Consider the following 57,671-nt stretch of genomic DNA (forward strand, 5'->3'; position numbering starts at 1 on the left):
GGGGGAGGCGCTGCGCGCGGCGGTGGCGGCGGTGGCCACGTCGGCGGCGGTGCCCACGGAGGAGGACGGCGATGAACGCTTCACTGCTCAAGAGGGCGATCTTCGCCCTCCTCCTGGCCAGCGGTTTCGCAGCCGGACTGTCGACGATCGGATGGGCGCAGACGGCCAGACCGCAGGGCTTCGCGACACCCGAGGCGGCTGCCGATGCACTCACCGAAGCAGTCCGGCGTGACGACGACAAGGCGGTCAGCGCCGCGCTGGGCGCCGGCTGGCGCGACTTCGTCCTCGGCCGGCCCGAGGACGAGGAACGCACGCGCGAGAAGTTTCTCCAGGCCTGGGATGCCAGCCACAAGGTTGTGGTCGACGGCAACAAGGCGACAATCGAGGTGGGCACGACGGGCTGGACCGCTCCGATCCCGCTCGTAAAGGATGGCGATCAGTGGCGCTTCGACGTCGAAGCCGGCCGCAAGGAAATCACCGCCCGGCAGATCGGACGCAACGAGCTTTCGGTCATCCAGAGCCTGCTGGCGTTGGTCGATGCCCAGCATGAATACGCGGCCCTCGATCCCATGAAAGTCGGCGCGCCGGTCTATGCGCGGCGGCTGCTCAGCTCACCGGGCAGGAAGGACGGGCTGTACTGGGATGCCGCCCCCGGCGAGCCGGAGAGTCCCATCGGCCCTGCCCTCGCGACGGCCCAGGCCCAGGGCCAGGGCGGCACCGAAGACGGCTATTACGGCTACCGCTTCCGCCTGCTCTATTCTCAGGGCCCCGATGCGCCGGGCGGCGCGTACGATTATCTCGTGAAAGGCCGGATGATCGGCGGCTTCGCCATCCTCGCCTGGCCGGTCCGCTACGACGATACCGGCGTGATGACCTTCATGGTCAACCAGGACGGCGTCGTCTACGAGCAGGATCTCGGACCGGATACCGCGACCAAGGCTGCCGCCATCAACGTCTACAATCCCGACAAGAGCTGGGCGAAAGCAGACGTGACGCCGCCGTGACGGCGGTCGCTAGCCCGGCCAGGGCAGCGACCAGGTCTTCACGTTGGTGAAGCTCTTCATCGCCTCGAGCACGCCTTCCTTGTAGCCGAGGCCCGAATCCTTGATGCCGCCGAACGGCGACATCTCGATGCGGTAGCCCGGCACTTCCCAGACGTTCACCGTGCCGACCTGCAGCTCATCGACGAACTTCGTGATGTAGTCGAGACGGTCGGTGCAAACGCCCGACGACAGGCCATAGGCCGTGCCGTTGGAGACCTGGATGGCGTGGGCGATGTCCTTCACGCGGATGATCGGGATGGCCGGACCGAAGGTCTCCTCGCGCACCAGTTCGGCCTGCGGGTCGACATGATCGACCACGGTCGGCGGGAAGAGTGCGCCCTGGCGGTCGTTGCCGTGCAGCAGCTTGGCGCCGTGCTTCGCGACGGCTTCGCTCACCCGATTCTGGAACAGCGTCGCGGCACGCTCGTGAATCACGGTACCGACATCGGTCTCGGGATCGAGCGGATCGCCGGCCTTGAGCTTCTTCGCCTTGGCCAGCACGCGCTCCACGAAGGCATCGGCCACCTTGTCGACGACCAGGATGCGCTTCACGGCAGTGCAGCGCTGGCCTGAATTCTTGGTGGCGCCGGCCACCGCCAGCTCGGCCGCCTTGTCGAGGTCAGCATCCTCCATGACGATCAGCGGATCGTTGCCGCCGAGTTCGAGGACGATGCGCTTGTAGCCGGCCTTCTCGGCGATATACTTGCCGACCCGGACCGAGCCCGTAAAGGTCACGAGGTCGGCGCGCGGGTCGACGATCATCGCATCGCCGATGTCGGACGGGTTCCCCGTGATGACCGACAGCATCTCCGGCGGCAGGCCCGCCTCGTAGAGCGTGTCGGCGAGGAACAGCGCGGTGAGCGGCGTCAACTCGGTCGGCTTCAACACCACGCAGTTGTTGGTCGCGAAGGCCGGCGCCAGCTTGTGCGCCACCATGTTGAGCGGATGGTTGAACGGCGTGATCGCCGAGATGGCGTTCAACGGCTGGCGGAGGGTGAAGATCTTGCGCGACTTGCCGTGCGGGGTGAGATCGCAGGAGAAGGTCTGGCCGTCGTCCAGCATGCAGAGCTGGCCGGCGAAGGTGAAGACGTCATAGGCGCGGCCGACCTCGTAGAGCGAATCCTTCAGGCAGAGGCCCGACTCGAGGGTGATCAGGCGCGACAGCTCCTCCTTGCGGGAAACGAGCAGATCGGCCGTCTTGAGCAGGATCTGCTGGCGCTGATACCGTGTGAGCTTCGGTTTGTAATCGTGGGCGATCTGGAAGGCTTCGGCGACCAGCTCAGGCGTGGCGCGCGGCACGGTACCGACCAGGCGGTTGTCCCAGGGGAAGCGCACTTCGAGGCGCGCCTTGGTCTCGACCTTCCTGCCGGCGATGCGGAGATACTCATGGCGAACGTCGGAACCCGTGCGGGTGATCGTATCCATCTGGGCGGTCTCTCAGGCGACGAGGTTGAGGGCGAGATCGAAGGCGTCGAAGTTGCGCCAGCGATGCGCCCCCGTATCGGCATTCGCGAGCTTGCGGTTGCACAGCAGCGGCACCCGCTGCTCTGAAGTGCCGCCATGGCTGCGCAGCGGCTCGGTAAGCCCCGAAAGATCGTGCCGCGAGGCCGAGGTGCCCAATACCTTGTGCTTGGTCGAAACCACGATGAGATCGCCCAGACGATCGGCAGGTAACTCGAATGTCGCGGCCGCCTCTTCCCTGGTGAGCGCCGCCTCGATGCCCGGCATGGCTTTCAGCTTGGCGGCCCACTCCGTCGGATTGGTGCAATAGACCACCGCGAACGAGCCCAGCGCACCGTGATGCACGACATAGGGATCGGTGATCGGCAGGATGACGCGGGCATTGTCCTTGCCCACCCAGCCGTCGAACAGATCCTGCAGATAGATCACGTCCGGCTGGCCGTCGCTGCCGAACTTGGCGTTCATGCCATGGTCGGCCGTGACGACGATGGTGCAGCCCATGGCGTCGAGCTTGGCCAGGTACCCGTCCATCATGGCGTAAAAGGCGTTGGCGACCGGCGTGCCGGGCGCGTGCTTGTGCTGGATGTAGTCGGTCGTCGACAGATACATGATCTGCGGCCGATCGCGCTCCATCAGCTTGACGCCGGCGGCGAACACGAACTCCGAGAGGCCCGCGCTGTAGACGTCCGGCACGGCCATGCCGACCAGCTCGTTCACACCGTCGATGCCGTTGTCGGCAAGCGTCGCCTTGTCGGACTTCTCCGACGAGAAGGAGCAGGCCTTACCGGCGCCCAATTCGAGCCCCTTGCCCAGCAGGCCGCGCAGCTTGTCCTTGGCGGTGACGACGGCGATGCGGCAGCCGGCGCGCTGGAAGGCCGGAAACAGCGTCTCGACCCGCAGGAACTTCGGATCGTTCATCATCACTTCCTTGCCCGTCTCGGGATCGAGGAAGTAGTTGCCGCAGATGCCGTGGACCGCTGGGGGACGGCCAGTGACGATCGAGAGATTGTTGGGGTTGGTGAAGCTCGGCACCACGCACTCGCCGATCAGGTTGGTGCCGTCCTTCAGGATCTTGGCAAACCACGGCGCCTGGCCCGCCTCGACGGCGCGCTCGATATAGCCGGGCTCCGAACCGTCGACGCAGACCACGACGACGGGCTGCGTGGGCAAACGGTAAGTGCGGCCGTTCACGGAGATGTCGCCGCCGCTGACGTTCATGCTGTCGGGTGCCATGTCCTGTTCCCTACTCTGCGGCCAGTGCCGGGCCGCCGTTGGTGACCCGCATCTCGTCCAGTACCTCGCGGACCGCCGCCAGGGCGCCGCGCATGTGGTCGGGATAGAGCCGGCCGATGCAGCCCATGCGGAACGACTCCGCCACCGTGAGCTTGCCCGGATAGATCACGTAGCCACGGTCCTTGAGCCCGTCATAGAAACTCTGGAAGACGAACTTGGGATCGGTCGGCATGTGGAAGGTGACGATGACCGGCGCCTGCAGCTCGTTCGGCAACAGCGTCTGGAACCCCATGGCGCGCATGCCGTCGATCAGCACCCTGGCATTCTCGCGGTAGCGCTTGCCGCGCCCCGCCACGCCACCCTCTTCGCCGTGCTCCTCGATCGCCTTGCCCAAGGCAACGATGACGTGGATGGGCGGCGTGAAGCGATACTGGCCGGTCCTGGCGAAGCCTTCGGCCTGGTCGAACAGGTCGAGTACCAGCGTGGTCGCGTTGCCCTTGCAGTCGGCCAGCGCCGAAGTGCGGCAGACGACGAAGCCGAGACCCGGCACGCCTTCGAGACACTTGTTGGAAGAGGCCGCGAGGGCATCATAGTAGACGTTGCGTGCGTCGATCTCGATCGCGCCGAAGGCCGACATCGAATCGACCAGCAGGCGACGGCCCTGCTTCTTCACCAGCGCGGCGAGGTCGGCGATCGGATTGAGGATGCCCGAGGTGGTCTCGCAATGGACGGCGAAGACGTGGGTGATGTCCGGATCGGCTACCAGCATCGCTTCCAGTTTGGCGAGATCGGGAGGGGTGTCCTCCGGCGTTTCGTAAGTCGTGACCGCACGGCCGGCGATCTCGGCGATCTTCTTCGCCCGCTGCCCATAGGCGCCGTTGATGACGACCAGGAGCTTGCCGGTCTTGGGCACGAAGCTGGTGATCATCGCCTCGACGGCGAAAGTGCCGGAGCCCTGCACCGGCACGGTGACGTGCGTCCCCTGCGCGCCGGCCAGTTCGACGATCTTCTCCAGCACCATCTTGTTGATGGCGATGAAGCCCTGATCGCGCGAGCCCCAGTCGTGGACCATGGCCTGCTTCACGCTGGCCGAGGTGGTGAGCGGGCCGGGCGTCAGCAGGAGCGGATCGCCGGTTTCGGAAGCAGCAGGCTTGGTGGTCATGGCGCGGATGATCGTCTCGCCGTTTCTATCCGTCCAGTATATAATCCATATGTTAACTATCGGTTTCCCATATATGACACCCACCCAGCTGCGCGCCTTCCACCTCGTGGCCGAGGCCGGCTCCTTCTCCGCCGCCGCCCGCGCCTCCGGGCTCAGCCAGCCCAACCTTTCGGGCCAGGTCACGGCACTGGAGAAAGCCTATGGCGTGCACCTGTTCGACCGCCGCGGCCGCAGCGTCACTCCCACCGAGACGGGTCGGCAGCTGCACGGCGTCACGACGCGTCTGTTCGCGCTCCAGGACGAGGCGCAAGCCCTGCTGTTGGGCGAGCAGGCCCTGACCCGCGGCCATCTGCGCATCGCCGCCGACTCTGCGCACCATGTCGTGCCGATCATGGCCGCGCTGCGGGAACGCGCCGGCGGCCTCACCTTCGCCCTCTCGATCGACAATTCGGCCGTCGTGCTGGAGCGCCTGCTGCGCCACGAAGCCGATGTCGCGGTGATGGCCAAGAGCCTGTCCGATCCGCGCCTGCACGCCGTTCGGTTGCGGACCGACCGGCTGGTCCTGTTCGCGCCCGCCGGCCATGCCCTCGCCAGACGCGGCCGCACGCCCCTCTCGGCGCTGGCCGGCCAGGAGCTGGTGCTGCGCGAACGCGGCTCGATCACACGCGAAGTGCTTGAACAGGCGATGGCGGCGGCCGATATCAGGCCGGCGTCGATCGTCGAGGTGCAGACGCGTGAAGGCGTGCGCGAAGCGGTTGCGGCCGGGTTTGGCATCGGTGCGGTGTTCGCGAGCGAACTCGGCGAGGATCGTCGCTTCCGTCGCATCACCATCGCCGATCAGGATCTTGCCGTCGCGGAATATGCCGTGTGCCTGCAGGAGCGTCGGCGGGTTGCGCTCGTTCGAGCCTTCATGGACGAGGCGACGCGGCTCGCGTCCTGACTCAGGGACCGTAACAAAATAGTCAAAAAACTTTCATCGTCATGGGACGAGGTTTAGGATTCCGCGATCATGCAAGGCATCGACACCATCCTGAACGTCCTCGGTAGCGTCTGCCTGCTGCTGTGGGGCGTGCGCATGGTGCGAACCGGCCTGACGCGCGCCTTCGGCGCCACCCTGCGGCGTGCCATCGGCGCCTGCTCGCGCAACCGCTTCACGGCCTTCACGGGCGGCGTGGTGCTGACGGGCGTGCTTCAGTCCAGCACCGCGACCGCCCTGCTGCTCGCCTCCTTCGCCGGTCGCGGCCTGATCTCGCTGTCGATCGGTCTGGCGGTGATGCTGGGCGCCAATGTCGGCACGACGCTGACGGCGCAAATTCTGTCCTTCCCGCTCGGCTGGATCTCGCCGCTGATGATCGCGGGTGGCGTCATCGCCTTCCTGTCGAATAGTTCGGACAGGGCGCGCCATCTCGGCCGCGTCGCCATCGGCCTCGGCCTGATGCTGCTGTCGCTGCATCTGCTGGAGGCCGCGGCCCTGCCGTTGCGCTCGGCACCAGCCTTCGTGGCGGTGCTGGAAGGCCTGCAGAACGAGTATGTGATGGCCGTCCTCGTGGCGGCCGCCGCCACCTGGTTCATCCATTCCAGCCTCTCGACCGTGCTGCTGGTCATGTCTTTCGCCTCGACCGGCATCATCGATCCCAAGCTCGGCATGGCGATGGTGATCGGCGCTAATATCGGCGGCGCGGTCGCTCCCTATTTCGACCAGGCCGCCACCGACACCGAGGCGCGGCGCCTGCCGCTCGGCAATCTCATCACGCGCGTCGCCGTCGGCATCGCGCTGCTGCCGTTCCTCGGCCCGTTCCACCAGTGGCTGATGATGGTCGATCCGGCGCCCGGGCGGCTGCTGGTCAATTTCCACACCGCGTTCAGCGTGGTCGCCGCCATCGTCTTCCTGCCGTTGATCGATCCCATCGCCGCGCTGTGCCGGCGTCTGGTGCCCGACCGGCCGCAGACCGACGACCCCGGCAAGCCGCGCAGCCTCGACCCCAACGTGCTCGACACGCCGGCCGAGGCGCTGGGCTGCGCGATGCGCGAGACGCTCAATCTTGGCGACAAGGTCTCCGACATGCTGCGCCAGACGATGGACGTGTTCGAGAAGAACGACGCGCGCGCCATGAAGTCGATCGAGGCGGCGGACGATGCCGTCGACAGCCTCTACGAGGCAATCAAGCTCTACCTGATCCAGACCTCGCGCACGGAGCTGGGGGAAGAGGACGGCAAGCGCTATGTAGAGATCCTGACGTTCGTCACCAATCTCGAACATGCCGGCGACATCATCGACAAGAACCTGATGGAACTGGCCGCCAAGAAGATCAAGAATCGCTACGCCTTCTCCGCCGAGGGCACGGCCGAGCTGCGCGCCTTCCACGCCCGGGTACTTGATAATCTACGGCTGGCGCTGAACGTCTTCACGACCCGTGACATCACCCTGGCCCGCCGCCTCGTCGCGGAAAAGACCGCGATGCGCGAGGCCGAGGCGCGCGCCGCCGACAGCCACTATGCCCGCCTGCGCGAAGGTCGCCCGGAATCGATCGAGACCAGCTCGATCCACATGGACGTGATCCGCGACCTGAAGCGCATCAACGGCCACCTGACGACGGTCGCCTATCCCATCCTCGAAGCCGCCGGCGAACTGGCCGAGACGCGCCTCAAGACGACCTCGACGGAAACTGCCAGCCAGGCAGCCCCGTCGCACTGACCGGGCAACGTCCTCTACTTCTTCTTCGGATCAGCCTTGCTGTCGTAGCGCCTGGACCACTCGGCGAGGATGCGCTCGCGATTGGCCGCTGCCCAGGCGAAGTCATTCACCATCAGCAGGTCCGCGAGGTTGGTCGGTAGGTTCTTGACCGGCTTGGAGAATTCCGGCCGTGCCGCGACGGCGCGGGTCTCGGCATACATCTGCATCGCCGCATCCGACGCCGCCCAGTCGGCGAGCTTCTTCGCCGCCTCGAGATGCGGTGCGCCCTTCACGACCGCAAAGGCGTTCATCTCCCAGCCCAACCCTTTCTCGGGAAACACGATGGCGACCGGTGCGCCCTGCGCCAGTTCTCGGGCCGCGCGAATGTCGAAGGCGATACCGACCACCGCCTCGCCGCGCGCTGCCAGGGTCGCAGGCTGCGAGCCCGAATGGGTGTAGCGCCAGATGTTCTCGTGCAGCCCGTCCATGAACTTCCAGCCCTCCGCTTCGCCGAAGGCCTGCAGCCAGGCGGAAACGTCGAGAAATCCCGTGCCCGACGACAGCGGATGCGGCATCACGACCTTGCCCTTGTAGACGGGCTTGGTGAGATCGGCCCAGGTCTCGGGCTTGGGGATGCCGAGCTTCTTGCCCTCGGCTTCGTTGAACACGATCGCAGCCACCCAGGCGGAGTTGCCGAACCAGCGCGGCGGGTTGGCGGGATCGCGGAACTTGGCGGGAATCTTGTCGAGGCCGGGCGGCGCGTAGGGCAGCAGCACGTCGGCGTCTGCCAGCTGGCCGAGGCTCGAGGCCGCGACGCCCCACACAGCGTCGGCGCGCGGATTGGCCTTCTCGGCCAACAGACGCGCTGTCAGGACGCCGTTGGCATCATGAACCCAGCGAATGGTGATGCCCGGCAGGTCCTTCTCGGCGCGCGCTTTGTAAGGCGCAAGATCCTCGCGTTCGTAAGACGTATAGACGACGACTTCCTGAGCCCGTGCGACCCCCGACAGTGCAAGCACTGCCGTCGCGAGAACCACCAACAGACGCATGCCCCACTCCCCCGTTTGAATTCTTAAAGTTTGATCCGCGCTCCCGTCGGATCGTAGGGCGCGCGCAGCGAGACCCGCGCGCCAAGCCTGGTTCCGGCCAGATCGACCTCGAAGCGGCCGCCCTCCAGCCAGGCCGGGTCGATCGCCTGACCGTCGCTGCGCTTCACATAGCCCAGCCCGACCGACGCGCCGAGCGTATGCCCGTAGCCCGCCGAGGTGAGATCGCCGACCGGCCTGCCGTCCCGTAGCAAAGCCTCGCCGCCCCACAGCAGCGGTTCCTGGTCTTCGAGGACGACCGAGACGAGGCGTCGGGCGAGTGGCTTTGCTTTGGCCTCGAGCAGCGCCTCCTGGCCGATGAAGCCGCCCGGCTTGTCGAGCTTCACCGCCCAGCCGAGACCCGCCTGGAATGGTGTGTCGTCGGGCGTCAGCTCACGGCCCCAGGCACGGTATCCCTTCTCCAGCCGCAGCGTCTCGATGGCGTAGTAGCCGGCATCGCGCAGGCCGAATTCAGCGCCCGCTTCGTGCAGCGTCTCGAAGACGGTGACGGCGAACTCCACCGGCACGTAGAGTTCCCAGCCCAGCTCGCCCATGTAGGTACGGCGTGAGGCCAGCACGGTGGCGTAGCCGATGCCGATCTCGCGGATCGTCGCGAAGGGAAAGCCTTCGTTCGACAGATCGGCCCGGCTCACCTTCTGGAGCAGCGCGCGGCTCTTCGGTCCCATGACGGAGAGCACGGTCCAGCCCGACGTCACGTCGGTCAGGACGGCATGAGCATCGGCCGGCATGTGCCGGCCGAGCCAATCCATGTCGCGGATCGGCTGGGCCGAGCCGGTGATGACCATGAACCTGTCGCGGGCCAGCCGGGCGACGGTGACGTCGCTCTCGAAGGTGCCGCGCTCGTTCAGCACGCCGGTATAGACGGTGTGGCCGACAGGTATGGCGACGTCGTTGGCGCAAAGGTGCTGCAGCACGGCCTCGGCATCGCGGCCCTGCACCAGCAGCTTGCCGAACGAGGTCTCGTCGGTGAGCGTCACGCCTTCGCGGGTGGCGCGATGCTCGGCCGAGACCGCATCGAACCAGCCGCCGGGGGCGCCGCGGCCCCAGCCATAGTGCATCTCGGGCGTTTTGCCTTCGCCCGCGAACCAGTTGGGCCGCTCCCAGCCCATCTTGTTGCCGAACCAGGCGCCGCGCGCCTTCAGTCGGTCGTAGAGCGGCGAGCGACGGAACGGCCGGCCGCTCTCCTGCTCGCGCTGCGGCCACGGCATCTTGTAATGCAGGCCCAGCGTCTCGGCGACGCGGCTGCGCAACCAGGCATCGTTGCCGTGGAAGCCCGCGAAGCGCCTTATGTCGACCGGCCAGAGATCCATCGTCGGCTCGCCGGCGACGATCCATTCGGCCAACGCCATGCCGGCCCCCCCCGAGCTCGCGATACCCATCGAGTTGAAACCGGCGCCGACAAAAAACCCGCGCAGCTGCGGCGCCTCGCCCAGAATGTAGTTCATGTCGGGCGTGAAGCTTTCCGGGCCGTTCATGAAGGTCTTGATGCCGGTCTTCTCCAGCGACGGCACGCGGATCAGCGCATTGTCCATCAGGATCTGGAACTGGTCCCAATCGTCCGGCAGCATGCCGAACTCGAAATCGTCGGGAATGACGTCCTTGTTCCAGGGCTTGGCCTCCGGCTCGAAGCCGCCCATCAACAAGCCGCCAACCTCTTCCTTGAAATAGATATAGCCGTCGGGATCGCGCATCACCGGCAGGTCGCGCGGCACGTTCTCCATCTTCTCGGTGACGATGTACATGTGCTCGCAGGAATAGAGCGGCACCGTCACGCCGACCATGCGGCCGAGCTGGCGCGCCCACTGGCCCGCACAATTGACGACGATGTCGGCCTTGATCGGGCCCTCGGTCGTCTGCACGCCAGTGACCCGCGGGCCGCCCGTCCCCTCCTCGGTGTCGATCGCCGTGACCCGCACCTTCTCGAAGATGCGGACGCCGCCGTTGCGCGCGCCCTTGGCCAGCGACTGCGTGATGTCGGCCGGGTTGGCCTTGCCGTCGCCCGGCAGCCATACGGCGCCGACGAGATCGTCGGTGCGCATGATTGGATACTTGTCGCCGGCCTGTTGCGGAGTCAGCGGCTCGCACACGACGCCCTGCCCATTGGCCATGGCGGCCGAGCGGCGCAACAGGGTCATGCGCTCTTCGGTGCGCGCCACGATGAGCGAGCCCGACTGTTTCCAGCCGGTGGCGAGACCGGTCTCCGCCTCGAGCTTCGAATAGAGCTCGGTGCTGTAGCGGATCAGCCGGGTCAGGTTCTGGACGCTGCGCAACTGGCCCACCAGCCCCGCCGCATGCCAGGTCGTGCCGCCGCTCAACCGCCCCTGTTCCAGCAGCACGATGTCCTTCCAGCCCAGCTTGGCGAGATGATAGGCCGTCGAGCAGCCCATGATGCCGCCGCCGACGATGACGACGCGGGCGTGGGATGGAACCGTGGCCTTCGGCGACGACATCAGATGATTTCCATGTAGCGGTCGAGCTCCCAGTCCGTGATGGCCTTGCGAAACTCCCGCTCTTCCCACTCGCGTGTCGCGGAATAGTGATCGACGAAGGCGGCGCCGAAGAGGTCGCGCGCCGGCTTCGAGGCCTTCAGCCGGCCGGCCGCCTCCATGAGCGTCCGCGGCAGCTGCGATTTGGCCGGATGTTTCTTCTCGTACGAATTGCCTGTGACCGGCTCGCCGGGATCGATGTCGTTCTCGATGCCCCACAGGCCCGAGCCGATGGCGGCAGCGATCGCCAGGTAGGGATTGGCGTCGGCAGCGGCGACGCGATATTCGACCCGCGTCGACTTGGCCGAACCCGGGATCACGCGCAGCGAGGTGGTGCGGTTCTCGACGCCCCAAGTCGAGGCGGTCGGCGCCCAGAAGCCCGGAATGAGCCGCCGATAGGAGTTCACGTTCGAGGCGACCATGCCCAGCAATTCGGGCATCAGCGCCGCCTGGCCGCCGACGAACTGGCGCATCGTCTTGCTCATGCGATGCGGCGCCTTCTCGTCGAAGAAGACCGGCTTGCCGCCTTTCCACAGCGACATGTGCATGTGGCCGCCGCAGCCCGGCCAGTCCTTCGACCATTTGGCCATGAAGGTGGCGAGCCAGCCCTGCTTCTGCGCCAGCACCTTGGTGAAGATCTTGAACAGGGCGGCCTTGTCGGTGGCCGCCAGCGCGTCGTCGACCCGCAACGCCGCTTCCAGCACGCCGGCGCCCGTCTCGGTATGCAGGCCCTCAATGCCCATGTCCATCGCCTCGCACATCGCGAGCAGGTCGCGGTACCAGTCGGACAGGACCGAGTTGCGCAGGACCGAATAGCCGAAGAAGCCCGGCGAGATCGGCTTCAGGTTGCGATAGCCCTTCTCACGGATCGATTCAGGCGTCTCGGCAAAGACGAAGAACTCGTACTCGAATCCGACCTTGACCTCGAACCCCAGGCCCTTCGCGCGCTCAAGCACGCGGCGCAGGGTGCCGCGCGGACAGATCTCCTCCGCCTTGCCGACGAACTCGCAGAGGAAAAACAGGTTGCCGGGCTCCGTCGCGATCTCGCGGCAGGTCTCCGGCAGGATGCGGACGTTGGCGTCGGGATAGCCCGTATGCCAGCCCGTGTAGGTGACGTTGTCGTAGAGCTGGTCGTTCATGTCCCAGCCCAGCACCACGTCGCAGAAGCCGAAGCCTCCCTCGAGCGCCGATCGGAACTTGTCGACGTGGATGTACTTGCCGCGCAGGATTCCGTCGATGTCGTGGACACCCACTTTCACGTGGGTGAGCCCCCGCTGCTTGACGATCTTCAGCGCGTCGGCAGCCGTCCTGACCTGTCGCGGTTCCATTCAACTCCCCTCGCTACCTCCTCGCAGACTAGCTGCTGAGATAGCGGGGAAGCCAGAGGGCAATGTCGGGAAACACGGCGAGGGCCATGGTGAACAACACCATGATGGCGAGGAACGGCAAGGTCACCCGGGCGATGTAGCCCAGCCCGTCCTCGGTCAACCCCTGGATCACGAACAGGTTGAAGCCGACAGGCGGCGTGATCTGTGCCATCTCCACGACCAGGACCAGGAAGACACCGAACCAGATCGGATCGAAGCCGGCGGCCTTCACGATCGGCATGACGATCGGCAGGGTCATCACGATCATGCTGAAACCATCGAGGAAACAGCCCAGGATCAGGTAGAAGACGATCAGGGCCACGATCAGCATGAACGACGAAAGTCCGAGGCTGCTCACGAACTCGGCGACGGCCGCCGGAATGCCGAGGAAGGCCGCGGCGCTGCCCAGGATCGACGCCCCCAGCACGATCAGGGCGATCATGGCGCAGGTCTGCACCGACCCGATGGCGATGGCCTTCAGCGCGGGCAACGAAAGTTCCCGCTGCAGCCCGGCCACCATCAGCGCGCCCAGCACGCCCACGGCTGCAGCTTCCGACGGCGTCGCGAGGCCGCCATACATCGAACCCAGCACGCACAGGATCAGGAACACGGCCGGTCCCAGTTCGCGAATCGACGTCAGGAACTCCGCCGCCGTGGCGATGCGCACCTTGCGCTCCGCCTCCGGCACCAGCTCGGGCTTCAGCGCGGTCCAGATCATGATCCAGCCCATGAAACAGACGGCGAGCAGGGTCCCGGGGATGAAGCCCGCCGTGAACAGCTTGGCGATCGAGACGTCGCCCAGCACGCCATAGATGATCATGATGTTCGACGGCGGGATCAGAAAGCCCAGGGTGCCGGCGCCGGCCAGCGAGCCCACGGCGACATCCTTCGAATAGCCGCGCTTCAGCAGTTCCGTCAGCGAGATGCGGCCCACGACCTGGGTCGTCGCCGCCGAGGAACCCGAGATGGCGGCGAAGATCGTGCAGCCGATGACGTTCACGTGCAGCAGCCGGCCCGGCAGCATCGCCGCCCACGGCGACAGGCCGCGGAACAGGGTCTGGGACAGCCGCGTCCGGAACAGGATCTCGCCCATGATGATGAACAGCGGCAGGGCCAGCAACTCCTGCGTGGTCAGGATGTTCCAGGTGTACTGGGCCAGCAGCTTGTCGAGCGGAATGTCGCGGAAGATGGCCAGCAGAATCGTGCCGGTGACGGCCAGGGTCCAGCCGATCCACAGGCCGCCCGCCAGAAAGGCGAACAGCACGACGAACATGGTGAGGACGACTTCAAGCATGAGATCTCAACTCGCGCGAAAAACTACTCAGCGACGGAACCGGCGCGCATGTTGAGGTCTTCGAGCGGCAGGCCAAACAGGGCCTGGAAGAACCGCGCGACGAACTGCATGACCAGCAGACAGATCCCGAAGGTCACCAGCGCCTGCGGAATCCACAGCGGCGTCGCGCTGGAAATCGATACCTGGTCCGACACGAAGCTGCGCCAGGTGAAGTTCACCATTGCCACCGCAAGATAACCGGAGAAGGCGACGCCCAGCGCCGCGAGGACCGTTTCCAGCCATCGCCGCGCCTTCGGTCCGATTCGCGCCAGGACGAGCGTGACACGGATATGGCCGCCGGCGCGCAAGGTCATGGCGGCGCCGAAAGTGAAGGCCGCCGCCATGAGGTAGGAGCCGTATTCCCAGGCGACGGGAATGTCGGCCGGCACCCAGGGGAAGATGTCCGAGAGAGCCCGGACCAGGACCTCCCCCAGCATCAGGCAGGTGAGCGCCACCAGGCAGGCAGCGCCCATCCAACCGTCGAGACGGCCCAGAACGTCGATCCCGTCGAGGAAGGCGCGCAGCACGGGCGGCGCGCCGGCGTTGGGATTGGGGCCGTGGCCGCTCACGCGCGCTTCATCTCGGCGAGGTAGGCCTTGATCGGCTTCTCCGCCGCGGGAACGCGCTTGTAGAACTCGGCGATCATCGGCGCCGTCTTCTTCTGCAATTCAGCCGTCATCGCCGGCGGCGGAATGACCAGCTGCATGCCGCCAGCGATCAGGCGCGCATTGCTGTCCTTGTCCGCCTGCAGCGACGACTGCCAGAACTCGGGCTCGAGCTTCTTGGCCAGGTCTAGGATGATCTTCTGGTTGGCCGGCGAGATCTTCTTGAGCGTGTCGTTGTTGATCGTGACGATCTCCGACGACCAGGCATGGTTGGTCTGGTGGAAGAACTTCAGGAACTCCCAGAACTTGCCGTCCACGGCCGAGACGGACGACGTCGACACGCCCGCCACGGCGCCCGAAGAGAGCGCCGCGATCGTCTCGCCCCAGGGAATCAGCGCCGGCGCCATGCCGATGGCGCTGCACATTTCCTGGGCGTTCTTGTCGGGCACGCGGATCTTGATGGCCTTGAGCGCGTCCAAGGTCTCGGCCTTGATCTTGAGATGCAGGTACTGCGTCGGCCACGGCACCGTGTAGAGCATGGTCTGGTTGTTCTTGAGCAGGACCTTCTCGTACTCGGGCCGCAGATACTTGTGCAGCACCTTCAGCTCTTCGATGTTGTTGCAGATGAAGGGGATGCCTTCGACGCCGAAGATCGGCTCATCACCGATCTGCTGGATGTTGAGGATGTCGGCCATCGGCACCAGGCCGTCGCGCACGGCGCGCATCTGCTCGGGCCCCTTGAAGCCGAGCTGGCCGCCCGCCTTGACGTCGATCTCGACGGCGCCGTTCGTCGCCTTCTTCACGTCCTCGGCGAAGCGCTTGACGTTGACCGTGTGGAAGTTCCCATCCGGCCATACGGTTGCCAGCGGCAGCTTCAGCGGCGCCTGCGCCTTCACCACGGCCGGCGCACCGACCATCACCAACGCACCCGCTCCCACGCCAGCCTTCAAGGCCTTCCTGCGTCCCAGCTTCATCGAAGCCCCCATCGTTATCGAGTTGATTGCTTTCCCCGTATCCAGCCGACGTCGCCGCCTTACTCTGCGGCCTGCGACGGCTTGAACTCGTAGACCTTCTCGGCCGTCTCGGCCGAGATCAGCCCGTCGGCCAGGTCGTTGGCCACCTGAACGCGATCGCGCTCCTTCGGCGCTCCGATGCCGGCGCCGCCCGGCGTCAGCACCATCAGCCGCTCGCCCGGCGGGATGAGCTGGAAGCCCTTGCCCTTCAGGGTCTTGCCGGACTTGAGCGCCACCACGCCCGCGTCGCCGTCGCCGCCACCATCGCGGCCGCGCGCCGGATAGTCGATGCGGTCGAAGGCGGCCAGCAGGTCGAATGGCTCATCGATGCCGCTCTCGATCTCCATGATCTGGCCAAGGCCGCCGCGCGTGCGGCCGGCACCACCCGAATCAGGGCGAAATTCCTTGCGCCAGAAGATGAGCGGCGTCTGCGTCTCGGCGATCTCGACGGGCGTGCCGCGCACGCCGCTGGGATAGGCCGTCGCCGACAGCCCGTCCTTGTCAGGACGCGCGCCGGTGCCACCGTTGGATGTGATCGCCATGCCGAACCCGTAGTTGCCGCCGTCGCCGCCCTTGATCCGGCCACGCACGTTGATGTTCCACAGGCACGAGGTCCCTTCGGCCGGCACGCGATCCGGCACGACCTGACGCAGGCAACCGAACGCCACGTCGGGCAGCATCTGACCCACGACATGGCGCGAGGCGACGGCGGTCGGCTTGGGCGCGTTCAGGATACAGCCCTCCGGCGCCGAAACCGTGAGCGGCTCGAGCGAACCGGCATTGTTCGGGATGTTCGTGGAGACAACGCACCCCAGGCCGAAGACCGTGTAGGCCGTCGTATAGGCGTGCGGCACATTGATGCCACGCCGCGACACGCCTGATGTGCCGGAGAAGTCGACATGGATGCCGGTGTCGGAAATGGTCAGTGCCGCCTTCAGGGTCACCGGCTCGTCGTAGCCGTCGACCGTCATGCTGTTATGCCAGGTGCCCTTGGGCAGCTTGGCGATCTCGGCCAGCACCGCCTCGCGCGAACGCGCGATGACATGGTCACCGAGCTCGTCCAGCGACTCGATGCCGAACTCGTCCATCATTTCGACCAGCCGGCGGGCGCCGACGTCGTTGCAGGCGGCCAGGGAGTAGACGTCGCCCTCGGTATCCACCGGCTGGCGCGTGTTGGCGCGGATCATCGCCATCAGCGTCTCGTTGGCCTTGCCCTGATCGAACAGCTTCAGCATGGGGATGTAGAGCCCCTCCATGAACACATCGGTCGCGTCGGGGCCGAAGCCGATGCCGCCGATGTCCATGAGATGGCTGGTGCACGAGAACAGCGCCACCAGCTTGCCGTTGCGGAAGCACGGCGTGGTGATGACGAAGTCGTTGAGATGGCCGGTGCCCATCCACGGATCGTTGGTGATGTAGGCATCGCCCGGCTTCATCGTCTCGACCGGGAAGAAGCGCAGGAAATGCTTCACCGACTCGGCCATCGAGTTCACGTGGCCCGGCGTGCCGGTCACGGCCTGCGCGAGCATGCGCCCCTGCAGGTCGAAGACGCCGGCGGAGAGATCGCCGCATTCGCGCACGATCGGGCTGAAGGCGGTGCGCATCAGGGTCTGCGCCTGCTCCTCCACCACCGCGATCAGGCGGTTCCACATGATCTGCAGATCGATCAGGCCGACGCTGTTGGACTGGCTCATCTGTTGCTCCTCACGCTGCCTTGCGATCCATGACGATACAGCCAGAGGCGTCGATATGCGCGGCAAAACTGGCCGAGACATAGGTCGACGTCTCGTCTTCGGCGACGATGGCGGGACCGCTGAAGATGCTGCCGGGCGGCAGCTTCTCGCGGCGATAGACAGGCACGTCGGCCGTCTTGCCGCTGCGTCCGTCGAACACCGGGCGGCGGCCGACCGGCTCGGGCACAGGGGCGCTGCCGGCCTTGCCCTGCACTTCGGGCCGCCTGGCCTCGGTCGAAACCTGGACCGACCAGCTCAGGATCTCGATGGCGGCATTCGGGATGTGACGCTCGAACAGCACGCCGTAATCGCGCTCGTAGGCCTCGCGAAGGGCAGTCGTATCGGCCGCCGTCAGCGGCCGCTGCGGCAGGGTCACCATGATCTCGTGGCCCTGACCGACATAGCGCATGAAGGCGACACGCCGCTCGAATGTCGGCAGGCCACGCGCGCCCGGCGCCACCAGCGCCGTCGCTTCGCGGCTCATCTCGTCCAGCATTTCGCTGGCAGCCGCGGCATCGAACGTATCGAGGCGCATGTAACGGCTGCGCACCAGCTCGAACGACACCGGCGCGGCAAGGAACCCGACCGCGGAGCCGACGCCGGCATTTGGCGGCACGATCACGCGCTGCACGCCGATCTTCTCGGCCACGCGCGCGGCATGGAGCGGCGCGCCGCCGCCGAAAGCGATCAGCGTGTACTGGTTGACGACGGCGCCGCGCTCGACGCCGTGCACGCGCGCCGCGCTCGCCATGTTCTCCGAGACCATCTCATAGACGGCGTAGGCGCCCATCTCGGTGGACAGGCCGATACCTTCCGCGACGTCGCGCTCGATTGCGCCGCGCGCCGCGTCGATATCGAGCGCAATCGACCCACCGGCGAAATGCGCCGGGTCGATCGTGCCCAGCACCACGTTGGCGTCGGTGACGGCCGGATGCCGGCCGCCGCGCCCGTAGCAGGCAGGGCCGGGTTCGGCGCCGGCGCTTTCGGGGCCGACCGTGACCCGCTTCAGGGCATCGAGCCGGGCAATCGAGCCGCCGCCTGCACCGATTTCGACCATCTCGATCACGGGGATGCGGACCGGCAGTCCGGATCCCTTGAGGAAGCGCGCTGCGCGATCGACCTCGAAAAGCCGGGCCGTGTGCGGCTCATAGTTGTCGATCAGGCAGACCTTGGCCGTCGTGCCGCCCATGTCGTAGCTCAGCGCCCGCGCTTCGCCGGCGCGCGCAGCCACCTGTGCCGCAAAGATCGCGCCGCCGGCCGGTCCGGATTCGACGAGACGCACAGGAAAGCGCCGGGCCGTCTCGATCGCGGTGAGCCCCCCGCCGGAGGTGACAAGGTAGATCGTTCCGGTGAACTTCTCGGCCGCGAGTGCCGCCTGCATGCGCGCCAGATACGAGTCCATGAGCGGCTGCACATAGGCGTTGGCCACCGCGGTCGACGTCCTCTCGTACTCGCGAACCTCGGGGCAGACTTCGCTCGAAAGCGTGACCCAAAGTTCGGGCAGTTCTTCTTTCAGAATCTCGCGCACTCGCCGCTCATGCGCCGGGTTCACGTAGGAGTGCATGAAGGCCACGGCGACGCTTTCGATTCCCTCGGCCTTCAGCGTCTCGGCCAAAGTCCGCACCGCGTCTTCGTCGAGAGCCAGGCGGACCTTGCCATGCACGTCCATGCGCTCGGGGATCGTGAACCGCATCGCCCGAGAGACGAGTGGCCGGGGCTTCTCGATGCCGAGATCGTACTGGTCGTAGCGGCTCTCGTTCGCGATATCGAGGACGTCGCGAAAGCCCTCCGTGGCGATCAGCGCCGTGCGCGCACCGCGCCGCTCGATGACGGCATTGGTGGCCAGCGTGGTACCATGCACGAACACGCCGACCTCGCCGAATCCCTTGCCGGCATCGCCGAGAATGAGACGCACCCCTTCCAGGACCGCCTCTTCCGGTCGCTGCGGCGTTGTCAGCAGCTTGCGGGTGATCCGACGGCCCCCCTCTTCCAAAACGACGTCCGTGAACGTGCCGCCGATATCGACGGCAATGCGCAAATCGTTGATCACCTTGAGTGCAAACCTCTGTCTGGGGGGATGGTCTGACGGTAGACCGGGCGCCGCCGCGTTGCAATTCGCAGGCCAGCACGCCTATGGTCGCACCGTGACGGCTCCAGACAAGAAGCTCCGCGCGCAGTTGTTCGACATCCTGCGCCCCAACGTCCCCACGCCGGGCGCCCGGCGGTGGCGGAAGGCTCATCTGGCGGTTCTCGGCATCGGGCTGCTCGCCGTGATTCTGCTGTCGATCGACGAAATGTCTCCCGAGCACCGGGTGTTTCTGCGCGCGGCGATCTGGGGTGTGACGTTCTTCTTCCTCGTCGAGTACGCGGCCCGCCTCTGGGTGGCGCCCGAACTACCTCACATGGCCGACATGTCTCCCTCTGGAGCGCGGCTGCGCTGGGCGGGCAGCATACCCGGCCTGATCGGACTGCTCGCGATCATGCCTGCCGTGATGCTGGCGGGCGGCTACAAGATTGCGGGCGCCGATGCTGCCTCCATCTTCTGCATCCTGTGGATTCTGAAACTGGGACTTCACGCACCGGCCTTCGGGACGTTGGCGCGCGTGATCTCCAACGAGCGCGCGCCCATTGCGAGCGTGCTGATCGTGTTCGCGATCCTGCTGATCTCCGCAGCCACCGGCGCCCACATCGTGGAACGCGACGGCCAGCCGCAGCAGTTCGGCAGCCTGCCCAACGCCATGTGGTGGGCCGTCGTCACCCTGACGACCACCGGCTACGGCGACGTGGTACCGCTCACGCCAATGGGCCGCATCATCGGCTCGCTGCTGATGATCAGCGGCATCGCGGTGCTGGCGCTCATGACCGGCGTGCTCGCCACGGGCTTCGCGCAGGAAGAAAGAAGACGCGAATATCTCCGTGTCTGGGACCAGGTGACGCGAGTCCCGATCTTCGCATCCCTGGGCGTCGTGACGCTCTCCGAGATCGTGGGCAAGCTCCGCACGCGTTATTATCCGGCGCGCGTGCTGGTGCTGCGGCGCGGCGACCCCGGCGATTCGATGTTCTTCATCTGCGCGGGCGAGGTCGAGGTCCGGCTGCCGACCGGCGGCACGGTTCGCCTAGGCGACGGTGCCTTCTTCGGCGAAATGTCGCTGCTCAACCGCCAGCCCCGTGCCGCCTCGATCGTCACGACAGCGCCGACCACCCTCCTCGTTCTCTATGCCAGCGACTTCTACGAGATCGCATCGCACATTCCCGCTCTTGCCGAGGCGGTGGAGAACGAAGCCCGGCGCCGGCATGAGGAGAACCTCGAACGCCAGTCCGGAAGTTCGTCCCACAGGGTGGAGAAGAAATGATCGAGACCGACCTCCTCGTGGTCGGGTCGGGCGCCGCGGGCTTCTCGGCGGCGCTGACGGCCTCCCATGCCGGCCTCGACGTGCTCATGGTCGAAAAGGAGAAGCTGTTCGGCGGGACCACGGCCTATTCGGCCGGCGTCATCTGGATTCCGGGCAACCGGCACGGACGCGCCCTCGGCATCGCCGATTCGAAGGAAGACGCGCTGACCTATCTGCAGCACGAGGCCGGAAATCGACTGAACGTCGAATTGGCCCACGCCTTCCTCGACAATTGCAACCCCGCCGTGGAGTTCATCGAGACCAACACGCACGTTCGCTATGAGGCCGTGCCGATCTGGGCGGATTATCATCCGACCAAGCCGGGTGCCGCGCAGGGCGGACGTTCGCTGCTGCCCCTGCCGTTCGACGGCCGGCGGTTGGGCAAGCGGTTCGATCAGTTGCGGGCGCCGCTGCGCACCATGATGGCGTTCGGTGGCATGATGCTCGGCCGCAACGACCTGCCCCATGTCTTCAAGATGACCCGTTCCGTGCGCTCGGCGCTGCACGTCGCGGGCATGACGGCACGCTACGCGGTCGACCGGTTGAACCATGATCGCGGGACCCGCCTCACCAACGGAAACGGCCTGATCGCCGCTCTCGCCCTCTCGGCCGAGGAACGCGGCATCGACCTCTGGCTCGACAGTCCGGTCGTCGAACTGACGCAACACCAAAGCACAATCACGGGTGCCGTCGTGCAGCGCGAGGGCAAGCGACAGGAGATCCGGGCGCGACACGGGGTCGTGCTGGCCTGCGGCGGCTTTCCCGCCAACGACGAACTCAAGCGCCGCTACTACGGCCATGTGCGGGATGGGCACTTCCATCGCTCGGCGCCGCCGCCGGGCAATCGCGGTGACGGAATTCGCCTCGGCCAGTCGGTTGGCGGCGCCCTGGCGGAGGATGTTGCCCATCCTGCGGCCTGGGTCCCCGTCTCGCTCGTGCCGCAGCCCGATGGTTCCACCCTGCCGTTCCCGCATTTCTACGAGCGCGGCAAGCCCGGCTACATCGCCGTCGATCCGGCCGGCCGCCGCTTCGCCAACGAGTCGGCCTCCTACCACGACTTCGTACCGGCCATGGTCGAAGCCTGCCGCGGGCGCGACGAGACGAGCAGCTGGCTCCTCTGCGATCATCGCGCCATCCGCCGCTACGGCATGGGTGCCATCGGTCCCGCTCCTCTGCCGCTCGGGCCGCACATCCGGAATGGCTACCTGCTGATGGCGGGAAGCTGGGCAGAACTGGCCGGCAAGATCGGCATTGACGCAGGCACCCTGCGGGAGACGACCACTCGGTTCAATGCGAATGCCGCCCGCGGCGAGGACCCCGATTTCGGCAAGGGGACGGATGCCTATCACCGCTTCAACGGTGATCCGACGCATAGACCCAATCCCTGCCTCGCGCCGCTCGAGCAGGCGCCGTTCTACGCGATGAAAATGGTCCCCGGAGACATCGGTACCTTCCTCGGCCTGCGAGTGGACGGTCACGCGCGCGTCCTCGACACAGAGGGCGCCCCGATCCGCGGCCTCTATGCCGCCGGAAACGACATGACCAGCGTCATGGGAGGCACCTATCCCGGCGCCGGCATCACCATTGGCCCGGCCCTCACCTTCGGCTATATCGCGGCCCGGCACGCCGCCGCCGAAGCCGGCCAATAAAGCCCCTCCGTAACGAAAGCCGTCACCATGTCGCTGATCACGCCTGTTATCCTCGTCGGAGGCTCCGGCAAGCGCCTGTGGCCCCTGTCGCGCGAGAGCATGCCCAAGCAGTTCGTTCCGCTGCTCGGCAAGCAGTCGACCTTCCAGCAGACGCTGCTGCGCGTGGCCGACCGCAGCCTCTTCGGCAAGCCGGTGATCGCCACCAACGACGCCTATCGCTTCATGTGCGAGAGCCAGGCCCGGGAGATCGGTATTGAGATCGACATCCTGGTCGAGCCGTCGCGGCGCGATTCGGGCCCCGCCATGGCCGCCGCCGCTGCCTATACACGCGACCTAGGCGCGAAGGCCGTCCTCGCCCTCGCCTCCGACCATCTGGTGATCGGTGCCGAGGAGTTCCTCGCGGGATGCCGCGAGGGCCTGGCGGCGGTCGAACAGGGAGGCATCGTCACCTTCGGCATTCCGCCGACGGAGCCCAAGACCGATTACGGCTACATCCGTCCCGGCTCGGAGAAGATCGGGCCGGTGATGAAGGTCGCAGCCTTCGTCGAGAAGCCCAATGCCCAGAAGGCGATGGAGTACATCGCCGAGGGGCTGCTGTGGAACAGCGGCAACTTCCTGTTCCCGCCCGGGCTGCTGCTGTCGGAAATGGCCCGCTTCGAACCGGCGATGGCCGCCGCCGCCGAGGAGGCCGTCGCCAAGGCCCGGAGGGCCGACTCGACGGTGTTCCTCGACGCCACCGCCTTCGCCAAGGCTCCGGCGAAATCGATCGACTATGCCGTGATGGAGCGCACGGACAAATGCTGGGTCGTGCCGGCCCGCTTCCGCTGGTCCGATCTCGGCACCTGGGACGCGCTGCTCGACGTCGGCCATGCCGACAGCGCCGGCAACGTCACCGAAGGTCCGGTCGAGATCGACCATGTGCGCAATTCCTATGTCCGTTCTGACGGCCCGCTGACTGCCGTGATCGGCGTGGAGGACGTCGTCGTGGTGTCGATGAAGGACGCCGTGCTGGTCGGCCATCGCGACAATCTCCCGCGCCTGAAGGACGTCGTGCAGCGCATGTCCGACGGTAAGCACCGCGCCGCGACCGAGCATGCGGTGATGCATCGTCCCTGGGGCAGCTACCAGGACATCGACCGCGGCGAGCGGTTCCGCGCCAAGCGGCTGACGGTGAAGCCGGGCGCCAAGCTCAGCCTGCAGAGCCACAATCGCCGGGCCGAGCATTGGGTCGTCGTCAAGGGCATCGCCGAAGTCACGCTCGACGGCAAGGTCATGACCCTGCACGAGAACGAATCCACCTACATCCCGATCGGCGGCGTCCATCGCCTCGCCAATCCCGGGACCGAACTGCTCGAAGTTGTCGAGGTGCAGACCGGCGACTATGTCGAGGAAGACGACATCGTCCGCTATGAGGACATCTACGCCCGGGTCTGAGAATGCTGTTCGGCGCACACCACGAATGGGGAAAGCTGCGCGAAGTTGTGATCGGCATTTCGCCGGCCGAAGACTTCGTCGTCTTCTACGAAGACTCGTGTCGCTGGCTGACACCGGAAGGACTTGAATTCAGCCGCCGCCACGCCGGGCAGCGGCTGATCGACGTCGATCCCGAATGGGCGCAGCGGATCGAGCGGCAGGTGGATGCCCTGGCCGAACTCGTGGCCCGCGAGGGCGTTACCGTTCAACGCCCTCAGCAGCTGAAGGGCGAGGAGCGCACCTTCCTCGCCCCGAACGGCGAGGGTGCCCAGCTGTTTCCGCGCGACAGCATGATCGTCGTCGACAAACACGTGATCGACGCGTCGCTGCGCCTGAAGTGCCGCCAGCGCGAGCGCTATGGCCTGCGACCGGTCGTCCAGAAGGCCGTGACAGCCAGAGGCGCACATTGGTCGAGCGTCCCACTGGGCTCGCCGGGAGGCCTCGACGGCCCCTTCCTCGAAGGCGGCGATACGCTGCTCAACGGCCGCGAAATCTATGTCGGAATCTCGGGGTGCGCCTCCGATCTCGCCGGCGCCGACTGGCTGCAGGCCCTGGTCGGCGACACTTATCGCGTGATCCCGGTCGCCCTGAAATCGCACGTCCTCCATCTCGACTGCGCGATGGCCTTGATCCAGCCCGGCCTGCTGATTCACTGCCCGCAGAAACTGATCGACGGCCTGCCGGTGTCGCTGCGCGACTGGGACAAGATCGAGGTTTCGCCCGAGGAAGCCACGCTTCTCGCCACCAACGGCCTCGTCCTCGAACCGGGGCGGGTCATCATGGACTCCGACAACCGGCGCGTGATCGACGAACTGCGCAAGCGCAGGGTCGATGTGATTCCCCTGCCCTTCGATGCGCCCATCCGGCTCGGAGGTGGCCTGCGCTGCGCTCACCACCCGCTGCTGCGCGAGAGCGCGCTGGCTTAAGTGCCGCGCTTGGGCGTCCGGTCGAAGACGACCGGCTTGGGCTTGCTGAACAGCTTCTTCACATGCACGCCGAGCGACCGCACCACGGTCGCCACCTGACCGCCCACGAAGCGCAGCAGGACCACGGCGAACTGGAGCGGCGGGATCTCGCCGCCGCGGATGAAATTGTGCCCGGCCCGCAAGAAGGTCGTCGCACAGACCAGCACCCAAGCCACGGTCACGACGAATAGCGTGAGCAGAAGCGGCACGAGCGACGGCGCCAGCAGGCCCGCCAGGATGCCCGACACGACGCCGACCAGAAGCACCGGCTGGTTGAGCGCCATGCACAGATGGAGCAGGGCCGCCAGCTTGGCGGACGGTGTGATGGCGCGGCTCTTCAAAATCTCGGGGAACATCCGCATCGAGACGTGACGGAATCCGTCCTGCCAGCGCTGCTGCTGACGCAGCCAGGTCTTGGTGTCGGCCGGCAGTTCGCCCGGCACGCCGACGCTGGTGAGGAACAGGGCCCGCCAGCCCTTTACCCAGCCCCGGTAGGTGAGATCGAGATCCTCGGTGACCGTGTCGCCCTTCCAGCCGCCGCCGGCATCGATGGCGGCACGCTGCCAGATCCCGCAGGTCCCGTTGAACGGCAGCGGATGGCCGGCCCAGCAGCGCGTCGCCTGCTCGATACCGAGATGGGCGTCGAGCGTGACCATCTGCATCTCGGTGAGCGCGTTCTCGTGCGGATTGAGGAAATCGAAGCGTGCCTGGACGAAGGCCGTCTTGGGCTCGGCGAAGAACGGGCGCATGCAGACGCGCAGGAAGTCCACGGGAGGAATGTAGTCGACGTCGAAGATCGCGAAGAAGTCGTGCGGCGTTTTCTGCATCGCCTCGTGCAGCGCCCCGCCCTTGTAGCCGCTGCGATCGGTGCGCTGCAGCGCCACCACGTCGAAGCCCTTGGCTCGCAGCTCGGCCGCCACCTGGCGGACCATCTCGGCCGTGTCGTCTGTACTGTCGTCGAGGAGCTGGATGTGGAGCTTGTCACGCGGCCAGTCGAGCGCCGCCGCCGATTCGGCGCCGCGGCGCACCACGGCGCCTTCGTTGAACGAGGGTATCTGGACCACGACGTGAGGCAGCTCGGCGTCGGACGGCAGCGGCGTCGCCAGCAGGATCTCCTCGCGACGAAGCCCGGCAGGCTTCAAGCGATGATGCAGCACCACCATGTAGAGCAGGCTGCCGATGAAGGCCGCCAGCAATACACAGCAGACCGCGAAGACGGCGCCGAAGAGAAGCGCCAGGGTGGCGAGAATGGCCATCGGCGCTGCCTCAACTCCCCGTCTTGGGTGTGCGGTTGAACTCGGTCTTCTTTCCGAAGCCAGCCCCCACGATCGCGGCGGCATTGGCGACGGCGAGATATACGATCAGCGCCGGCACGCTGGCAGCCGTGACCAGGTAGCGCACCGTGCCGCCCCGCTTCAGGCGACGGTAGGCCCCCCAGGTCATCCCGAACAGCACCGCGAGCATGCCGATCAGCCACAGCCAGAGACCGACGCGGAAGAGGCCGATCAATCGGCCATGGCCCAGGATCGACACGATCAGGGCCAAGACGCCGACCACGATCAGCGGAAAGACGAGCTGCTGGGCGAGCGCCACGGTCGTGGTGAGTTTGGCCTCGGTCGGCCACGCGGACTTCCAGATCGGCGCCATCAGCTTGCGGGCGACCTGCACGAATCCCTTGGACCAGCGGCTCTGCTGGGCACTGAAATCCTCGACCTTCTGGGGCAGCTCGCCGACCACATGCGTGTCCATCAGGAACACGCCGGTCCAGCCCTTCAGATAGGTTCGCAGCACCAGGTCGAGGTCCTCAGACAGTGTGTCGTGCGACCAGCCACCCGCCTCCTCGACCGCGGCGCGGCGCCAGATGCCTCCGGTGCCGTTGAACTGGAACGGCACACCCCGGCGGGCTCGCACATCCTGTTCGACGGCGAAATGCGCGTCCTGCATGAGGCGCTGGGCCCGCGTCAGCCAGTTGCGCTCACCATTGCCCCATTCGATTCGGGTCTGCACGAAGGCCGCGCGCGGGTTGGCGAGCATCGCCGCCATGGCCTCCTTCAGCCAGCCTGGCGGCGGCACGAAATCGGCGTCGAACACCGCGACATAGGGCGCATCATCGAGGGCGAGGCCTGCTGCCAGCGCACCAGCCTTGAAGCCGCCGCGGTCGTTGCGGCGGACGTGATGCGCGTCTATGCCGTCGCGGCGCAAGCGCGCGACGGCGTGCGCGGCGATGTCCGAGGTTATGTCGTTGCTGTCATCGAGGAGCTGGATGGTGAGCCGGTCGCGCGGCCAGTCGAGCGCGCCCATGGCGGCCATGGAGCGTTCGACCACCAGCGGCTCGTTGTAGACCGGCACCTGCACCAGGACGCGCGGCAGATCGGCCGGCAACGACGGACGTGCCCCCGTGTCGCGCGGCAGCTCGAACAGCCAGTAGACGAGGTAGAGGAAGTAGCCCGCGATCGCGAACTGTGCGGCGAGACACAGGAAGACGAGAAGATCGATCAGGAACAGCAGCATGCCGGGCCGCCGCTCTCAGTGATAGTGAATGGGGACTTCGAAGCAGCGGCCGTCCTCGATATGGAGGCGGCGCGAGGCGACGTCGAAGATGCGTTCGTCGTGGGTAGACAGCACCACAGCGCACTTGGCGCGCATCGACAAATCCTTGAGCTGGTCGACCACCAGCCTGCCCGAGACGCGGTCCAGCGCCGAGGTCGGCTCGTCGGCGATGATGAGATCGGGCAGTCCGATCATGGTGCGGGCGATCGCGACGCGCTGCTGCTGGCCGCCCGACAATTCATCCGGCCAGGCCGATGCCTTGTCACCGAGCCCGAGCATGCCGAGCAGATGCCGCGCCCGCGGTTCGTCCCAGGCCGGATCCGCGAAGGGCGTCGTGGAGACGCCGGCGATTACGTTCTGCAGCGCCGTCAACGATGACAGGAGATTGCGCTTCTGGAACAGGAAACGGATGCGATTGCGCAACACGTCGAGATCGGAACCGCCCAGGCCGACGATATCGGTACCCAGCAGCCGCAGCTTGCCCTCGGAGGGCTTGCGCATGGTCCCGAGGATGGTGAGCAACGTCGTCTTGCCCGAGCCCGATGGGCCGGTCACGATCACCAGCTCGCCCTCGCGGACCTGCATGTTGATATCGAACAGCACGTCCACCCGCTGCGGCCCCTCGCCGTAGTGGTGATGAACGTCGACAGCCTCGACGACAGGCGGCCCGAACCCCTGGGTGTCTGCCATAGCGGTCATTCGAACAGCATGATCGGGTCGACCCGCCACAGGCGCCGGATGGCAAACAGGCTGGAGACCAGGGTCATGATGAGGCAGGCGACCAGGGCCACGACCATCTCGCGCAGGCCCATGGACATGCCGAGATGCATGGCCGCCTCCGTGACGCCATAGACGAAGCGCCCGAGCGTGAAGGCCACGAGGAAGGCGGGCGTGATGATGGCTGCACCGATCTGGGCGATCATGAACAGGAAGAACCACCAGTCGTAGCCCAGGCTCTTCAGGATGGCATATTCGGGCAGGTAGAAGCGGATGATCTGATACTGGGCGTAGTAGATGAAGACCATGCCGATCATCACGCCCATCACGAAGCCCAGGTCGGTGATGTAGCCGACCGGCGTCTCGCGCGACCAGTAGGTGCGCTCGCGCTTCTCGAATTCCCGCAGCGTCAGGACCTCTCCGCGCCCCGCGAGCGCCGTGTTGAGTTCCTGCCGAACGGTACTGACGTCCGCATCCTTGGCGAGCTGGATCGCGATGAAGGCAGGCCGCTGTGACCACCACGAACCGAAGACCTCGGCCATCGTGTCCTCCGACATGATGATCGAGCCGTCGTTCAGCACGTTGGGGCCGAGCGCAAACGTGCCGACGACGAAGAGCTGGCGCAGCAATCCGCGATTGTCCGGCGGACCCAGGACCTGGAATTCGGGCTTGCCCGGCCCGACCTGATCGGCGAGATCGCCGAAATAAGGCCGTGACTCGCGATCGTAGAGCATCCGGCGGGCTTCGCGCAGCCGATACAGGTTCTCGCGCAGCCCAGGAACATCGATCGCTGGCCGCTCGACGTCGACGGCATACCAGGCAATGCGGCGCCCGCTTTCCATTCCCTTGTGCGTCAGCGACATGACGCCAAACCAGAACGGGAGCGTATTGGTCACCGCGGGATTGGCGGCCAGGACATCGGTCAGGGACGCTGGCACCTCGGCGTGAAGCTGCAGCGACTTGAAGCCGTAGGGCACCATGACGAGTTCGCCCACCACGGAGCGGTGAAGCCGGATCGCCGAATCATAGACAGCACGCTCGATGCCGAGCTGGGCGAAGATCACCAGCAGGCTGGCCGTCACGCCAGCGAGCGACAGAAGCGTGCTCGTGCGCTGGCGCTTGAGCTGTTGCGAGCCCAGCGGCATGCGTGTTGCCGTGATGGCGGCTGCCCGCAACCGGGTGAGCGAGAAATTCGGCAGCCAGCTGGACCAGCGCCGCGGCCGCGACTTCACCGCTGGCAGAGTGAGCGCCATCAGAGAAAGGTGACGCGCGTCTCGCGGCCCAGGACCTGCGGCATGCTGGACGGGTCGTCGAGTTGGATCTCGACCTGGACCACGCGCGCATCCGTCGAGGAGCCGCCATCCGGTTCCATGCGCTGCATGCGCTTCACGGTCGGCGCGACACGGGAGATTGTGCCGTAATAAACTGTCGGGCTGCCGCGGAACGTCACCTCGACCTTGCCTCCCGTCGCGATGCGCCCGACGTTCAGCTCATCGACATCGGCCAGGACGCGGAGCTGCGACAGGTCGACGATCTTGGCGATGCCGTTCGGGGAGACGCGCTCGCCCTGGCGCGTATAGATCTGGATCACCATGCCATCCAAGGGCGACCGGACCAGCGCCTGTTCGCGCGTGTTGCGGGCATTGTCGAGCTTCGCCTGGATGATCGAGATGTCCGTATCGATCTGCTGAAGGTCGGTCTGCAGCGTCTCCTGCAGGACACGCAGCTTGGCCTGTTCGCGCTCGAGAGCCTGCTGGGAAATGCTCTGTTCGAGCTGCTTCTGATCCGGCGGCTTGCCGGACCGCTGCATCTCGAGGCTCTTGAGCTTGACCTCCTCGACCGTCGACTTCACCACGACTTCCTGCATCGCGATCTCAGCGGCGCGGTAGCCGCTGACCATCGCCTCTCGCGCCTGGCGGGTCTTGGAAAGTTCCGCCTCCGTGGTGCGGACGGCAATATCGGCCTTGGGGTAATTGGACAGCACGGCGATGATCTCGTCGCGCTTCACCTTCTGGCCGTCGGTGATGCGAAGCTCGATCAGCACACCGCCGCCGGCAGGGTCACCGGCAATCAGGGCCGTACCGGCCGGCGCGTCCGTGTACCCGCGCGTAATCAGCGGCGCCGCCGGACGAGGCCCGTCCTGAGCACTGCTGGTCTGCCGGCTGGGCATCATCCACAGGGTCAGCGCCGCAGCGACGAGCAGCACGGCCAATCCTGTGGCGCCCCAAGTGAACTTTTTTGCCTGCGCCATAACAGATAGTACCAGAAAACCCTCGGGCACGCTGCCCCTAGTTAGAAGCCGCCCGTCGAGACGATGTTGCCTCTCGCAACTCCAACGATCGAAACGGTACGATAGATTGATGTCAATATCTTGTCGTACTCGTAGAGCGGCGCGTTGGTAATGTAGACGACGTCCTTCGGCAGGACCGGGAACTGCTGTGCGACGAAGATGGAGACGGGCTGGTAGAGATCCAGTCGAAACACCTTCGCACGGGCCGTGGGATTAGTCTGAAGCTCGCCCAATCGGAAGACATACACGCCAGTCTTGTTCGCCCGGGTGTCGTTCAAGCCCCCGACCGTACCCATCGCCTCGAGCAGGCTGATCGTGTGCTTGGACATCTCGACATTGCCGGCTTTCATCACGGCACCGAGCACCGTGAACGTACGCGGATTGGGGCGCACCACGATTTCGTCGTTCTTCTGAAGGCCGATGTCACCGCCGGCCAGGACGTCTGAGAACTGCGACTGCAGGATGATCTGGCCGTTGCGGCGGACGACCACTTCGAACTGGTTGGCGCCGACGCCGTTGGGCGCCTGCCCGCCGATACCGGCCGGGCCGCCCGCCTTGTTGATGGCCTCGACCACCGTGCGGACGCCTTCGAGCAGGGAGACGCGCCCGGGATTCCTGACATCGCCCGAAACCGTGACGGTGTGGGTCCGGTCAGCGACGAACTCGACGATGACCTGGGGTTCCTGCGCCTTGCCCGACGCCGTCACCTGCTGCGCGACCTTCTTCTCGATCTGGCTCAGGTCGAGCCCGGCGACCTTGATCGTACCGACGAAGGGCACGTTGATCGTACCGTCATCGGTGACGCGTTGGACGCCGAAATCCGCTCCCGGCCGCTGGATCGTCGGGAAAATGCTGCCTTCGTAGGGCTCGAAGATGCGCACCTTGATGGCATCGCCCGGGGCCACGGAAACCCGGCCTCCGGCGGGCAGGTTGCTCACCGTGGAAGGGCGGTCGACCGGCGGCGGCTGGCGATAGTTCGCGATGGTCGTCGGCGTGAGGTCTATCACGTCGAAGGGCAATGCTTCGCTGGCCGTGGAGGCCGCGCCCCCCATCCAAGGACCGTCACCGGGCAATGCGGTACAAGCCGCCAAGCCAAATCCCAAGCCGAGAACAATGGCCGTAGGGCGCGCGATAGCACGCAGCCAGCTCCAGATTGTCAAATCCCAATCTCCGTCCGGAACTGTCGCCACGCTTAGCGGCGCCTCGTCCCAACTCATTGATATCGCTCTCAGCCCAGTCGTAGTTAACCCGCGGTGCCGCGCTGGCGCAAGCTTTCCCCGCCCGATGGACTCGGATCCTTCTCGAGGCGCGCCGCGGCCTGCGCGGTGGTCTCGGCGATTTCGAGGAGTTCCGAGAATCCACTGACCACCAGGCAATCCCAGGCGGCTCCATGGAAGCTGCAGAATGCGACACGCGCCTGCACCTTTGCCGCCTCGTGCATGACCGTCGCGAAGGTCCGTACGCCGGCGGCACTCATGTATGCGACCGCACTGCCATCGACGATGATTCGCGCTCCCGGCCGCAGAGCCGTCAGCAGCATGCTTTCGACGCCCGCCACGGTGACTGTATCGACCTTTGCCGGCAACATCACGGTGGAGATCGGCTGGCTGCTGTTTCTGCTGTTCATGTGGACTTTCCAGAGGCGGTATTCCCTGACGAACCTTCAGCCGACGCCCGCCATCGGCCGCCGAGGTCGGTGCCGCGCCAGTCGATGGCCCGGCTCGAAAGCGCACTTGCGATCAGCACGGGCGCCAAGGCTTCACGGGCCAGCGCCGCCGCCGCGGCGCGCGCGCCGAACGCGAGGCCGCGGCCCGCCATGAACCATTTCTCCGCCAACAGCCAGGCGGCGGTATGGACCACCAGAGCGAGCACGATTGTCGAAGCGTTCGATCCCGAACAGAACAGGGCGGCGGCACCGGCGGCGCCGGTAGCGGCCCAGCCGATCGCCGGCTCCCACAGGACGAGCGGCCAGACCGGCAGACGCAGCCGCGTACGAGCCCACCGGACCTGGCGCCGCCAGACAGTCGACCAGGATCGCACCCCGAGCGGCAGGCGCGGCATCACCTCCCCGAGACGTGTGGTGAGGCCCAGTTCACGAACCGACCGCACGACCGAATAGTCGTCCGCGATCCATCGGTTGAAGCCCCGCCAGTTGCCGATCCGCTGCAGCGTATCGCGGGTCATGATCGTGACGCCACCGGAGGCCACGGCCAACCCCAGCCGATCGGCGGCGAACAGGAACTTGGCCTGATGGCCGTCGATATAAGCCCGCTCGATCTCGGCCGCGAAATTCCCCGGCGCATCAGCCGCCTTGAGTGCAAGCACCAGTCCCGCCCCCGCCGCGAGCGGTGCGGCGGCGCGTGTCAATTCGTCCGCCCCGAGCAGGATGCCGGCATCGCACAGCGCCACCACGTCCCGGCTGGCCGCTTCCAGTCCCTTGCGGACATTGTTCATCTTCGGGTTGAAGGTATCCCCAGTGCCGACGAGGATCGGCGCCTCCGGCCAGGTCCTTCTCGTTGGCGCGACCGCCGCATCGTCGCTGCGGGCCACGCAGATCAGAACTTCCGCCCCCGCCTCTGCCAGCCGGCGCAGGACCTCGACGTAGTCGGCTGACGCATCGGCGGCACCAGCCATCGGCGCAACGACGCTGAAGTCGCGCACCTGGTGCCGGATCGGAGAGAGCGCCCGGGGTGAGCGCCCCAGCGCGGCACTGGTCCACTGGATCGTCGCGCCGAGCGACCACCAGCCGAAGCCGAGCCACGCCAGGATGCCCGGCTCCATGCGGTCCTACTCGCCCGCTGCAACCTGCTTGGCGTTTCCGGAGGAGAAGCGCTGGACGTCGTCCTTCTCGACCAGGAGGGCGCGATGGTAGGAGCGGATGACGTCGTTGGGATCGCCCTGCTCGCGGATGCGCCCCTCCTCGATCCAGATCGCGCGCGTGCACAGGCGGCGGACCTCGGCCATCGAGTGGGACACGAAAAGCAGGGTCCCCGTCTTGCGGAAAGTGTCGATCCAGTCGAGGCACTTGCGCTGGAACGCCGCGTCACCGACGGATAGCGCCTCGTCGACGACCAGAATATCGGCCTCGACATGAGCACAGATCGAGAAGGCCAGACGGGTGCGCATACCCATCGAATAGTGCTTCACGGGCTGGTCCATATACTCGCCGATGCCGGCGAATTCGGCGATCGACTCGAACTTGCGCAACACCTCGCTACGCTTCAGTCCGAGCACGGCACCGCCGATGAGGACGTTCTCGCGGCCCGACAATTCCATGTCGAACGTCGAGCCCAGTGCCAGCACCGGCGCGATGCGGCCAGTGACTCGCAGTTCGCCGTGGCTGGGCAGCGTCATGCCGCAGACCACCTGCAGCAGGGTGGACTTGCCGCAGCCGTTACGGCCGAGAATGCCGATGCTCTCGCCCTTCTTCACCTCGAGGCTGATGTCGCGCAGCACCCAGAACGGCTTGAAGTACGCCTTCCACCAGCCGAACAGGACCTGCTTCAGCCAGTCGTTGCGATGGGCGTAGAGTTGAAACGCCTTGCCGAGGTTCTTGGCCTCGACGACGATCTCAGAGGACGTCGACGATGACATTCCGATACCTGTCAAAGAACCAATACCCAAAATAGAAGCTGAAGACCGAGATCAGCAGGGTCCAGCCGTACACGATCATGTTGGGCAGTTTGCCGAACAGGACGACGTCGCGCATGACCTCCACGAAGCCGGTCAGCGCGTTGGCATAGATCCAGAAGTTGAACGGCGCCGGCAGACCGGTGTGGGAGTAGAAAATCGGCGTCGCGAACATGAACAGCGGCACGATGGTGATCATCAGGTAGCCCGCGTCGCGCGTGAAGGCGCCCAGCGCTGCCAGGAACCACGACATGCCGATCAGGAAGGCCATGAACGGGATGAAGATCAGCGGCACCAGCAACACGGTCCACGGCAGGGAGCCGGTCATCGCGAGCTGGAACAGCAGCATCACCGCCCCGGAAATCAGCGTGTAAGCCGTGGCGCGCAGGGTCGAGATCACCGGCAGCATATCGCTGGGGAAGATCGTCTGCTTGATGAAATGAGTGTACTCGTGCAGCAGCATCGGCGCGCGGAACGCCATCTCCGAGAAGAAACTGAAGACGATGAGGCCGCTGAAGATGAACAGCGAATAGCTGACCTGTTTGCTGTCGGTGCCGTCGGTACCGTCGGTCGCCGGCAGGGAAAGCGTCGTGGTGAACGCGAAGGTGTAAACGGCGATCATCAGCAGGGGCGCAATGATCGCCCAGATCCAGCCGGCGATCGATCCTTTGAAGCGCTCGCGCACCTCGCGCCGCAGGATGGCAGCGATCAGGTCGCGATGCTGCACCATGCGGATGAACGGCTTCGCGATGAAGCTGGTGGCGCGCTCGATCGGACCGAGATTCTCGACCACGATCTGCTTGCCGTTGACGACTTTCACCGACGGCATGAGCCGTTCTTCTCCTTCTTGGGTCCAGTGGTGAGCCCGGTGGGGTACGATCCCACGACCCTCTGATTAAAAGTCAGATGCTCTACCGCTGAGCTACGGGCTCTTTCCGGTTCCGCGCCGCGGGCTTCTCCGCCGCGCGGCGCCGATATAAAGTGTGAGGGGCCGACGGTCAACGCGACCCGTATCGACCTCACGCCTTGCTGAACTTGGCCTTGAGACGCTCGAATACCCTTTTGGACACGAACTGCGAGGTGTCCCCCCCCAGCCGGGCGATATCCTTCACCAGGGATGAGGCAATGAATTGGTGTCGATCGGAGGCCATCAGGAAGATGGTTTCGATCGCAGGCTCCATGCGCGCATTCATGTTGGCCATCTGAATCTCGTACTCGAAGTCCGAGACGGCCCGCAGTCCGCGGATGATCACCGACGCGTTCACGTCGCGCGCAAAGTGGATCAGCAGCCCTTCGAACGGCACCACCGTGATGCGATCGCGGTCCGCCTGTGGAAAATCCGCGATGTCCTCGTTGATGATGTCGATCCGCTCCTCGAGCGAGAACAGCGGTCCCTTGCCCACGTTGATGTGCGGACCGATGACCAGCCTGTCGACGAGGCGCAGCGAGCGCCGCACGACTTCCATGTGCCCGCTCGTGATGGGATCGAACGTGCCCGGATAAACCCCGGTGCGTTCTGCGGCCATGTCTCCCCCTTGTACGCATACTGCGACGGCGAAGTCTTAGCGACACGACCGGTCCTTATCCACCGTTTGTTTCGGAACTGGAGTCCTGCTCCGTTCCTGTATTCGTATCCGCCTGGACGTCGCCGCTTGCGCCGTTGCCGGCATCGTCGTCGCCGATCCGAACCGCCGTCACGACGCGCTCGCCTTCGCTGACGTTGACGACGCGCACACCACGCGCCGCCCGCCCCGCGATCCGGATTCCATCCACCGGACAGCGGATAAGCGTGCCGGCGTCGGTGACCAGCATGATCTCATCGGTGTCGAGCACCGGCAGAGCCGCGACGATCTCGCCACCTTTGGCCAGGCTCATCAGCTCGACCCCCTTACCGCCGCGACCGGTCACCCGATACTCGTAGGCCGAGGTGCGCTTGCCGAAGCCGGACGAAGCGACCGTAAGCACGAACTCCTCCTTTGCCCGCAGCTCGGCGAACCGCTCGGGAGACAGGATATGGGCGGTCGAAACCGCCTCCTCGCCGACAGCGGCCTCCTCCTCCTCCGTCGTCTCCACCAGCGGCTCGCCCGACTCCGTGGCGTTCTCCACCTGCCGCAGGGCCCGCGACTGGCGCAGATAGGCGTCCCTGTCTTCAGTCGGGATTCCCTTGCCCCCGTCGACCAGGGACATTGAGATCACCTCGTCGCCCTCGGCCAGCGCGATGCCGCGCACGCCGGTCGAATTGCGGCTGGCGAAGACGCGTACCGTCGAGACCGGGAACCGCATGGCGCGGCCCTGGCGGGTCGCCAGCAGCACGTCCTGCTCCTCGGAGCAGACACCGACGCCGATCAGACGGTCGCCTGTATCCCCGCCCTCGAACTTCATGGCGATCTTGCCGCCCTGGTTGACGCTGGTGAAGTCGCTGAGCTCGTTGCGACGCACGCCGCCGCGCGCCGTGGCGAACATGACGTTCAGCTTGGCCCAGCTCGATTCGTCCTCCGGCATCGGCATGACCGCGCTGATGGTCTCGCCTTCGCTGAGGGGTAGCAGGTTCACGAACGCCTTGCCGCGCGCCTGCGGAGCGCCGAGCGGCAGCCGCCAGACCTTGAGCTTGTAGACGATGCCGCGGCTGGAGAAGAACAGCACCGGCGTATGCGTGTTGGCCACGAACAGGCTGGACACGAAATCGTCCTCGCGTGTCGCCATGCCGGAACGGCCCTTGCCGCCGCGCCGCTGCGCCCGGTAGGCCGACACCGGCACGCGCTTGACGTACCCGCCATGGGTCACCGTCACGACCATGTCCTCGCGCTGGATCAGGTCCTCGATGTCCTGCTCGAACTCGTTGTCGACGATCTGGGTCCGCCGCGGCGTGGCGTACTTCTCCTTGATCTCGCGCAGCTCCTCGCCCATCAGCGCGAACAGCTTGCCCCGATCGCCCAGCAGCTCGAGATAGCCCTCGATCAGCTTCGCGACCTCGGTCAGTTCCTCGGCGATCTTGTCGCGCTCCAGGCCGGTGAGGCGCTGCAGCCGCAGTTCGAGGATCGCGCGGGCCTGGGCCTCGGAGAGCCGGTAGGTTCCCTCGGCCGACACTTCGCGGCCGGGCTCGGCGATCAGCTCGATCAGCGGCTTCACGTCGGCGGCCGGCCAATCCTTGGCCATCAGCCGCTCGCGCGCCACGTTCGGATCGGGCGAACTGCGGATCATCGCAATCACCTCGTCGATATTGGCGACGGCGATCGCCAGACCGACCAGCACATGGGCGCGGTCGCGCGCGTGGTTGAGCTCGAAGCGCGTGCGCCGGGTGATCACCTCGGCCCGGAACTCGATGAAGGCCTCGAGCAGTTCCTTGAGGCTCATCAGCTTCGGCCGGCCGCCGTCGAGCGCCAGGGCGTTGACGCTGAAGCTCGTCTGCAAGGGCGTGAAGCGATAGAGCTGGTTGAGCACGACGTCGGCCATCGCGTCGCGCTTCAGGTCGATGACCAGCCGCACGCCATCCCTGTCGCTCTCGTCGCGGATCTCGGAGATCCCCTCGACCTTCTTGTCGCGCACCACCTCGGCGATGCGCTCGTGCAACCTTGCCTTGTTCTCCTGGTACGGAATCTCGGTGACGACGATCGACTCGCGGCCTCCGGCTTTCGCCTCGATGTTGGTCTTGGCCCGCATGATCATCGAGCCGCGGCCGAGCTCGAAAGCGGCCCGAATACCGTTGCGGCCGAGGATGATGCCGCCGGTCGGAAAATCCGGACCCGGCACGTACTCGGTGAGCTGCGGCACGGTCAGCTCTGGATTGGCGATCAGCGCCAGGCAGGCATCGATCAGTTCGCCGAGATTGTGCGGCGGAATGTTTGTCGCCATGCCCACGGCGATTCCGCCGGCGCCGTTGGCCAGCAGATTCGGATAGGCCGCCGGCAAAACCGTCGGCTCGCTCTCGCGCTCGTCGTAGTTCGGCTGGAACTCGACCGTGTCCTTGTTGATGTCATCGAGCAGCGTCTCAGCGACGGTGGCCAGACGCGCCTCGGTGTAACGCATCGCCGCCGGCGGATCGCCGTCCATCGAGCCGAAGTTGCCCTGCCCGGAGATCAGCGGCAGGCGCATCGAGAAGTCCTGCGCCATTCGCACCATCGCGTCGTAGATCGCGCTGTCGCCGTGCGGGTGATACTTGCCCATCACGTCGCCGACGATGCGCGCCGACTTGCGGAAGGGCCGCGTCGAATCGTAGCCGCCCTCCTTCATCGCGTAGAGGATGCGGCGCTGCACAGGCTTCAGGCCGTCGCGCGCGTCGGGAAGCGCCCGCGACACGATCACGCTCATGGCGTAGTCGAGGTAGGAGCGGCGCATCTCCTCTTCGATGGTGATCGGCGCGATATCGTGCGGGGAAGACGGAGGCGGAGGCGCGTCGGAGGGCGGCGGCGCCGGCGGCAGGGTCGTATCGTCGCTCACGGAAACCTGGGATTTTTCTCGTTCTTGCAGCCCGTCCGGAGGCTCCGGCAGGGGTATTTCGCAACCTACCAAACAAGCCCCGGAAGACCAACAAAAATCGCCCGGCAGACCGCCCTTTAATGCTTTGATATTATTGACTAAATTCGCACCGAAAATACCTCATGGAAAGGCAGCGAATTGCCCCCAGAAAATGCCCCCTCCCGCCCCTCCGTCGTGGTCTTCGACATGGGCGGCGTGCTGATCGACTACAATCCACGGCACCTCTACCGGAAGCTGTTTCCCCGGGAAGCGGAGATGGAGGCGTTCCTGGCCAACGTGACCACCCGAGAATGGCACATGCGGCAGGACTACGATGGCGACCCCGCGATCGCCACGCGCGAACTGCAGGCGCTCCATCCGGGCAAGGAAGCGCTGATTGCGGCCTATTACGACCGTTTCGATGAGATGCTGGACCATGCCTTCCCGGCCATGGCGGCGCTCGTTGAACGGCTGGGTGACGCTGGCGTGCCGCTCTATCTGCTCTCCAATGCGCCGGGCTTCCTCGACCGCTGGCTGCGCGGACCGGCACAGGCGAAGCACCCCTTCGTCGGCCGCTTCCGCGACTTCATCGTCTCCGGCAACGTCCGCTGCTGGAAGCCCGACGCCGGCATCTACCGGCTTGCCTGCGAGACCGGCGGTTTCAGTCCACAGGACGCGGTGTTCATCGACGACGTGGTCGCGAACGTGGAGGGTGCCCGGGCCACCGGCATGAGCGCCATCCACCACCGCTCCGCGGAGGAGACGGTCGCCGAACTGCGCGCGCTGGGCTTTCCTGCGTGAAACTCCCGGCGGCCCTCGGCGACCTGCCGCAGCCGCTCTATTTCTTCGACGGCCAGTGCGTGCTGTGCAGCCGCTTCGTCGCCTTCTGCCTGAAGCGCGATCCGGCCGGCCGCCTCAAGTTCGCCAGCGCACAGTCGCCCCTCGGCAAGCGGGTCCTCGCCGAGCTCGATCTGCCCGCCGACACGCTCGACCGAACGATCCTCCTGATCGAGGACAACAGGGTCGACACGCGCTCGACCGCCGCGCTGCGGGCGCTACGCTATCTGCGCGGCCCGGCGCGCTTTCTCTACCCGCTGATCCTGATCCCGAAGATCCTGCGGGATCCGATCTACGACATCGTCGCGCGCAACCGGATCCGCTGGTTCGGCCGCCTCGATTCCTGTCTCATGCCGTCACCGCAGACGCGCGACCGTTTCATCGACCTGTGAGGAAGCCGCGATAGCGCACCAGCCGGCCGATCCAGGGCAGGCCGATCTCGACGTCGAACAGGAAACATCCCTCCTCATCCTCGGTCTCGACCGCCTTGATACGGGGCCAGCAGAAGCGCGGCAGCTTCACGCCCAGAAAGCGCATCCCCGCCATCACGAGTTCGAGCCGGCCATCCTTCACGGGCACCCTGAGATCGAAGGCAAGCAGTCCGAATTTCTCGACGATCCAACCCATGGGTCGGCGCAGCCCGATATATTGCTCGGAACGCATGGTGCGGCCGCCGACCCGCCGTATCCAGGTCTCGCGGCTGCCCCGTACGACGAAATCGACCTCGATGGGCGCGTCCGCCGTCGCGGGCGGCAATGCGAACAGGCGCGCCACGATCCGCCCGGCAAGGCTGGTCGGTCCCTCGACCGAGCACCCGCCGCGCCATGTGCCGCCCGCGCCGTCATGAAGGGTTTGCCCGGCGGCGGACATCGCGCCGTAGGCTCTGCCCAGGGCTCGGCGATAGAGCGAGGGCTGGAAGGACGCCTCCTTCCCGCCCCATCCCGATGCGATGCGCAGATGCGCCCGCATCCATTCGGCCTCGATCTGCGCTAATGACAGGAGGCCGATGCAGGGCATGGCGCCCCGCTGGGTCACCTCCCCGCGCGCCAGCTTGCGCACCAACGCCGCGGTTGGCGTGGCGGGGATGAACGGACCATCGCCACCTTCGGCCACCAGCGACCAGCTTCGCGTCCCGGATGCGCCCTCCAGATCGATGCGCAGCCCGCCTCGATCGGTACCGAAGGCACGCAGCCGGTCTGCCACCCAGGCCAACGGCATGGCCGCCGGCCTCAGCGAACGAAGGACTCCAAGGCGGACGGGCACGGCCAGAAGCCAGAGCCCGAGATGCAGGACGGAGAGTTCCAGGCCGGCGCCAGCATAGGTTTCGCGAACGCCAAAACGCTGGCGGAACAAGGCCGGTTCGGGCAGGTCGCAGGAAGCCGACCAGCGGCGGCCCAGTCCGGGTACGGCGATGCGGCGAAGGCTGCCCCAGACGTGTCGCCCCGGCTGGTCGGGAATGGGCCTGCCGGCGCCCGACAGAATGGCCTCGATCAGGGCGCGGCCGCGCGGCGCGTCGTTGCCCGGCACGATGGCGAACGACACACGGTCGACGGCCATGCCCTCGCCGAGGGCCTGCTGCAGTACGGCCCCGGTGAGCGCCGGCGCCGTACTGGCGCCCGAGCAAACGAGCACGCCCGCTTCCTGAGCCGCCGCATCCAGACGGTCGATGCCGCAGACGAAGGCGCGATCGTCGGACAGGTCGAGATAGTGGACGCCGTGGCGGATGCAGATCTCCGCCACCGAATAGTCTTGGCCCTGAAAAGGCCCGGCGACATGGACCAGCACGTCGAACTGTCGCGAGGCGAGGACTCGGCCAAGGTCGCGCCGCCAATCGAGTACCAGACCCGCGACGCCCAGTTCGGCCGCCAGCGACGCGACCTTGCCCGCGTCGCGGGCGCCGATCGTCAGACCGATGAGAGGATCGTTCGCCAGCAGGCGGCATAACCTGCCGCCAAAGACGCCCGTCCCGCCAAGGACGAGCGTCCGCACGGCCTAGAACGGAATGTCGTCGTCGAGTTCGGCCTTGGCGCGCGGCGCGGCACGTCCACCGCCGCCGCCACCACCGCCGCTCGACATTCCGCCGCCACCGGACATGCCGCCGCCGCCGAAATCGTCGTCCATGCCGCCGCCCCCGCCGCCGTCACCACCGCCGCTGCGGCCGTCGAGCATGGTGAGCGAGCCGCCGAAACGCGGAATGACCACTTCGGTCGTGTAGCGCTCCTGACCGCTCTGGTCGGTCCACTTGCGGGTGGTGAGCTGGCCCTCGAGATAGACCTTGGCGCCCTTCTTCAGGAATTTCTGGGCCACTTCGGCCAGCTTGTCGTTGAAGATCACGACGCGGTGCCACTCGGTGCGTTCCTTGCGCTCGCCGCTGTTGCGATCGCGCCAGGTCTCCGATGTCGCCACCGACATGTTCACCAGCGAACGGCCGTCCTGCATGGACTTCACTTCGGGATCGCGGCCGAGATTTCCGACCAGAATGACTTTGTTGACGCTGCCCGCCATGGGGGCCTCCCTGGGCTTTCCCGGCGCCGCGGGACGCGGCACCTACCTCACGGCGGGCAACCTAGCCCCGGCCGCCTGTGGGCAGCCACCAAATTACGGTTGTGGCGTGAGGTCTTCTCATGCGGGCCCTCCGACAATTCATTGGTTGAGGCGGCAAAGTCTCCCGTATGTTCCGCGGCCATGAGCAAACCCTTCCACGTTCCCCAGGTTTCGACCGGCCAGGCCTACGCCATGCTGGGCGGGGCGGCGCTGATGATGACCCTGGCCATGGGCATCCGGCAGAATCTCGGCCTCTTCCAGGCGCCGGCTTCCAAGGAACTCGGGATCGCGATCTCGGACTTCGCGCTGGCGATCTCCGTCCAGCAGGTCGCCTGGGGCGTGAGCCAGCCGATTGCCGGCATCTTCGCCGACAAGTACGGCACGCGCTGGGTCGCCATGATCGGCAGCGCCCTGTTCATCCTGGGAATCTGGCTGACCGCCACGGCCCAGGGCGTCCTGCCCATCATCCTGGGCGCCGGCGTCCTGATCGGCGTGGCGCTCGCCTGCACGACCTCGGGCATCACTGCCAACATCGCCGCCCGCGTCGTCGAGCCGGGCCGCCGGACATTGGCCTTCGGCCTCGTCTCGGCCGCCGGCTCGGTCGGCACGATGGTGACGGCGCCGATCGCCGCCTACCTTCTCAATACCGACGGCTGGCGCGCCGCCATCTGGGCCTTCGTGATCCTGGCGCTGGCCATGCTGCCGGCCGCCTGGATCGGCAGCCGGGCCGACAAACTGCCCAACACGCTGTCGACCGATCGCAACCTCACCCTGACGGGTGCGCTCGACGAAGCCCGGCGCCATACCGGCTATGTCGTGATGGCGCTGGCCTTCTTCGTCTGCGGGCTGCAGCTCGTCTTCATCACAACCCACCTGCCGACCTATCTCGCGCAATGCGGCATGGACCCGTCCTACAGCGCCGTGGCGCTGATGCTGATCGGCGGCTTCAACATCCTGAGTTCATGGCTGTTCGGTTGGCTGGGTGACAAATACCCCAAGCGCCTGCTGCTGGGCGCGATCTACCTGCTGCGCTCGCTGGCGGTGGCGCTGTTCTTCCTGTTCCCCCCGACACCGCTCTCGGTCGTGCTGTTCGGTGCCGCCATGGGCACCCTGTGGCTGGGGGTCATCCCGCTGGTCAACGGGCTGGTGGTGCAGATCTTCGGCCTGCGCTTCCTGTCGACCCTGACCGGCATCGCCTTCCTCAGCCACCAGGCCGGATCCTTCCTCGGCGCCTGGGGCGGCGGCTACATCTTCGATCTGATGGGCTCCTACGATCTCGCCTGGAAGATCGGCGTGCTGATCGGCCTGATCGCGGGCACCGCGCAGCTTCTGATGAACGATCGGCCGACCGCGCGGGTGCTGGCAGCGCAAGCATCGCCAGCGTGACGCAGGGCACTGGCGGAGTCAGGGGATAATCGCCATATGCGCTGATCCCGCGCATACCTTATGGTTCCGGTCCTGATGGCCAAGTCCCGCTTACCCGCTGCCGAGCCGCATCGCTTCATCTCCGTACGGGGGGCACGCGAGCACAATCTCAAGAATGTCGACGTCGACCTGCCGCGAGACAGGCTGGTGGTGATCACCGGCCTCTCCGGCTCGGGCAAGTCGTCGCTCGCCTTCGACACGATCTACGCCGAGGGCCAGCGCCGCTACGTCGAGAGCCTTTCGGCCTATGCCCGCCAGTTCCTCGAGCTGATGCAGAAGCCCGACGTCGATTCCATCGAGGGCCTCTCGCCCGCGATCTCGATCGAGCAGAAAACGACGTCGCGCAATCCGCGCTCGACGGTCGGCACCGTCACCGAGATCTACGACTATCTGCGCCTGCTGTTCGCCCGCGTCGGCGTGCCCTACTCGCCCGCGACGGGACTGCCGATCGAGAGCCAGACCGTCTCGCAGATGGTCGACCGCATCAAGACGATGCCGGACGGCACGCGCCTCTACCTGATGGCGCCGATCGTGCGCGGCCGGAAGGGCGAGTACCGCAAGGAACTGCAGGAGCTGCAGCGCAAGGGCTTCCAGAGGGTCAAGGTCGACGGCAAGCTCTACGAGATCGCCGAGGCGCCGACACTCGACAAGAAGTTCAAGCACGACATCGACGTGGTCGTGGACCGCATCGTCGTGAAGCCCGATCTCGGCAACCGCCTCGCCGATTCGCTCGAGACGGCGCTTACCCTCGCCGAGGGTCTGGCCATCGCCGAGAACGCCGACAATGGCGAGCGCACGGTTTTCTCCGCCCGCTTCGCCTGCCCGGTCTCGGGCTTCACGATCGAGGAGATCGAGCCGCGCCTCTTCTCGTTCAATGCGCCACAGGGCGCCTGCCCGGCCTGCGACGGCTTGGGCGTAAAAATGTTCTTCGATCCGGAGATGGTGGTGCCGGATGACCGGCTCTCGCTCTCGGAAGGTGCGGTCGCGCCGTGGGCCGATTCCTCGGGCCAGTATTACATGCAGACGCTCGACAGCATCGCCAAGCACTTCAAGGTCAAGACCTCGGTGCCGTGGCGCGACCTGCCGAAGAAGGTGCGCGACACGATTCTCTACGGCAGCGGCAGCGAGTCCGTCGCCATGCGCTACGACGACGGCATCCGCCAGTACCAGACGACCAAGCCGTTCGAGGGCGTGATCCCCAATCTCGACCGCCGCTGGCGGGAGACCGATTCCTCGTGGGTGCGCGAGGAGCTGGAGCGCTTCCAGCACGAGAGCAAGTGCGAGGTCTGCAACGGCGCCCGCCTCAAGCCGGAGGCGCTCGCGGTCAAGATCGCCGGCCTCAACATCAGCCAGACGACCGAGTTCTCGATCGGCGAGGCGGTGAAGTGGTTCCTTGCGCTCGATCCCAAGCTCACGGCCAAGCAGCGCGAGATCGCCGCCCGCATCCTGAAGGAGATCAACGAGCGGCTGGGCTTCCTCGACAATGTCGGCCTGTCCTACCTGACCCTGAATCGCACCTCCGGCACACTGTCGGGCGGCGAGAGCCAGCGCATTCGCTTGGCGTCGCAGATCGGCTCCGGCCTGACGGGTGTGCTCTACGTACTCGACGAGCCCTCGATCGGCCTGCATCAGCGCGACAACGATCGGCTGCTCAAGACGCTGACGCGCCTGCGCGACCTCGGCAACACGGTGCTGGTGGTCGAGCATGACGAGGACGCGATCCGCTCGGCCGACTATCTGGTCGACATGGGGCCCGGCGCCGGCGCCCATGGCGGCACCGTGATCGCCCAGGGAACGCCCGACGAGGTGATGCGCAACAGCGCGAGCCTCACCGGCCAATATCTCTCCGGCTTCCGTCAGGTCCCGATTCCCAAGGTGCGGCGCGAGCCGCCGCCGAAGAACGGGCGCTGGCTCACCCTGAAGGGCGCCAAAGAGAACAATCTCCAGAACGTGACCGCCAGCATCCCGCTCGGCACCTTCACCTGCGTCACCGGCGTGTCGGGCAGCGGCAAGAGCACCCTGATCGTCGAGACGCTCTACAAGGCGCTGGCCAAGCAGCTGAACAAGGCGCGCGAACATGCCGGCGCGCATGCCACGCTCGAGGGCGTCAATCATCTCGACAAGATCGTCGACATCGACCAGTCGCCGATCGGCCGTACGCCGCGCTCGAACCCGGCGACCTATACCGGCGCCTTCTCGCCGATCCGCGACTGGTTCTCGCAACTGCCGGAGTCGACCGAGCGCGGTTACAAGCCCGGACGCTTCTCCTTCAACGTGAAGGGCGGCCGCTGCGAGGCCTGCCAGGGCGACGGCGTCATCAAGATCGAGATGCACTTCCTACCCGACGTCTACGTCGAGTGCGATGTCTGCAAGGGCAAGCGCTACAATCGCGAGACGCTGGAGATCGTGTTCCGCGGCAAGTCGATTGCCGACGTTCTCGACATGACGGTCGACGAGGGCTGCGAGTTCTTCAAGGCGGTGCCGGTCATCCGCGACAAACTGCTGACACTCCAACAGGTCGGCTTGGGTTACATCCATATCGGCCAGCAGGCGACGACCCTGTCGGGCGGCGAAGCGCAGCGGGTCAAGCTCGCCAAGGAGCTTTCACGACGGGCCACCGGCCGCACGCTCTACATCCTCGACGAGCCGACCACCGGTCTGCACTTCGAGGACGTGCGCAAGCTGCTGGAAGTGCTGCATCGCCTGGTCGAGACCGGCAACACGGTGCTGGTGATCGAGCACAATCTCGAAGTCATCAAGACCGCCGACTGGGTGCTCGACATGGGCCCCGACGGCGGATCCGGCGGCGGTCGCCTGGTCGCCGAGGGCCCGCCCGAGGCGATCGTGAAGGTGCCGGAGAGCTATACCGGTCAATACCTCGCCCGCCTGCTGCCGCGCAGTTCGACGGCGAAGAAACGCGCTTAGAGTTTCCGCTTCAAGTCGACCCGCACCACCTCATCCTGAGAGAAGCGGCCACGGGCCGCGTCTCGAAGGATGCAGCAGGCGCGGTGCTCGTGCCCATGCTCCTGCGAAGCGCTCGTAGCTCGAGAACGTCACATCGAACCGATGCAATCTGAGCTCTGTCATTGCTCCGTCAACCGTCATCACGACACATGATTCGGGGGGTGCGACCTTCGGTTCATTTATTTTGGTTATTTCGTTTGTTTCGTTTATTCGCCAAGCTTCAGGTTTCTTGAGCGGCCAGCTGGAAGGTCGAGATCGCGGTGACGCGGGCGGCGCTGGCTCGTTCGTCGGCTTCCCAGCCGGCGACGGTCAGCTGGCCTGTCGCGGGGCACATCTCGACCGAGAGGCGCGTGCAGCCGTTTAGGACGGGCGAGGTCACCCAGGCGAATTCATCCGCGTCGCGGCCGGTCCAGGCGGCGAGCGCGGTGCGGCGGCGGATGTTGTTCTCGAAGGGCTCGCCCTCGCCACATCCACGGGGCCTCCATTTCGGATGGCGTTCGCGCCAGTCGTTGGCGAAGACCGTGTCGTCGCGGTGGGTCCGCGCTTTTGTCTCCTCGCGCTCGATGACGATCCGCTCGCCGGGCTTCGTGCCGACCAACAGGAACAGGACGGGTCGCGCGACCGGCGCGGTTTCGAGCCGGTGGCGCGCTTCGTCGAAGCTCGCGGCGGTCTCGAAGACGTGGCGCAGCAGATGTTCGGGCGGCAGGCGCCCGCTGCTGCGCAAACCGTCGAGCGCGTTCAGCGCATAGTCGAGCCATAGGAGCAGCGGCGTCCGCCAGCGGCGGCGCATCGGCGCCTGGTTGATCGAGACGGCGAAGCGCGCCGGCGCCACTGCGGTCAGCACGCCGACGAAGCCCGGCCAGGTGACGTTCAGGAATTCCCCCGCCGGTCCGCGCTGGCGCCTCACCTCGACGAGATGGCCGAGACCGGGAAACGGCCAGTCGAGCGTGCGCCACAGACGCGGACCCTGCGCGGTGTCGTCGGCCAGCGCGGTGCAGCCGAACAGATAGGCGCCGTGCAGGAGCCAGATGCCCGGCCTCTTCAGGGTGAGGGCGACGAAGTCGATCTCGGCGGCATAGGGCGTCCCGGCGCGCTTCATCCAGGCGCACACGATCGGGTCGGCGAGCCTCGCCAGCCATCCACCCAGCGGCAGCCAGCCGAGGCAGGCGTCGAGAACGGCCAGGGCCTCGGCCTCCCGATGGCGCACATGACCAGAGGCCGCGGAGTCCGATATCTCGATCAGTTTCACCGATTCCATAAGTGAGTGATTACTCACTTATGGAATCGCCGTCAAGCCGAGGTCAGCGACGCTCCCACTCAATGCGTCCTAAATCGTAGCCGAACTGTCGCTCGACCACCGACGCAGTAGCGTCGGAAGCATCGCCCTTTCGGTCCGTCACGCGTTGCTGCGCGACCTCCTTCGGGACGTCGAGCCAGATGCCCTGGAACGACACGCCCACCTTGCGCGCCAGCGCCTCGGCCGCGGCGCGCTCATCGGGACGCGCGAAGACGGCATCGAGCACGACGCTGTGCCCCGCCCGCAGCACGCGCTCGGCGCGCGCCATGCAAGACGCGTAAATCCTGGCGGATGCCGCCGGCGAATAGCTGCCTTCGGGCATGGGCTCGTCCAGGGCGACGCCCGCCTGCCGCTTGCGCTCGACGTCGGTCCGCACCACGACGGCGCCCGGCGTGCGGCCGATCTCGGGTGCGAGCTTGAGCGCCAGCGTGGTCTTGCCGCTGCCCGACAGGCCACCGATCGCGACCAGTCGCGGCGGCGAGGGCTGCAGGAAGGCCAGCGCCGCCTTCTGATAGGCACGCGCCGGCGCATTGTCGGCGCCGCTGACGGCGGTGACGGCGGAATCGACGTAGGCGCGGATCGCCGCCCGCCGCGCGAGGAACATCGGCAGCAGCGCCAACGCCTCCTCGTGGGAGGCGCCTTCGACTTCGCCGACCCGCCACAACCATTCGTTCAGCAGCCGGTTGGCCAAGGGGCCCAGCCCCTGCCGCGCCAGATCCATCAGCGCGAAGGCGAGATCGTAGAGCACGTCGATGTTAGCGATCTTGTCGGAGAATTCGATGGCGTCGAAGGGCACCGGCTGACCGTTCAAGGTCACGATATTGCGCAGGTGCAGATCGCCATGGCAGCGCCGGATCGCGCCCGAGGCGACGCGGCGTGCCACGAGATCCACGAACGGTTCGAGCGAGCGCGGCATCGCTTCGGCCAGCGCCTCACTGGTCGGCGGATCGAGACGGTCCCCTGCCTCGCGCATCTGCCGGACATCGGCGGCCACCGAATGACGGTACTCGTCCGGACCGCAGAACCCCGACTCTATGGCGGGCAACCCGTCGTGGAATTCGGCCACGCGCGCACCGAGGGCGGCCATGAGGTCCGGCGTCAACGCGCCCCGTTCGGCCATACGGTCGAGCAGCCCCTCCTCGTCGAAGCGCCGCATCACGACCAGCCAGTCGACCGCTTGTCCGGACGTTTCACCGACCTCACCCAGCGCCAGCTTGCCGTCGCGCCTGAGGACGGGCGCGATGCCCAGGTAGATCTCGGGCGCCGACCGCCGGTTCACGTCGATCTCCGCGGCGCACATCGCCGCGCGCCGGCCCTCGGTCGAGAAGTCCATGTAGGGAAACTTCACCGCCCGCTTCAGCTTGTAGGCACGCTCGCGGCACAGAAAGACGACGGCGCCATGCGTGTCGATCCTGCGCTCGGGTTTCAGCTCGGCGTCGAGGAAGGCGATTGTCTCGGACTGGTCCTCGACGATGAAGGAAGGCTGGCCGGTCATGGAGCGGGCGAAGGATCGACGTGAATGATGATCTCCGCCCCCGGAAAGCCTCTGGCGATCTCGGCCTGCACTTCGAGGCCGACCGCGTGCCCAAGCACGACCGAAAGGTCACGATCGACCTCGATATGGAGCTGGATGAACTTGGTGAGCCCGCCCGACCGGGTCTTCAGGTCGTGCACGTCCTTCACGCCTGGATGCGCCCGCGCGATCGCCTCGATCTTCCTTCCGTCCGCGGGCGGCAGTTCGTGGTCCATCAGCACGTTCAACGATTCCTTGCCGACGTTCCAAGCGCCATGCATCAGGTAGAGCGCCACCAGGGCCGCGACACCGCTGTCGATCAGGGGCTGCTCCAGCTGGCCCGACAGGAAGACGCCCGCGCCGGTGACCAAGGTCGCCACCAGATCGGTGCTGTAGTGCGCCATGTCGGCATTGATGGCGAGCGATCCGCTGCGCCGCACGACGTACTTCTGGAACGTGACGAGGCACAGGGTCAGTCCGATCGCCAGTGCGCTGACGGCAAGGCCGATCGCCTCCTCACGCACCTGCTTCGGATTGCCCAGCCGCTCGGCGATAGCGACCAGGAGCGCACAGCCCGAGGCGGCGATGAAACCCGCCTGGATCAGTCCCGCCAGCCCCTCGGCCTTGCCATGCCCGAAACGATGATTGTCATCGGCCGGCACGAGGGCCTGCCGCACCGCCAAGAAGGTCACCATCGAGCTCACGAGGTCGAGCGACGTATCGACCAGCGAGGACAGCATGCTGACGGAATCGGTAAGCCGCCAGGCCAGGAATTTCGCGACGATCAGGATGAGCGCCGTCGACATCGACGCGACGGTCGCCAGTCGCATCAGCCGTTGGGGCTCCATCGCCATCACGCCCTCAGGGGTAAAGCGTTCGCGTGGTCCACGGCTCCGCCGGACCGCCGCGGCGATATTCCAGCCGGTCGTGCAGGCGGAAGGCGCCGTCCTGCCAGAATTCGATCAGGTTCGGCTGCAGGCGGAAGCCCGACCAGTGCGGCGGCCGCGGCACCGTCCCCAGAACGTGCTTGGCGCCATATTCCGCCACCCGCTTCTCCAGCGCGAACCGGCTCTGCAGCGGCCGCGACTGTTCCGAGGCCCAGGCCCCCACCTGGCTTCCCCGCGCCCGGCTCGCGAAATAGGCGTCGGCCTCCGCGGCGGTCGTCTGGGTGACCGGCCCCTCGAGGCGAACCTGGCGCCGCAGCGACTTCCAGTGGAAAAGGAAGGCCGCCTTGGGGTGGGCCAGCAGGTGGTTGCCCTTCCGGCTTTCATAGTTTGTGTAAAACACGAAACCGTCGGCGTCATAGTCCTTCAACAGAACCATGCGCACGGCCGGCGTGCCGTCCGGACCGACCGTGGCCACGGCCATGGCGGAGGGGTCGTTGGGCTCGGAAGTGGCAGCTTCGCCGTACCAGGCGGCGAAAAGCTCCAGCGGATCGGTAGTTTCCCTGATCATCACCACAATATGAGGGGGGCAGGCGCGTTCCACCACCGGCATCTTGTCCCAATACCGTTCCCCAGCTAGAACGAGGCATGACCGCAGCTGCACAACTGATGGCCGGTAAAAAAGGCCTCGTAATGGGCGTCGCCAACGAACGCTCGATCGCTTGGGGGATTGCCAAGGCCTGCCACGACCAGGGGGCCGAGGTGGCCTTCACTTTTCAGGGCGAGGCCTTGGAGAAGCGTGTGCGGCCGCTGGCCAATTCGATCGGGGCCAAGATCATCGAGCCGTGCGACGTGACCAACGCCGCCAGCATCGACGCGGTCTTCGCCAAGCTGGAGAAGGACTGGGGCAAGCTGGACTTCGTGGTCCACGCCATCGCCTTCTCGAACAAGGACGAGCTGCGCGGACGCTACCTCGACACCACGTCCGATAATTTCAATCTCACCATGAACGTGAGCGTCTACTCCTTCACCGCCGTGGCGCAGCGCGCCGTGCCGCTGATGAAGGATGGCGGCAGCCTGCTCACCCTCACCTACTACGGTGCCGAGCGGGTGATCCCCCACTACAACGTCATGGGTGTCGCCAAGGCCGCGCTCGAGGCGAGCGTGCGCTACCTGGCGGCGGACCTCGGCGAGCAGAAGATCCGCGTCAACGCGATCTCGGCCGGTCCGATCAAGACGCTGGCCTTCGCCGGCATCAACGACGGCCGCTATATACTGAAGTGGAACGAGCTCAACTCGCCGCTGAAGCGCAACGTCACGACCGAGGAAGTCGGCAATGCCGGCCTCTACCTGCTGTCCGATCTCGGCACCGGTGTGACCGGTGAAGTGATGCACGTCGATGCCGGCTACCATGTCGTTGGCATGATCAACACCTCGTCCGCGAAGCAGATCGCCGAATTGCTCGGCAACTTCGAAGGCGAGTAGCGCAGGAGGCCGGCAGGCCATGGCCGGCAGCAGCTTCGGTACCCTCTTCCGGTTCACCAGCTGGGGCGAAAGCCACGGGCCCGCGATCGGCTGCGTGGTCGACGGCGCGCCGTCGCGCATCCCCCTCAGCGAGGCCGACATCCAGGTCTGGATGGACAAGCGCCGCCCGGGCCAGTCGCGCTTCGTTACCCAGCGCCAGGAGCCGGACACGGTGAAGATCCTGTCCGGCGTCTTCGAGGGCGTGACCACCGGCACCCCGATCGGGCTGCACATCGACAATGTCGACCAGCGCAGCCGCGACTACGGCGAGATCAAGGACCAGTTCCGCCCGTCCCACGCCGACTACACCTATCAAATGAAGTACGGCGTGCGCGACTATCGCGGGGGCGGCCGACAGTCGGCGCGTGAAACCGCGGTGCGTGTCGCCGCCGGGGCCGTCGCCCGAAAGATTCTCGGGGATGGCGTCTCCATCCGCGGCGCCGTGGTCCAGATCGGCACGCAGAAGATCGACCGTGCCAACTGGGATTGGGACGCCACCGGCGACAATCCCTTCTGGTGTCCCGACCGCCAGGCGGCGCAGAACTGGGAAGGCTACCTTGACGATGTGCGCAAGCGCGGCAGCTCGTGTGGCGCGGTCATCGAGGTGGTTGCTTCGGGCGTGCCCGTGGGGCTCGGCGATCCGGTCTACGACAAGCTCGACGCCGACCTCGCCAAGGCGCTGATGAGCATCAATGCCGTGAAGGGCGTGGAGATCGGCGACGGCTTCGCCTCGGCGGCGATGAGCGGCGAGGAGAATGCCGACGAGATGCGCATGCTCGACGGCCACCCCGCCTTCCTGAGCAACCATGCCGGCGGCATCCTGGGCGGCATCTCGACCGGCCAGGACATCGTCTGCCGCCTCGCGGTCAAGCCCACCAGTTCCATCCTGACTCCGGTCCGCAGCGTCGACCGCAACGGCCGCGAGATCGAATTGCGCACCAAGGGCCGCCACGATCCCTGCGTCGGCATCCGCGGCACGCCGGTCGCCGAAGCCATGATGGCCTGCGTCCTTGCGGACCATCTGCTGCGCCATCGCGCGCAGGCCGGCTAGCGCGCCGCCGTGGCCGCGCGGCAAGCCCTGCAGGTGCGCTACGGCACCCTCCACAATCTGGGCATGGCAGCCGTCTCGCTGCTGATGATCGCCTCGGCCATCGCGCATTTCTCATCGGGAGATTCTGCCAACGCGCCGACCCTGTCGCTGAAAGACCCGCGCTTCGTGATGTTCTCTCTGCTGGCGCTGATCATGGTCTACTACATCTATGTCGGCGTCAGTCGCTTTCTAGATCGCACGCCGCAGGTGGTGATCGACCATGAAGGCATAGCGCTGGGTTTTGGCCGCAATGCCCGCATCCCCTGGAGCGACATCGAATGGGTCCGGATTCGCCGTCTGGCGATGCGTACCCAGCTCCAGATCGGGGTCGAACCGCATGCCTTCCTCGCAGCGGACCTGCGCCTTTCCCAATTCAATGTCGATGACAGTCTGCGTCCGATCCGCGGCGTCCCGGCAGCCGTCGTGGTCCGCGACAATGGTCTCGATGCAAATGCCATGACGATGCTTGACGCCGTAAAGGCGTTCCGGCCGAATCTCGTTCGCTCCTAGTCAGCACTCATTCACCAGAGGGAAACTCTCGCATGCGGCGTTTCATCGTCGGCTTTCTTGCGACCATCGGCACCCTCGTCCTGCTGGCGGTGGTCGCCGGCGTGGCCTTTTTCGCCTCGGGTCCCTTCTCGCCCAAGCCGCTGCCACAGCAGATGGTGCTCTCGCTGGACCTTCGTTCCCTGCCGCCGGAGACGACGTCGACCGGTCTGCTGAGCGGCGGCCTGTTCGGCAGCTCGCGCGACATCGTCGAGACGGTGCAGCTTCTGTGGCAGGCGGCGGACGATCCACGCGTCGTCGGCCTGTACGTCGAGATCGGCGACGAGGACGGCGGACTGGCCCGCGTCCAGGAACTGCGTCAGGCAATCGCCCACTTCCGCGGCAAGGGCAAGTTCGCGGTGGGCTTCGCCGAATCCCTCGGCAGCGGCGGCAGCCACGTCGCCGACTACTATCTCGCGGCCGCGCTCGACCAGATCTGGCTGCAGCCGAGCGGCGGTTTCGGTGTCACCGGCATCGCCGTCGAGACGCCCTTCCTCAAGGGCGGCCTCGACAAGCTCGGGGTCAAGGTCGAGGGTGGCAAGCGCTACGAATACAAGAGCGCGCCCGATTCGTTCACGGAGACGGGATACACCCGCCCCGCCCGCGAGAACCTGCAGCAGCTCATCGACAGCCTGTTCGACCAGTTCATTGCCGACGTGGCCCGTGATCGCAAGATGGAGGCCGGCCAGCTTCGCCGCCTGATCGACACGGCGCCGCACGAGTCCGAGCAGGCCCGTCGCGACGGTCTCGTCGACAAGATCGGCTATCGCATCGATGCCCTCGAGGAAGTCTATCAGCGCGCCAACGGCAAGCGCGATCTCGTGACGCTCGCCGAATACGCCGGGGACGAGGCGCGGCCCAAGACCGGCGGCGAGGTCATCGCCCTGGTGCGGGCCAGCGGCTCCATCTCGTCCGGCGGCGGCAGCGGCAGCCCGCTCGAGGACGAGGCCATGGCCAATGCCGAGGACGTCGTCGAGGCGCTGGAGAACGCGTCCCAGGCGAAGGACGTGCGCGCCATCGTGCTGCGCATCGACTCGCCTGGCGGCACCTACCCCGCGGCCGATGCGATCGCCGATGCGGTCGGCCGCGCGCGGGCCGCCGGCAAGCCGGTGATCGTGTCGATGGGCGACATCGCGGCATCGGGCGGCTACCTCGCCGCGGTGCGCGGCGAGGTGATCGTCGCGCAGCCGACGACCATAACCGCCTCGATCGGCGTGTTCAGCATCTGGCCGATGGCCCAGGAGCTGCTGACGTCGCTCGGCGTGAACGTCGAGCGCGTATCGGTGGGCCGCAACGCCGGCATGCATTCGACCTTCCAGCCGCCGACGCCGGCGCAGCGCGCCGCCATCAATCGCGAACTCGACGTCATCTATGCCGCCTTCACGGCCCAGGTGGCGGAGTCGCGCAACCTCGACGCCAACCGGATCGACGCGGCCGCCCGCGGACGGGTGTTCAGCGGCATCGACGCCAAGCGCGCCGGTCTCGTCGACGAGCTGGGCGGCCTGCAGCTCGCCCTCAACATCGCCAAGGCAAAGGCCGGCATCGACGAGGGCCGCAAGGTCGAAATCCGCCGCTATCCCGACGAAGCCGATCGCTTCCAGCGCCTCATCGATCGACTGTTCAAACTGGCGGGCGTCACGGCGTCGCCGAACATGGCGATGCCCCGCGAGGTCCGCGAGGCCCTGGCGAAGTTCGGCGTGGCAACGCGGCCCGGTAACGTCCGTCTTCCGCCCCTGCCGCCGCTCTGGCGTTAAAGACAATCGCGTTGATGCTCGATGGAAATCCCCCCGTCATCCTGAGCGAAGCGCCGAAGGCGCGCAGTCCGGGCGGCTTCGCTCAGGATGACGGACTTTTCATTTCAGTGCGCTTTAGCGCCGTTCCTCCAGCAGCGCGACGATCGCCTGCCACATCTTCCAGGCATTGGCGATGTTCACCGCCGTGACCTCGACGTGGCCGATATCGTCGATCAGGAACAGGGACACACGCGCCTTCGACGCCGCCACGGCAAGGTCCTGGCTCTCGCTGTAGGGCACCATGGGATCGGTGCGGCATGCACCAGGATGAGATGGCCCCGCAGCTTCGACAGATCGTGGAAGGCGAGATTGAGAGCATCGATCTCGCGGCGCACGCTTTCGGGGAGTTCCTCGATCAGGCGGTTGACGGCATCGGGATCGCGGTTGTCGACCAGTGCCAGGACCGCGCGCCCCGGCGGTCCCAGCATCCCGGCTTCTCGCGATATGTCGGCGTCGCGGTCGCGCAAGCGCCGTAGCGCGATCTGTTCCAGCAGGCGGGCGTCGGCCGGATCGTCGAGCCGGCCGGCATTGGCACGCAGGATTGCCCAGCGACCGTAGGCGTTCGGCTCGACCCGGAACTCCCGGCTGTCGCCCCTCGGCCGGAAAGCGCCCGTGGTGACGAAGCGGATGGTCGTGTAGGCGTCACGGTAGCCGCCGATGGCGACGACAAAGGCGACACGCGGGGCGAGATCGTCCTCGATCGCGGCAATTATGGCGGGCCCGGCGGCGTAGGAAATGGCGGCGACGCCGAGCGGCAGATCTGGCAGGCGCTCGTTCAGCTGCCGCAGCGCATCGGCCACCCGGTCGCCGTCGGCACGGGACAGGACGAGCTGGCGCACTTCCGGCAGCTCTGGCACCAGAACGGCGAAGCCCGCGCGGGCGAGCGTTCGGGCAAAGGCCTGCAGCCGCGGCTCGTCGCGCCCCAGCACGGCGGCGCCCGGCACCAGGACCATCGCGGCCCGCGCCTGGCTGGCCGGCAGGTAGAGATCGCCCTCGCCCTTTTGCCAGTGGATCGCCCGTTCCCCGGGCGCGGCCGTCACCGCCCGCCACAGAGTCGGATTGCCGCCTGCGGCCACGTCCCACATGACCAGCACCGCCTCGGTCCAGACCACGGGGCGGCCGAACACGCAAAGCAGCGCGAGCCCCGCCATCAGGAGGATCGCGAGCCGGCGCAGGACCTTCATGCGCCGAGGCGGATGCTGGCCAATGTTTCGAGCGTGCCGCCCGTTCGCCGCAGCAGGGCCAGCTCCTCGATCCGGCCGGTCATCGGCAGGTTCTGACGACCGACGATTCGAGCCACCTGCTCGGCTTCCGCGGCGTCCCGGAAACGGCCCAACGTGATATGCGGTTCGAACGGTTCACGATCCGGGCCGCTGCCGAGCGCCTCATGAAGTTCCGTCAGTTCGGCCGCGCCATCCGAGGGCTGCGCATAGAGATAGAAGTCGGAGCGAACGATACGCTCGATCATGAACCAGAAGGGCCGTTGCGTGACGCCCTGCAGCGCCGCGCGCAACGGGCCCTCGCGCTCGGCCGCGACGCCGAACACGAGCGTGAAGTGCGGGCCGATCAGCGCCGCCTCCTCCGGATGATACTGCGCCCGCAAGCGGCGCAGCGCCGTGTCGTCGGCCTCGCCGAGCACCGGCCAGGCCACGACGTAGAGCATCTCAGCTGTAGCTCTTGGCCATGCCCAGCGCCGGATCCATCACCGCGCCATAGGGCGGGAAGGGATAGCGCAGGCCGTTCTTGCCGAGATGGCCCATGCCCTCGACCGCCCGCAGCAGCTCGTCCGGCGGGCAGGCCATCAGCAATTCGTCGTCGGCGACGCCGCCGTAGCGGCGCTCGGCGAAACAGGGCAGCGACAGCGAGGTCTGGCGCGTGGCGAGCGCACGGCCCCACGAATCGGCGCAGGCGCTCTCGCCCGTCACGGTGAAATCGTAGCGGCGATAGCGGTGATACTGCAGCCCGTTGATGAAATAGATCATCTGACCGGGCGTGCCGTAGAACAGGCAGATGTCGGGCGGATCCAGGCGCGCCGAACGCAGCGGCGACACGACGAGGCCGTTATACTTGCCGTCCGGCACCCGGGGCATCTGCGCCTGATGGGCGGCCGAGGCTTCCTTGTTGCCGAACCACACGCCGTTCATGTGGTCGCCGGAAAGGAAGCCCTCGCCGGGATGATTGAGGCCGACGACGCCACCGCAGTTGCCGCCGCGCGTATTGTCGACGGTGATGCCGAGCGTGAAGCCGTACCAGCGCGACTGCGTCACCATCTGGCACATGGTGAACTTGAAGCCTTCGGTCGGCTTGCGGACACCCTTGATCTTGTCCATCTCGGCCGGATCTTCGAACAGGCGCATGCCGATCGGCTGGGTGCGGATGCGCAGCAGTTCGATGAGCTTGTTGCTCGCCTCGGCCAGCATGGCACCGGTGATGGTTTCGGGCGGTGTCCAAGGGGCGGTCTTGTAGCCCGGCGGCAGCGTCTGGACGTTCATTGTTGTTTCCTCCGTGTCTGGCTAGGTGAGGTTCAACCCACCGTCGGCGATGACGATCTCTCCGGTAACGTAATCGTTGCCGCACAGGGCGGCCACCAGATCGGCGATGTCTTCGGGCTTCGCGGGACGCTTCATCGGCGACTTTGCTTTCCACATCTCCAGCATGTCGGGCCAGTTCGCCGTCATCGGCGTTTCGACCAGGCCCGGCGCCACGGCATTGACGCGGATGTCCGGACCCAGCGACAGCGCCAGCAGCTTGGTGACGTGATGCAGAGCCGCCTTGGACGCCGCGTACGGAATCGACGAGCCCTTGGGACGCGAACCGGCATGCGTGCCGATGTTGACGATACTGGCCGGACGGCCGCCCCCGGCGGACTTGCGGAGCGCCGCTTCAGCCTCCGCAACGAGGACGAAGGGTGCGATCA

Annotated in this window: 48 protein-coding genes and 1 tRNA gene (1 of these 49 running past the window's edge); 15 read left to right on the forward strand and 34 right to left on the reverse strand. The window is 66.4% G+C overall.

Features of this window, described 5'->3' with window-relative positions; genetic code table 11:
* The first annotated feature begins 71 nt into the window (after positions 1–71).
* Entirely contained in the window at positions 72–1,004 is a 933-nt protein-coding gene (locus ACT6UX_RS25540) for a DUF2950 domain-containing protein (protein WP_444777971.1), read from the forward strand.
* Between the two features lie 9 nt (positions 1,005–1,013).
* On the opposite strand, the gene phnY is transcribed toward ACT6UX_RS25540, so the two are convergent.
* From phnY to ACT6UX_RS25555, 3 genes are read right to left on the reverse strand one after another with little or no spacing between them, the layout of a single operon-like run.
* Positions 1,014–2,468: a phosphonoacetaldehyde dehydrogenase gene (phnY, locus tag ACT6UX_RS25545; protein ID WP_425066405.1), complete on the reverse strand. Its 1,455-nt coding sequence runs from the start codon at positions 2,466–2,468 to the stop codon at positions 1,014–1,016.
* A 12-nt stretch (positions 2,469–2,480) separates the two neighbouring features.
* A complete protein-coding gene (phnA, locus tag ACT6UX_RS25550) occupies positions 2,481–3,737 on the reverse strand; it encodes a phosphonoacetate hydrolase (protein WP_444777972.1) in 1,257 nt (418 codons plus the stop codon).
* Between the two features lie 10 nt (positions 3,738–3,747).
* Positions 3,748–4,899: a 2-aminoethylphosphonate--pyruvate transaminase gene (locus ACT6UX_RS25555; protein ID WP_444777973.1), complete on the reverse strand. Its 1,152-nt coding sequence runs from the start codon at positions 4,897–4,899 to the stop codon at positions 3,748–3,750.
* 73 nt (positions 4,900–4,972) lie between these two features.
* Here ACT6UX_RS25555 and ACT6UX_RS25560 point away from each other — a divergent pair, with 73 nt between their 5' ends.
* Entirely contained in the window at positions 4,973–5,839 is an 867-nt protein-coding gene (locus tag ACT6UX_RS25560) for a LysR substrate-binding domain-containing protein (RefSeq protein WP_444777974.1), read from the forward strand.
* A 69-nt stretch (positions 5,840–5,908) separates the two neighbouring features.
* The gene (locus tag ACT6UX_RS25565; RefSeq protein ID WP_444777975.1) at positions 5,909–7,594 is read left to right on the forward strand and encodes a Na/Pi cotransporter family protein; all 1,686 of its coding nucleotides are present in this window, start codon (positions 5,909–5,911) and stop codon (positions 7,592–7,594) included.
* Positions 7,595–7,608: 14 nt separating this feature from the next.
* Here the strand turns inward: ACT6UX_RS25565 and ACT6UX_RS25570 are convergent, their stop codons facing one another.
* Genes ACT6UX_RS25570 through ACT6UX_RS25605 form a run of 8 tightly spaced genes read right to left on the reverse strand, consistent with a single transcriptional unit; the run spans position 7,609 to position 19,266 of the window.
* Entirely contained in the window at positions 7,609–8,622 is a 1,014-nt protein-coding gene (locus tag ACT6UX_RS25570; protein WP_444777976.1) for a putative 2-aminoethylphosphonate ABC transporter substrate-binding protein, read from the reverse strand.
* Between the two features lie 23 nt (positions 8,623–8,645).
* Complete coding sequence (locus ACT6UX_RS25575; RefSeq protein WP_444777977.1) at positions 8,646–11,129, reverse strand: GcvT family protein; 2,484 nt, start codon at positions 11,127–11,129, stop codon at positions 8,646–8,648.
* Entirely contained in the window at positions 11,129–12,493 is a 1,365-nt protein-coding gene (locus tag ACT6UX_RS25580; RefSeq protein WP_444777978.1) for a glutamine synthetase family protein, read from the reverse strand. Before ACT6UX_RS25580 ends, ACT6UX_RS25575 begins: the two co-directional genes overlap by 1 nt.
* Positions 12,494–12,521: 28 nt before the next feature.
* Complete coding sequence (locus ACT6UX_RS25585) at positions 12,522–13,826, reverse strand: TRAP transporter large permease (protein WP_444777979.1); 1,305 nt, start codon at positions 13,824–13,826, stop codon at positions 12,522–12,524.
* 23 nt (positions 13,827–13,849) lie between these two features.
* Positions 13,850–14,434, reverse strand: coding sequence for a TRAP transporter small permease subunit (locus tag ACT6UX_RS25590; RefSeq protein WP_444777980.1), 585 nt, complete (start codon positions 14,432–14,434; stop codon positions 13,850–13,852).
* Positions 14,431–15,444, reverse strand: coding sequence for a TRAP transporter substrate-binding protein (locus ACT6UX_RS25595; protein WP_444777981.1), 1,014 nt, complete (start codon positions 15,442–15,444; stop codon positions 14,431–14,433). The genes ACT6UX_RS25590 and ACT6UX_RS25595 overlap by 4 nt, the downstream gene beginning before the upstream one ends.
* 59 nt (positions 15,445–15,503) lie before the next feature.
* Positions 15,504–17,177, reverse strand: a complete 1,674-nt coding sequence (locus ACT6UX_RS25600; protein ID WP_444777982.1) for a hydantoinase B/oxoprolinase family protein — start codon at positions 17,175–17,177, stop codon at positions 15,504–15,506.
* Between the two features lie 10 nt (positions 17,178–17,187).
* Entirely contained in the window at positions 17,188–19,266 is a 2,079-nt protein-coding gene (locus tag ACT6UX_RS25605) for a hydantoinase/oxoprolinase family protein (protein ID WP_444777983.1), read from the reverse strand.
* A gap of 94 nt (positions 19,267–19,360) precedes the next feature.
* On the opposite strand from ACT6UX_RS25605, the gene ACT6UX_RS25610 reads away from it, so the two are divergent.
* The 4 genes from ACT6UX_RS25610 to ACT6UX_RS25625 are packed head-to-tail and all read left to right on the forward strand — an operon-like array spanning position 19,361 to position 24,656.
* Complete coding sequence (locus ACT6UX_RS25610) at positions 19,361–20,569, forward strand: cyclic nucleotide-gated ion channel (RefSeq protein ID WP_444777984.1); 1,209 nt, start codon at positions 19,361–19,363, stop codon at positions 20,567–20,569.
* Positions 20,566–22,257, forward strand: coding sequence for an FAD-dependent oxidoreductase (locus ACT6UX_RS25615; RefSeq protein ID WP_444777985.1), 1,692 nt, complete (start codon positions 20,566–20,568; stop codon positions 22,255–22,257). The genes ACT6UX_RS25610 and ACT6UX_RS25615 overlap by 4 nt, the downstream gene beginning before the upstream one ends.
* 27 nt (positions 22,258–22,284) lie before the next feature.
* The gene (locus ACT6UX_RS25620; RefSeq protein WP_444777986.1) at positions 22,285–23,691 is read left to right on the forward strand and encodes a mannose-1-phosphate guanylyltransferase/mannose-6-phosphate isomerase; all 1,407 of its coding nucleotides are present in this window, start codon (positions 22,285–22,287) and stop codon (positions 23,689–23,691) included.
* Positions 23,692–23,693: 2 nt separating this feature from the next.
* Positions 23,694–24,656 carry a hypothetical protein gene (locus ACT6UX_RS25625; protein ID WP_444777987.1) on the forward strand — a complete coding sequence of 321 codons (963 nt, stop codon included), beginning with the start codon at positions 23,694–23,696 and terminating at the stop codon, positions 24,654–24,656.
* On the opposite strand, the gene ACT6UX_RS25630 is transcribed toward ACT6UX_RS25625, so the two are convergent.
* The 13 genes from ACT6UX_RS25630 to gyrA form a co-directional block, all read right to left on the reverse strand.
* The gene (locus tag ACT6UX_RS25630) at positions 24,653–25,951 is read right to left on the reverse strand and encodes a glycosyltransferase (protein ID WP_444777988.1); all 1,299 of its coding nucleotides are present in this window, start codon (positions 25,949–25,951) and stop codon (positions 24,653–24,655) included. The genes ACT6UX_RS25625 and ACT6UX_RS25630 overlap by 4 nt on opposite strands.
* 10 nt (positions 25,952–25,961) lie before the next feature.
* Positions 25,962–27,206, reverse strand: a complete 1,245-nt coding sequence (locus tag ACT6UX_RS25635; protein WP_444777989.1) for a glycosyltransferase family 2 protein — start codon at positions 27,204–27,206, stop codon at positions 25,962–25,964.
* 15 nt (positions 27,207–27,221) lie between these two features.
* Positions 27,222–27,944: an ABC transporter ATP-binding protein gene (locus tag ACT6UX_RS25640; protein ID WP_444777990.1), complete on the reverse strand. Its 723-nt coding sequence runs from the start codon at positions 27,942–27,944 to the stop codon at positions 27,222–27,224.
* The gene (locus ACT6UX_RS25645) at positions 27,941–29,215 is read right to left on the reverse strand and encodes an ABC transporter permease (RefSeq protein ID WP_444777991.1); all 1,275 of its coding nucleotides are present in this window, start codon (positions 29,213–29,215) and stop codon (positions 27,941–27,943) included. The genes ACT6UX_RS25640 and ACT6UX_RS25645 overlap by 4 nt, the downstream gene beginning before the upstream one ends.
* Entirely contained in the window at positions 29,215–30,168 is a 954-nt protein-coding gene (locus ACT6UX_RS25650; RefSeq protein WP_444777992.1) for an HlyD family secretion protein, read from the reverse strand. The genes ACT6UX_RS25645 and ACT6UX_RS25650 overlap by 1 nt, the downstream gene beginning before the upstream one ends.
* 86 nt (positions 30,169–30,254) lie before the next feature.
* Positions 30,255–31,304, reverse strand: a complete 1,050-nt coding sequence (locus tag ACT6UX_RS25655) for a polysaccharide biosynthesis/export family protein (RefSeq protein ID WP_444777993.1) — start codon at positions 31,302–31,304, stop codon at positions 30,255–30,257.
* 191 nt (positions 31,305–31,495) lie between these two features.
* Positions 31,496–31,879, reverse strand: coding sequence for an STAS domain-containing protein (locus tag ACT6UX_RS25660; protein WP_444777994.1), 384 nt, complete (start codon positions 31,877–31,879; stop codon positions 31,496–31,498).
* On the reverse strand, positions 31,876–33,033 hold the full coding sequence (locus tag ACT6UX_RS25665; protein WP_444777995.1) for a glycosyltransferase: 1,158 nt from the start codon (positions 33,031–33,033) through the stop codon (positions 31,876–31,878). Before ACT6UX_RS25665 ends, ACT6UX_RS25660 begins: the two co-directional genes overlap by 4 nt.
* Positions 33,034–33,039: 6 nt before the next feature.
* Positions 33,040–33,846 carry an ABC transporter ATP-binding protein gene (locus ACT6UX_RS25670; RefSeq protein WP_444777996.1) on the reverse strand — a complete coding sequence of 269 codons (807 nt, stop codon included), beginning with the start codon at positions 33,844–33,846 and terminating at the stop codon, positions 33,040–33,042.
* Positions 33,824–34,711 carry an ABC transporter permease gene (locus ACT6UX_RS25675; protein WP_444777997.1) on the reverse strand — a complete coding sequence of 296 codons (888 nt, stop codon included), beginning with the start codon at positions 34,709–34,711 and terminating at the stop codon, positions 33,824–33,826. Before ACT6UX_RS25675 ends, ACT6UX_RS25670 begins: the two co-directional genes overlap by 23 nt.
* 28 nt (positions 34,712–34,739) lie before the next feature.
* A tRNA-Lys gene (locus ACT6UX_RS25680) sits at positions 34,740–34,814 on the reverse strand.
* Between the two features lie 87 nt (positions 34,815–34,901).
* A complete protein-coding gene (gene coaD, locus ACT6UX_RS25685) occupies positions 34,902–35,408 on the reverse strand; it encodes a pantetheine-phosphate adenylyltransferase (RefSeq protein ID WP_444777998.1) in 507 nt (168 codons plus the stop codon).
* Between the two features lie 55 nt (positions 35,409–35,463).
* On the reverse strand, positions 35,464–38,319 hold the full coding sequence (gyrA, locus tag ACT6UX_RS25690; protein WP_444777999.1) for a DNA gyrase subunit A: 2,856 nt from the start codon (positions 38,317–38,319) through the stop codon (positions 35,464–35,466).
* Between the two features lie 177 nt (positions 38,320–38,496).
* Between gyrA and ACT6UX_RS25695 the strand changes: the two genes are divergently transcribed.
* Positions 38,497–39,138, forward strand: a complete 642-nt coding sequence (locus ACT6UX_RS25695) for an HAD family hydrolase (protein ID WP_444778000.1) — start codon at positions 38,497–38,499, stop codon at positions 39,136–39,138.
* Entirely contained in the window at positions 39,135–39,566 is a 432-nt protein-coding gene (locus tag ACT6UX_RS25700) for a thiol-disulfide oxidoreductase DCC family protein (protein ID WP_444778001.1), read from the forward strand. Before ACT6UX_RS25695 ends, ACT6UX_RS25700 begins: the two co-directional genes overlap by 4 nt.
* Here the strand turns inward: ACT6UX_RS25700 and ACT6UX_RS25705 are convergent.
* Complete coding sequence (locus ACT6UX_RS25705; protein WP_444778002.1) at positions 39,553–41,163, reverse strand: DUF4166 domain-containing protein; 1,611 nt, start codon at positions 41,161–41,163, stop codon at positions 39,553–39,555. The two genes, ACT6UX_RS25700 and ACT6UX_RS25705, sit on opposite strands and share 14 nt — an antisense overlap.
* Before the next feature lie 3 nt (positions 41,164–41,166).
* Positions 41,167–41,679: a single-stranded DNA-binding protein gene (ssb, locus tag ACT6UX_RS25710; protein WP_444778003.1), complete on the reverse strand. Its 513-nt coding sequence runs from the start codon at positions 41,677–41,679 to the stop codon at positions 41,167–41,169.
* A gap of 180 nt (positions 41,680–41,859) precedes the next feature.
* On the opposite strand from ssb, the gene ACT6UX_RS25715 reads away from it, so the two are divergent.
* Together ACT6UX_RS25715 and uvrA are read left to right on the forward strand one after the other, a co-directional pair.
* Positions 41,860–43,104 (forward strand): MFS transporter, encoded by a 1,245-nt coding sequence (locus ACT6UX_RS25715; protein WP_444778004.1) that lies wholly within the window; start codon positions 41,860–41,862, stop codon positions 43,102–43,104.
* Positions 43,105–43,179: 75 nt separating this feature from the next.
* A complete protein-coding gene (gene uvrA / locus ACT6UX_RS25720) occupies positions 43,180–46,068 on the forward strand; it encodes an excinuclease ABC subunit UvrA (RefSeq protein WP_444778005.1) in 2,889 nt (962 codons plus the stop codon).
* A 259-nt stretch (positions 46,069–46,327) separates the two neighbouring features.
* Here the strand turns inward: uvrA and ACT6UX_RS25725 are convergent, their stop codons facing one another.
* Genes ACT6UX_RS25725 through pdxH form a run of 4 tightly spaced genes read right to left on the reverse strand, consistent with a single transcriptional unit; the run spans position 46,328 to position 50,372 of the window.
* Positions 46,328–47,365 (reverse strand): hypothetical protein, encoded by a 1,038-nt coding sequence (locus tag ACT6UX_RS25725; protein WP_444778006.1) that lies wholly within the window; start codon positions 47,363–47,365, stop codon positions 46,328–46,330.
* 43 nt (positions 47,366–47,408) lie between these two features.
* Positions 47,409–48,899, reverse strand: a complete 1,491-nt coding sequence (locus tag ACT6UX_RS25730; protein ID WP_444778007.1) for a bifunctional aminoglycoside phosphotransferase/ATP-binding protein — start codon at positions 48,897–48,899, stop codon at positions 47,409–47,411.
* Positions 48,896–49,771, reverse strand: coding sequence for a cation diffusion facilitator family transporter (locus ACT6UX_RS25735; RefSeq protein ID WP_444778008.1), 876 nt, complete (start codon positions 49,769–49,771; stop codon positions 48,896–48,898). The genes ACT6UX_RS25730 and ACT6UX_RS25735 overlap by 4 nt, the downstream gene beginning before the upstream one ends.
* A 7-nt stretch (positions 49,772–49,778) precedes the next feature.
* On the reverse strand, positions 49,779–50,372 hold the full coding sequence (gene pdxH / locus ACT6UX_RS25740) for a pyridoxamine 5'-phosphate oxidase (RefSeq protein ID WP_444778009.1): 594 nt from the start codon (positions 50,370–50,372) through the stop codon (positions 49,779–49,781).
* A 77-nt stretch (positions 50,373–50,449) separates the two neighbouring features.
* Between pdxH and fabI the strand changes: the two genes are divergently transcribed.
* Genes fabI through sppA form a run of 4 tightly spaced genes read left to right on the forward strand, consistent with a single transcriptional unit; the run spans position 50,450 to position 54,715 of the window.
* Positions 50,450–51,286, forward strand: a complete 837-nt coding sequence (gene fabI, locus ACT6UX_RS25745; RefSeq protein WP_444778010.1) for an enoyl-ACP reductase FabI — start codon at positions 50,450–50,452, stop codon at positions 51,284–51,286.
* A gap of 19 nt (positions 51,287–51,305) precedes the next feature.
* A complete protein-coding gene (gene aroC / locus ACT6UX_RS25750) occupies positions 51,306–52,376 on the forward strand; it encodes a chorismate synthase (RefSeq protein ID WP_444778011.1) in 1,071 nt (356 codons plus the stop codon).
* A 9-nt stretch (positions 52,377–52,385) separates the two neighbouring features.
* Positions 52,386–52,925 carry a hypothetical protein gene (locus tag ACT6UX_RS25755; protein WP_444778012.1) on the forward strand — a complete coding sequence of 180 codons (540 nt, stop codon included), beginning with the start codon at positions 52,386–52,388 and terminating at the stop codon, positions 52,923–52,925.
* A gap of 32 nt (positions 52,926–52,957) precedes the next feature.
* Complete coding sequence (gene sppA / locus ACT6UX_RS25760; protein ID WP_444778013.1) at positions 52,958–54,715, forward strand: signal peptide peptidase SppA; 1,758 nt, start codon at positions 52,958–52,960, stop codon at positions 54,713–54,715.
* A 212-nt stretch (positions 54,716–54,927) separates the two neighbouring features.
* Here the strand turns inward: sppA and ACT6UX_RS25765 are convergent, their stop codons facing one another.
* From ACT6UX_RS25765 to ACT6UX_RS25780, 4 genes are all read right to left on the reverse strand, one after another.
* The gene (locus tag ACT6UX_RS25765) at positions 54,928–55,938 is read right to left on the reverse strand and encodes a hypothetical protein (protein ID WP_444778014.1); all 1,011 of its coding nucleotides are present in this window, start codon (positions 55,936–55,938) and stop codon (positions 54,928–54,930) included.
* Positions 55,935–56,405 (reverse strand): 2'-5' RNA ligase family protein, encoded by a 471-nt coding sequence (locus ACT6UX_RS25770; RefSeq protein WP_444778015.1) that lies wholly within the window; start codon positions 56,403–56,405, stop codon positions 55,935–55,937. The genes ACT6UX_RS25765 and ACT6UX_RS25770 overlap by 4 nt, the downstream gene beginning before the upstream one ends.
* Before the next feature lie 13 nt (positions 56,406–56,418).
* Positions 56,419–57,174 carry a DUF169 domain-containing protein gene (locus ACT6UX_RS25775; protein WP_068194881.1) on the reverse strand — a complete coding sequence of 252 codons (756 nt, stop codon included), beginning with the start codon at positions 57,172–57,174 and terminating at the stop codon, positions 56,419–56,421.
* A 93-nt stretch (positions 57,175–57,267) separates the two neighbouring features.
* A protein-coding gene (locus tag ACT6UX_RS25780) for an SDR family NAD(P)-dependent oxidoreductase (protein WP_444778016.1) crosses the window boundary here: on the reverse strand, positions 57,268–57,671 show its 3' portion. 334 nt of this gene lie beyond the right edge of the window; only the last 404 of its 738 coding nucleotides appear in the window; its start codon lies beyond the right edge, outside the window — the gene reads right to left on this strand; its stop codon occupies positions 57,268–57,270.

Origin of the sequence: Reyranella sp. (assembly GCF_052439685.1) — a bacterium.
Taxonomy (GTDB): Bacteria; Pseudomonadota; Alphaproteobacteria; order Reyranellales; family Reyranellaceae; genus Reyranella.

Excerpts from the sequence above, each read along its gene's own strand:
- ACT6UX_RS25540 (WP_444777971.1), top strand. The coding sequence starts at position 72 with ATGAACGCTTCACTGCTCAAGAGGGCGATCTTCGCCCTCCTCCTGGCC.
- phnY (WP_425066405.1), bottom strand. The coding sequence starts at position 2,468 with ATGGATACGATCACCCGCACGGGTTCCGACGTTCGCCATGAGTATCTC.
- phnA (WP_444777972.1), bottom strand. The coding sequence starts at position 3,737 with ATGGCACCCGACAGCATGAACGTCAGCGGCGGCGACATCTCCGTGAAC.
- ACT6UX_RS25555 (WP_444777973.1), bottom strand. The coding sequence starts at position 4,899 with ATGACCACCAAGCCTGCTGCTTCCGAAACCGGCGATCCGCTCCTGCTG.
- ACT6UX_RS25560 (WP_444777974.1), top strand. The coding sequence starts at position 4,973 with ATGACACCCACCCAGCTGCGCGCCTTCCACCTCGTGGCCGAGGCCGGC.
- ACT6UX_RS25565 (WP_444777975.1), top strand. The coding sequence starts at position 5,909 with ATGCAAGGCATCGACACCATCCTGAACGTCCTCGGTAGCGTCTGCCTG.
- ACT6UX_RS25570 (WP_444777976.1), bottom strand. The coding sequence starts at position 8,622 with ATGCGTCTGTTGGTGGTTCTCGCGACGGCAGTGCTTGCACTGTCGGGG.
- ACT6UX_RS25575 (WP_444777977.1), bottom strand. The coding sequence starts at position 11,129 with ATGTCGTCGCCGAAGGCCACGGTTCCATCCCACGCCCGCGTCGTCATC.
- ACT6UX_RS25580 (WP_444777978.1), bottom strand. The coding sequence starts at position 12,493 with ATGGAACCGCGACAGGTCAGGACGGCTGCCGACGCGCTGAAGATCGTC.
- ACT6UX_RS25585 (WP_444777979.1), bottom strand. The coding sequence starts at position 13,826 with ATGCTTGAAGTCGTCCTCACCATGTTCGTCGTGCTGTTCGCCTTTCTG.
- ACT6UX_RS25595 (WP_444777981.1), bottom strand. The coding sequence starts at position 15,444 with ATGAAGCTGGGACGCAGGAAGGCCTTGAAGGCTGGCGTGGGAGCGGGT.
- ACT6UX_RS25600 (WP_444777982.1), bottom strand. The coding sequence starts at position 17,177 with ATGAGCCAGTCCAACAGCGTCGGCCTGATCGATCTGCAGATCATGTGG.
- ACT6UX_RS25615 (WP_444777985.1), top strand. The coding sequence starts at position 20,566 with ATGATCGAGACCGACCTCCTCGTGGTCGGGTCGGGCGCCGCGGGCTTC.
- ACT6UX_RS25620 (WP_444777986.1), top strand. The coding sequence starts at position 22,285 with ATGTCGCTGATCACGCCTGTTATCCTCGTCGGAGGCTCCGGCAAGCGC.
- ACT6UX_RS25625 (WP_444777987.1), top strand. The coding sequence starts at position 23,694 with ATGCTGTTCGGCGCACACCACGAATGGGGAAAGCTGCGCGAAGTTGTG.
- ACT6UX_RS25630 (WP_444777988.1), bottom strand. The coding sequence starts at position 25,951 with ATGGCCATTCTCGCCACCCTGGCGCTTCTCTTCGGCGCCGTCTTCGCG.
- ACT6UX_RS25635 (WP_444777989.1), bottom strand. The coding sequence starts at position 27,206 with ATGCTGCTGTTCCTGATCGATCTTCTCGTCTTCCTGTGTCTCGCCGCA.
- ACT6UX_RS25640 (WP_444777990.1), bottom strand. The coding sequence starts at position 27,944 with ATGACCGCTATGGCAGACACCCAGGGGTTCGGGCCGCCTGTCGTCGAG.
- ACT6UX_RS25645 (WP_444777991.1), bottom strand. The coding sequence starts at position 29,215 with ATGGCGCTCACTCTGCCAGCGGTGAAGTCGCGGCCGCGGCGCTGGTCC.
- ACT6UX_RS25655 (WP_444777993.1), bottom strand. The coding sequence starts at position 31,304 with ATGGGGGGCGCGGCCTCCACGGCCAGCGAAGCATTGCCCTTCGACGTG.
- ACT6UX_RS25660 (WP_444777994.1), bottom strand. The coding sequence starts at position 31,879 with ATGAACAGCAGAAACAGCAGCCAGCCGATCTCCACCGTGATGTTGCCG.
- ACT6UX_RS25665 (WP_444777995.1), bottom strand. The coding sequence starts at position 33,033 with ATGGAGCCGGGCATCCTGGCGTGGCTCGGCTTCGGCTGGTGGTCGCTC.
- ACT6UX_RS25670 (WP_444777996.1), bottom strand. The coding sequence starts at position 33,846 with ATGTCATCGTCGACGTCCTCTGAGATCGTCGTCGAGGCCAAGAACCTC.
- ACT6UX_RS25675 (WP_444777997.1), bottom strand. The coding sequence starts at position 34,711 with ATGCCGTCGGTGAAAGTCGTCAACGGCAAGCAGATCGTGGTCGAGAAT.
- coaD (WP_444777998.1), bottom strand. The coding sequence starts at position 35,408 with ATGGCCGCAGAACGCACCGGGGTTTATCCGGGCACGTTCGATCCCATC.
- ssb (WP_444778003.1), bottom strand. The coding sequence starts at position 41,679 with ATGGCGGGCAGCGTCAACAAAGTCATTCTGGTCGGAAATCTCGGCCGC.
- ACT6UX_RS25715 (WP_444778004.1), top strand. The coding sequence starts at position 41,860 with ATGAGCAAACCCTTCCACGTTCCCCAGGTTTCGACCGGCCAGGCCTAC.
- uvrA (WP_444778005.1), top strand. The coding sequence starts at position 43,180 with ATGGCCAAGTCCCGCTTACCCGCTGCCGAGCCGCATCGCTTCATCTCC.
- ACT6UX_RS25725 (WP_444778006.1), bottom strand. The coding sequence starts at position 47,365 with ATGGAATCGGTGAAACTGATCGAGATATCGGACTCCGCGGCCTCTGGT.
- ACT6UX_RS25730 (WP_444778007.1), bottom strand. The coding sequence starts at position 48,899 with ATGACCGGCCAGCCTTCCTTCATCGTCGAGGACCAGTCCGAGACAATC.
- ACT6UX_RS25735 (WP_444778008.1), bottom strand. The coding sequence starts at position 49,771 with ATGGCGATGGAGCCCCAACGGCTGATGCGACTGGCGACCGTCGCGTCG.
- pdxH (WP_444778009.1), bottom strand. The coding sequence starts at position 50,372 with ATGATCAGGGAAACTACCGATCCGCTGGAGCTTTTCGCCGCCTGGTAC.
- fabI (WP_444778010.1), top strand. The coding sequence starts at position 50,450 with ATGACCGCAGCTGCACAACTGATGGCCGGTAAAAAAGGCCTCGTAATG.
- aroC (WP_444778011.1), top strand. The coding sequence starts at position 51,306 with ATGGCCGGCAGCAGCTTCGGTACCCTCTTCCGGTTCACCAGCTGGGGC.
- sppA (WP_444778013.1), top strand. The coding sequence starts at position 52,958 with ATGCGGCGTTTCATCGTCGGCTTTCTTGCGACCATCGGCACCCTCGTC.
- ACT6UX_RS25765 (WP_444778014.1), bottom strand. The coding sequence starts at position 55,938 with ATGAAGGTCCTGCGCCGGCTCGCGATCCTCCTGATGGCGGGGCTCGCG.
- ACT6UX_RS25775 (WP_068194881.1), bottom strand. The coding sequence starts at position 57,174 with ATGCTGGCCGAGGCGAGCAACAAGCTCATCGAACTGCTGCGCATCCGC.